The organism is Pseudomonas sp. ICMP 460, from assembly GCF_002723595.1.
Taxonomy (GTDB): domain Bacteria; phylum Pseudomonadota; class Gammaproteobacteria; order Pseudomonadales; family Pseudomonadaceae; genus Aquipseudomonas; species Aquipseudomonas kitaguniensis.
Window position 1 is genome coordinate 1 of the sequence record NZ_LKBR01000004.1, and the last position, 57,671, is coordinate 57,671.

Consider the following 57,671-nt stretch of genomic DNA (forward strand, 5'->3'; position numbering starts at 1 on the left):
CCAGATTGCGGTGTGTGAAGACGATAGAACCGAAAGTTCGATCTCGCAAAACACCGAAAGCTGTCACATACCCAATTTGCTGAAACGAGGCCATCAGGCCACGACTCAGTACCCGAATTTCTTGACGACCATAGAGCATTGGAACCACCTGATCCCATCCCGAACTCAGTAGTGAAACGATGCATCGCCGATGGTAGTGTGGGGTTTCCCCATGTGAGAGTAGGTCATCGTCAAGATTAAATTCCAGANCCCCTGTTTGCTAACGCAAACAGGGGTTTTGTTTTGGGCGGTCGGAAACCCTGGAAACCTTGCTTGCCCACGGCTGGGCCGAGATAAATTCGTACAGTTATTTATGAACCACACCACTAGAATAGGCGCCTAACCTTTTTTAGAGCTTGAGCCCTATTTATGCCCGATCCGGTTGATACCTTCGAGGTGTCGGACTTGCCGCTGGACGAACTGGTGGCATGCCACGAATGTGACTTGCTGATGCGCAAGCCAGCGCTTGTACGTGGTGAAAAGGCCCAATGCCCACGCTGTGGTTATGAGTTGTACGCTCACCGGCACAACGTCGTTGACCGAAGCTTGGCGCTGGTGCTTGCTGCACTGTTGCTGTACGTCCCCGCGAACTTTTTACCCATCATGCAGCTCAATCTACTCGGGCAGTCCTCGCAGGACACCGTATGGACCGGCGTTGTCGGCCTGTTCGACAGCGGCATGCAAGGCGTCGCGCTGGTGGTGTTCTTCTGCAGCATGGGCATTCCGCTGCTCAAGTTGCTGTGCCAACTGGCGGTGTTGCTCAGTATTCGTTGGAACATTGGCCGCAGCTACGGCCTGCTGTTTTATCGCATTTACCACCACCTCAAGGATTGGGGCATGCTCGAGGTCTACCTGATGGGCGTGCTGGTAGCGATTGTGAAGCTCGCCGATATGGCCACGATCAGCATAGGCCTGGGGCTGGGCTGCTTTATCAGCCTGTTAATGGTTCAAGTGCTGTTGGAGGTGGTGATGTCACCTCACCAAATATGGGAAGCGCTGGCAGAAGAGGATGCGTATGCGGGCGATTGATGCGGGCATTCTGATCTGTACCGAATGCCACGAGTTAAACCAGCAAGACCCGGACGCCGACGAGCAAACCTGCACCCGTTGCGGCGCGGTTGTGCATGCTCGCCGTCCGAACAGCTTGACGCGCACCTGGGCGCTGCTGATCACGGCGGCCATCTTGTACATCCCGGCCAACCTGCTGCCGATCATGACCGTCAGTTCCCTGGGCCAAGGTGATCCAAGCACGATCATGTCGGGTGTGATTCAGCTGGTGCAGCACGGCATGTTTCCAATCGCCGCAGTGGTGTTTATCGCCAGTATCCTGGTCCCCACCTTCAAGCTGGTGGGCATTGGCTTGTTGCTGTTCTCGGTGCAGCGTCACCAACCGCTGTCCGCGCAGCAGCGCATTATCATGTACCGCTTCATCGAATTCATTGGTCGCTGGTCGATGCTGGATATTTTCGTGATCGCCATCCTGGTGGCGGTTGTCAACTTTGGGCGACTTGCCAGTGTCGAGGCCAATCTCGGCGCTGCAGCGTTCGCCAGTGTGGTGATCTTGACGATGCTTGCCGCAGTAACTTTTGATCCCCGACTGATTTGGGACAACACGGAGTCGGACGACGACCATGAGTGATTTGCCAAAAGCTAAAACCCGCCCAGCGTCCAACTGGTCGGCCATCTGGGTGTTGCCGTTGGTTGCCCTGATCATCGGTGGTTGGTTGGGGTGGCGCGCCTATTCCCAGTTAGGCATTGAAGTGCAGGTTCGCTTTGAGAGCGGCGAAGGCATTCAGGTCAACAAAACCGAAGTGGTCTACAAAGGCATGCCCGTGGGCAAGGTCAAGGCGTTGGCCCTGGACGACGAGGGCAACAATCGCGGGGTCATCGCCACCATCGAGATGGGCAAGGATGTCGAGCAGTACCTTCGGACCAACACGCGTTTCTGGCTGGTCAAACCCAGCGTCAGCCTCGCCGGTATCACCGGCCTTGAAACCCTGGTCTCGGGTAACTACATCGCGGCCAGCCCTGGCGACGGCGAGCCCACGCGCAAATTCAAGGCGCTCTCTGAAGAGCCGCCTTTGTCGGATGCCAAGCCGGGCTTGCACCTGACCCTCAAGGCCGATCGTCTTGGTTCGCTGAACCGTGGCAGTCCGGTGTTCTACAAACAGATCCAGGTCGGTCAGGTCAAAAGTTACCTGCTGTCCGAGGACCAGAGCACCGTCGAGATCAAGGTCTACATTGAGCCGACTTACGCCAATCTGGTGCGCAAACACACGCGGTTCTGGAACGCCAGTGGCATCAGCATCGACGCCAACCTCTCCGGTGTGAAAGTGCGCAGCGAATCGCTGTCCAGTATCGTCGCCGGCGGCATCGCCTTCGCCACACCCGAGAATCGTCAAGACAGCCCGCCGACTGACCCGAGCCTGCCGTTTCGCTTGTATGAAGACTTCGATGCCGCTGCGGCAGGCCTCAAGGTCAAGGTCAAACTCACCGACTTCGAAGGCTTGCAGGCCGGGCGTACGCCGGTGATGTACAAAGGTATCCAGGTCGGCAGCCTGAAAACCTTGAAGATCGACCCGGATCTGACCAGCGCCAATGCCGAGCTGACCCTCGACCCGCTGGCCGAGGATTACCTGGTGCAGGACACTCAGTTCTGGGTGGTCAAACCGTCTATTTCCTTGGCGGGTATCACCGGGCTTGAGGCGTTGGTCAAAGGTAATTACATCGCCATTCGCCCCGGTGACAAAGGCACCGCGCCGCAACGCGAGTATGTCGCTCGCGCCAAGGCGCCGCCGCTGGACCTGCGGTCTCCCGGCCTGCACATGGTGCTTTTGACCGATAGCCTGGGCTCATTGGACGTTGGCAGCCCGATCCTCTACAAACAGGTCAAGGTTGGCTCGGTGCAGAGCTACCAGTTCTCGCGCAAGAACAAACAACTGGTGATCGGCGTACACATCGAGAAGGAATACGAAAACCTGGTGAATGGCTCGACGCGCTTCTGGAATGCCAGCGGTGTCACGCTCACCGGTGGCCTCACCGGCGGCGTGCAAGTGAAAGCTGAATCGCTGGCGAGCCTGATGGCCGGCGGTATCGCTTTCGAGACCCCGCAGCCGAACGTACCTCTGAAAAAGCGTATCCCGCGGTTCCGCCTGTTTGCTGACCGCGACGCCGCCAATCAGCACGGCACGCTGGTGACAATCAAAGTTGATCGCGCTGATGGCCTGAGCGTTGGCTCGCCGATACGCTTTAAGGGTCTGGACGTGGGCAAGATCGAAAGTGTCGACCTGAGCGCCGATATGCAATCGGTGCTGCTCAGCGCGCGCATCACTCAAGTGGCGGACCGTGTTGCTCGCGCCGGCACGCAGTTTTGGGTGGTCAAGCCCGAACTGGGCCTGATGAAGACCGCTAACTTGCAAACGCTGGTCACCGGCCAGTACCTCGAAGTGCTGCCCGCGGCAAAAAATGCCGGCCCGCAGAAGAGTTTTGTGGCCTTGAATCAGCCGCCTGAAGCAGTGCACCAAGAGGCTGGCCTGCGCCTGGTGCTAAGCGCCGCCCGCCGTGGTTCGTTGAAGGAAGGCGTTCCGGTGACTTACCGCGAAGTCACCGTCGGCAAAGTCACGGGTTATGAGCTGGGCCAGACCGCTGACCGGGTGCTGGTTCACATTCTGATCGAGCCCAAGTACGCGCCGCTGGTGCGCAGTGGCAGCCGCTTCTGGAACACCAGCGGTTTCGGTCTCGACTTTGGGCTGTTCAAAGGCGCGACGGTACGCACCGAGTCGCTGGAAACCCTGGTGGCAGGCGGTATCGCCTTCGCCACGCCAGACGGTGAGCGCATGGGTAATCCGGCACGCCCTCAACAAACCTTTGCGCTGTTCGACAAGTTTGAAGATGAGTGGCTGACGTGGGCGCCGAAGATTCCACTCGGTAAATAGAGCGAGGTGCGGCCATCGGGAGCAAGCCCCCTCCCACACTTTAAAGGTGCTCACACATCAGAATGTGGGAGGGAGCAAGCCCCCTCCCACACTTTAAAGGTGCTCCCACATCAGAGTGTGGGAGGGAGCAAGCCCCTTCCCACACTTTAAAGGTGCTCACACATCAGGATGTGGGAGGGGGCTTGCTCCCGATGAGGCCCTCAAACCAAAGCCCAAACAAAAGGCCGCGATCCCTATGATCGCGGCCTTTTGCGTATCAGCGAATAAACTCAGACTTCATCCAGCTCCGGTTCGTCCGCCTGCACATTCACCGTCGCCTTCACGGCATCATGACGACGGATGTACTTCCAGTCCGCCTCATCGATATAAATGCCATTCGGCCCGCTGCCGCCTTCCAGGTCGATTGCCACCTGGGCCGACACCTGCGGTTTCACACTGGCCAGAATCGGCACAAAGCCCAACTGCAAACTGGTCTCCAGCAGCGCCGCCTGGTTTTTCTCGTCGATGTCCGCCGCCTCATCCAGGTAGTACGGCAAGCGCACGCGCCCGGCCTGGTCGCGGTCCATCAAGTGCAGCAACAAGTACATGTTGGTCAGCGCCTTGATGGTCATGGTGGTGCCGTTGGACGCGGCGCCATCAATGTCGGTGTGAATCACTGGCTGGCCGTGCACCTTGGTGATTTCGAAGGCCAGTTCAAACAAATCCTTGAGGCCCAGCTGGTTGTGGTTGGCGGCCACCAGGCGCGCCAGGTATTCCTTGGCCTCTTCGTTCTTGTTGTCTTGCTCGGCGCTCTGGCTCAGGTCGAACACCGACAGCGTTTCGCCTTCTTCATATTGACCGGCACTGTGGATGATCTGGTCGATATGCTTGAGGGCTTCCTTGTTCGGCGCGAGCACGATGCGAAAGCTCTGCAGGTTGGACACCTGGCGCTTGTTGATCTCGCGGTTGAACAGGGCCAGTTGGTGTTCCAGGCTGTCATAGTCGCTGCGGATATTGCGCAGGGTCCGCGCGATGTCGGTGACGGCCGCACGGCGCGCCTTGCCGAGGGTCAGCGCTTCATCGGTGCGGTGTGCATAGGCGTTGATCAACAGGTGCAGGCGGCGCTCAACGTCATCCTCGCTGTCGAACTTGGCCACGCCCTTGAGGCGCACCTGCGCATACAGCGCTTCAATTTGCCCATCGGCGCGCAGCAAACCTTGCCAACTGTCCTGATAGTCATTGAGCAGTGGCAGCAGGTTGTCCATCGAGTCATCGACCGGGTCCATGAACGGCGTGCCGAACGGCAAGTCTGCCGGCAACAACTGGCGACGGCGCAGCGCGTCGTCCAGGGTTCGCTGCTTGGCTTCCATATCGGCGATCTGGCGGCCGACCAGTTGCAGCTTGGCCGACAGTTGTTGGACGCGCTCGGTAAAGGCATCGCTGGAACGCTTCAACTCGTCCTGAGCCGCTTCCATCTGCGCCAGGTGTTCGAGCTTCTCGCCTTCTTCGGCACTCAACGTTTGCGCGCGACGGAAGTCTTCCAGGGCCTTTTGCGCGTCCAGCACTTGCTGGTACAGCGCTTCGGTTTGGGTTTTGCTCGCCGCGCGGTCGGAGGCCACGGCTTGCTGGGTTTTCAGTTGCTTGAGTTCTTTTTCCAGGCGTTCTTTCTGGTCGCGCAACGCCGCGCGGTCGGCCAAGGCTTGCAAGGCCGGCGGCTCGATGTGGGAGAGGTCGATAGACAACCCTGGCACTTCAAAACGCTCGCCCTTGAAGCTATCAAGAATCTGCTCCAGGGATTTAACCCACTGGCCGTCTTCATCCAGCGTGATGCCATGCTCGCCCAAGGGCAGGCTGAACAACGAACTGTTGAACAACCGCATCAGGCGCTCGACATCCGGCTGCGAAAATTCTTCGCGCAGTTTGGCGTAGCTGTTGTTGTCGGCGTGATCGAGCTGTTGCTTGACCGACTTGAAGCGTTTTTCCAGGTCGCGCAAACGCTCGTCCAAGTCCTCGGCGCTGAACTGCCGGGACTGCGCCAGCGCACCGGCCAATTCGTCGTGGGCATCCTTGGCCGCCAGCAGTTGCTGCTCCAGCACCTTGACGTTATCGACCAGCGCAAAACGATGCTTGAGCACCGAGAGTTCACCGAGCCAGCGCTGGATGCCGCTGATTTCGCGCTCCAGGCGCATCAGCTCTTGGGTGCCACCGCGTTGATTGTTTTGCAGCGCGTCCTGCTCGTTGCGGTAATGCTCGGCCTGAATGGTCAGCTCTTCCTTGCGCGCGCCGGCGTAGTCCGACCACGTGCCCAGCAACGAATCCAAAAGTGGCGACAGGCGATGCAACTTGCCGCGTAACACGTCGCGCTGGCGAACGCCATTCGCCAGTGCCTCGACCAGCGGCCCGGCGGCTACCAGAGCGTTGTAATCCTGCTCCATGCGTCGCACATCGCGGAAGGCTTCTTCGCACGCCGCGATGTAATCAACACTGCCGGAACGCAGGCTGTGTTCGAAGGCATCGAGGAACAATTGCTTGAGCTTGGCCGCGGTGATTTCGCGCATGTGCAGTAGGTTGATAAACAGCGCGCGGAAGGTCTTCAGGCTCTGTTCGCTGGTGGAGCGCAGCGGAATCAACGTCAGGTCGAGCGGGATCGACGTGTGCCCGCCCACCAGCAAACGACGCAGCTCATCCGGCTTCAGTTCGTAGGCTTTCAGGCCTTCGCGCTCAAGGTTGGTGAACAGCTCTTTCTGGCGCAGGCAGGTGTCGTTTTTCTGGTAGTGGGCCAGGTCCAGCTTGCCGGCGTAGGCAAAAAACTGGTGACCGAAACCACCGCCCGGGCCACGGCCGACCACGCCGATGACGTGCGGGCCGTGGGGCAGCGAGACTTCCACGAGGATGTAGCTGGTGTCGGTGGCAAAGTAGAAGCGCCGTGATTGCTCCAGCGTGTACTTGCCGAAACTCATGTCCGACATGCGCGCCAGAATCGGGAACTGCAAGGCGTTGATCGACGCGGATTTACCCAGGTTGTTCGCGCCGTACACCGACAGCGGCTCTTCCAGCGGGAATAAACCCAAGCTGTAACCGGCGGTGTTCAATAGGGCGAAGCGGCGGATGCCGTAGCGTTCCTTGCTCATGCGTCGGTCTCCTGTTCTTCGGCGATGGCGCGGGCCATGGCGTCTTCTTCGCTCTCAAATTCAGTCAGGTCGAGCGGATCATCGGTCTTCAGCAGCTTTTCATCGCTGTCTTCGTCGATGATCACCGGCGCCGGCAATGGCAACACGCTGTGCACGCTGGCCGCGAGGTCGCGGTCTTGCTGCACCGACAAGCACACGTCGAGGAAGCGGTGCATCGGCGGCAGGAAGCGGTACACGCCGTTGTCTTCGCTGGCAAAACCCAGTTGGGTCATGCGGCGCATGATTTTTTCTTCGAGTTCTTCCTGGGTTTGCACTTCGGCCTGGATAAACAGGTCGCGGTACTTCTCCAGCAGCGACGGCAATTCATCGCGGCCCAGGCTGCCACCGTCGAGCACGGCAATCGGGTCGCGGCCCTGGTCGGCCAGGTGCTCGACGATGATGAAGGTGAACAGCGCCAGGCGCTGCGCGGTCTTGTTGACCTGCGCGCTGGCGATGGCCGAGTCCGGCACGAAGTAGTAGAAACCGCGCGTATCGCAGACCAGCTCAAAGCCCAGGGCCTTGAACAGTGTGCGGTACTGGTCCTGGAAGTTTGACAGTTGTGCGTACAGCTCCGGGTCGCGGCGGCTGACGTGGTAACCCTTGAACAGCTCGCGAAAGATCGGCGCCAGCTGGGACAGTTCGGATAGATCAAGTTGCATTGGGTGTACTCGCGGAATTCTCGGCCGCATCAGCGTTGGCCGGGAGCAGGGCGAATGAGCGCAGGCTGACCTGGTGCTCGTGTGTGTGGTAATCGCGGCGTTCCAGGCGTTCGCGCTTGAAGCGTTTTTCACGCGAGAGTCGCGAGAACCAGTACAGCAATTCGTCGGTGGCGCCGTCGGGTTCCTGCGCAAGCAGCCAGGTCATCAGGTCTGGCATCGGCAGCGCGTCTTCGCAGCGCTCGAGCATTTCCTTGACCGTGCGCGGTGCGCGTTGAGCTTCGCCCTTGTGGGATTTGTGCGCCTTGGGGAAACGCGCCGGTTTGGGCTCAAAATTGGCCAGCGCATACACATACGCCTCTACCTGGCTGGCACTGCCGAGGAAGGTGCTTTGCGGCCGGCTGAACATCGGCATCGCCGCTTGCGGCACCGCGTCCAGACCTTTACGGCGGATGGCCGACAATGCCAGCGCAGCGCCGCGCGTCACGGCGTTATGCCTGCGCGCTTCTTCACGCAGCGGCAGCAGCAGCTCGCGCGCGTGACGCAAGGTCAACTGGGCGCTGGTTTGCATTTCGAGGATGCGCGCGTGGGTGCGCAGCAGCATGTCGTCGTCCACCAGGTGGCCGAGGCGCTGTTGCTCGGTGAGCATGCGCAGCAACACGTTCTCAACCTTGCGCACGCCTTGTTCAAAGGCGCCGTCGGCGTTCACCAGTTGGATCATCGGTTCAACGTATTCGTCCCACGTCGCCAATACTTCGGCGTAACGCTGGCGCAACGGGATCTGCCGGTCGCTGGTCTTGGCGCGGTCGGCCACGGCGGCGAGGGCTTGTTCGTCGTTGGCGAGTTTTTTCAGCACATCGCGCACGCGCATATCCAGCAGGCGCAGTTGCCGGGCCAGGTCGTGGCCATCACGGATGTCGAAGGCGTCCTGAATGTAGCCGGCCAAACGCTCGAGGTGGCGCAGGTAGGCTTCGATTTCCAGGCACAGGCCGAGGCGGTGCTCTTTGCGCAGGTAGGCGAGGAAGTCGTGGATCTGCGCGTTCAGCTCGAAGCGGTTCGGGCTTTTGGCGACAGGCACCAGAATATCCAGGCGAATCCACACGTCCAGCAAGCCGGTGATGTCTTGGGGCGTGCTGTCCAGTTGTTGGGCGGCCAGTTGCGCGCGCAGTTCGCTCAGGCTCAAGGTGCCTTGGTCGAAATGTTCGCACAGTGGCTCAAGTAAGGCCCAGTGTTCGGCGAGGGCGCGCAGGACGCGCTTGGGTTCGATCATGGGAATGGCCGGCTGGTTGGCGATTAAAAGTCGCGATTGTACTGCATCAGGCGCGGGATTTATCCACAGCCGGTCAGTGCACAGTGGGCGATTGTTACCGAACAGCGGTAGAATCCCCGCTCTTTACTTATCCACAAGTGGCCGAGCTGTGCTTATCGAGTCCCGACGTCGCGCTTACTTGACCGCCATGCAGGTGGTCAACTGGCTGCCCCGCACCGAACTGCCGTTCGCCGCCCCGTCGCGGCCGCAGTTGCTGGACGCGCCCGAGCCTTTTGAGGCACTTGAGGTGTCGGGTGAGGAGGCCGCAGCGCCCGTGGCGGTGGTCAAGCCCGAGCCGCAGGCGCGGCCTGTTGTAGAGCGCGCGAAGGTCGAAGTACCGCGCCCATCTCCCGTCGCAAAACCTGCCGTCGCCGAAAAAGCGCCCCCGGTGGCTAAAGCCGCTGTGGTGCCGCCGCCACGCTTTGCCCTGCAATTGCTGCGGGCCGGACGTTGCCTGCTGCTGGTGGAACTGCCCACCGGCGAACGCTTCCAAACCCGCGACCCGGCCTACATGCTGCTTAAAGACATGCTGCGCGCCGCCGGCCTGCCCGACAGCCCGCAAATCATCGGCGACCCGGTGCGTTGGCCATTGTTGGTGCGCGGCACCATGGATCAAGGCCCGGAAGCTGCGCGTGATTTTGTGCAAGGTTTTGTCTCGGCGCGCTTGGAGGACGAACCCTGCGTGTGCCTTTGGCTGATCGGTTTGCCCGCCGTGCGCTTTGCCGGCGAGGCGAATGCCGAAGCCTGGTATCGCGAACTGCAGGTCGACGGCCTGGGGTCTGTATGGGCCTTGCCGGGCCTGGAATTATTAATGGAAGAGCCACAGCGTAAGGCTGATGTATGGCAAGCCATGCGCCAGCTGATGGCGCGCTGGAAAAGTACCGATGAGTGACGCTTTATCCTTCCGCCCGATGACCGAGGCGGACCTCGACGCCGTACTCAAGATCGAATACGCGGCGTTCAGCCATCCCTGGACGCGCGGAATTTTTCTCGATGGGCTGGGCAAGTACCAGATCTGGCTGATGTTTGAAGGCGAACAGCAGGTAGGCCACGGCGTGGTGCAAATCATCCTGGATGAAGCGCATTTGCTGAACATCACCGTCAAGCCGGAAAGCCAGGGCCGAGGCCTGGGTTTGAGCTTGCTGGAGCACCTGATGTCCCGAGCCTATGAGGCCAAGGCCCGCGAGTGCTTCCTGGAAGTGCGCGACAGCAATACCGGGGCGTTCCGCCTGTATGAGCGCTACGGGTTCAACGAGATCGGGCGCCGACGCGATTACTACCCCGCCGTCGGTGGGCGCGAAGATGCCGTCGTGATGGCCTGCACGCTGGTCGACTGATCACAAAAACCACTGCGGGAGGAAGCAATGTCTCTCCCACAGTTGGCCCTGTGGTATCTCAGCGGTTGCCGTCTACCGGGTCCAGGTCGGCCAGGTCGGCCAGTTCGGCCTCGTCCAGCCCATTGCCGCCGCCTATCTCGTCTTCATTGACGATGCTCAAATCGTAATCCGCCGGCTGATCTTCGCCTGCCTCGCGGGCATCGCGCGCGCCGTCTTCATGGATCAGCGTTTCGGGGCTCATGTCATCATCGGTGGGCTCATGATCGTCCGTCGAAGCACCGGTCATACCGGCCTCGCGCACCCGCTCGTCGGGCATCAACTGCTCGCGCTCACCCGGCGGAATTTCATCGCCGATTTCTGCCGTCGGTGCCTGCTCGTCAAAGTCCAGCTCACGCATTGAGCCCATGCGATCTTCGTTGTCATCAATCGGTTCGGGCTGCGTAGCGCCGTAGGGACGTCGTGATTCAGTCATGGCTTATCCTCATACTGTGGGGCTTATAGTGTGTGGACAGGCATGGCCGCCTAAAGATTCAAGCTAATTTAGCCTGGCTATTCTCGCGCCGCGCGTGACCCGCACCAGCGGTGGTGTGTCAAAGCTGGGCATCATTCCTGAGGCTTTCCCTGATGAACGAACTACAAGACTTGCTTGATAACAACGAACGCTGGGCGGATGCGATCAAACAGGAAGATCCCGAATTCTTCGCCAAGCTCGCCCGCCAGCAAACCCCGGAATACCTGTGGATCGGCTGCTCCGACGCGCGGGTGCCGGCGAACGAGATCGTCGGCATGCTGCCAGGCGATCTGTTTGTGCACCGTAACGTGGCCAATGTGGTGCTGCATACCGACCTTAATTGCCTGTCGGTGATCCAGTACGCAGTCGATGTGCTTAAGGTCAAACATATCCTCGTCACCGGCCACTATGGCTGTGGCGGTGTGCGTGCCTCGATGCAGGACCGCCAGTTTGGCTTGATCGATGGCTGGCTGCGCACGATTCGCGACCTCTACTATGAAAACCGCGAGTTGCTCGCCCAACTGCCGACGGAAGAAGAGCAAGTTGACCGCCTCTGCGAGCTGAACGTGATTCAGCAGGTGGCCAACGTCGGCCACACCAGCATTGTGCAGAACGCCTGGCACCGTGGGCAAAACCTGTCGATTCATGGCTGCATCTACGGCATCAAGGATGGCCGCTGGAAGAGCTTGAACACCACCATCAGTGGCTTCGAGCAATTGCCGCCGCAATATCGCCTGCGCCCGTTGGGTGACGCTTAAACAGGTTTGTGACGGTCGCGCTGCTCCAGGAACAACTGGCCTTCTGCGCTGAGTTGTTCCTGCGCGCCTTTGATCCAGCCCCGGCAGTTGGGCCCGGCGCATTCGCAGGCAAACTGGCGGTGCAAGACGTCGCCGGCGTTGGCGAAATCAATGGTCAGCCAGGTGTTGGCGGCGATCGGCAACACTGACCAAAGCTCCAGGTAGGCCGTGTCGAAATACACATTCGGGTCGCAGGCGTGACGCAGTTGGCCGCAGACCCAAGGGTCATACAGCTGGATACGTGCCGAGATCTGGAAGGAATGCTGGCGCCGTTCACTCAAGGCATAGCCGAATACCCTGGCGATGAGCGTGCGGTTGTCGAACGCTACGCGCGATTTGATCCCGGCGGCATCGCCGTTTGGGGCGCGCACGATCTCAAACTGGCGGGTGGTCGGATAGCCGTCCTCCGCTGATGTTGTCGCAAACGGGTACAGACCCTCATTGTCAGCGTCACTAGCCTTATCCATGGCTGGGGTTTTCATGGCTCTCCTGAAGTGGGCTGCATCGACCTGCCAATGGTGTCGAGTGCCAGTCTTGCAGCGAATGGGTCCGGCTTAAGACTCGCTGAACAGGCTGCCGATGACTACTGTCAATGTTGACAGTAGGCATCGGTTTTTTTTTGTGCGGCCTAAAGCACTGGCGCGGTGATGGCCGTGGGCGGAGTGGCATTCTTCAGTTGTTTCAACTGAGCCTTGATGACCGGAGTGGCGCACTTGGCGTTGGCTTGCTGCGGGGTGAGCTTGCGCACCGAGGTGTAGAACAGCTCACACGTCTGCTCTTTGCGGGTGACCTGCCAAGTGTTCATGCAGGCCTTGAGCAGCACATTGGCATCGCTGGCGGGTTTCTGGCCCATCCCGGCTTGCCAGCACGCCGCGCTCAAATCTTGCCCCATCACTTTCAAACCGGCGTCGTCGGCCTTATGTTCATCCCCGGCATAGGTTGCAGGGTCTGCCGCATACCAGATGTAACTCGGGTGGTTGGCGCCGAGTACCGCCACGCTTTTGCCGGCTTGCGGGCTGATCTGCGCCAAGCCCAGCACGCCTACGGTCTGGCCGTATTGTTGCTTGACCCAACTGCGCACCGGCGCGCCGAACGCGACCATCGGCAGTGAAACGTCGCCGTGCTGGCTCAGCTCCTTGACCATGCGCGTCTGATAGTCGGTGAAATAGCCGTAGACGTTTTCCAGGTCCTTGCCCGCGTTCGAGGGCGCGGCGATGGGCGCAATATCAATGATGGTCTGATAAGCCGGCGTTTCGGTGGCCGCGATGCCATTGTCGGTGAGCAAGGTAGCCCAGCGGTCGGTGGTGGCCGATTCCAGGTAGTCCTGGGCCTGGGTCAGCGAGTAATCCGGCGGGAAGTGCAGCAATTCGATGCTTTTGCGGTTTTCCAGGGCCATGCCCAGCGGCAGAAACAAGTACCAGTTATAGGCCCACTTGCCGTCGCTGTTGAGTTTGCTCGCGCCTTGATACGCCAGGTCGGCGGTATCAAGCAGCGTCTTCAGCGGCTGGCCGTACTGGTCGGGCACGCCGCTGAAGGTTGCCGTTACCTCGCCGTCATGGGTTTTTACGCTGACCTTGGCGCGGCTGTAGCCGTCACGCTGCAGGCTCTGGTTCAAGTAATGCTCGGCAGTCTGCTCCAGCGTCCAGGGCCGAAAGCAGATCACATTGCAGTTATTCGGGAAGGCGAACAGTTGCGTGACACGTTGCGTGCTGCCCAGTGGCACGTCGATGTCGGCCTGTACGGCCGCACTGGCCAGCAGTGCGGCCAGGGTAAAGGACAGCCTGGTCGGTTTGAACATAGTTGGTTCCTTGTCAGCGAAAGCCCGTCTGCGCGGGGTGAAAGCCCACCCACACACAGTAGCGGTTGCTCAGGAAAACCGCGTGTTAAATCGCCAGGCGTGTCGTTATTGGATAAGCCAACTCACACGTTGAACTGCAAGGCATTGCTCAAGTCACCCATGGGTTTCTGGCCGCGGGCGGTCATCGCGTCATCACGCTGCTTGAGGCCCTCCAATGCCTCCAGCTGGAACACCCGAGTAATCAAACGCAGGATCGACGCCGTGTCGTAAACCGTATGGTCCACCGTGCCTTTGCGCGCGAACGGCGACACCACCAGGGCCGGAATTCGCGTGCCTGGGCCCCAGCGGTCGCCTTTGGGCGGTGCGACGTGGTCCCACCAGCCACCGTTTTCATCGACCGTCACCACCACCACCATGTTTTTCCACTGCGGGCTTTCTTGCAGCACCTTCAACGCGCGGGCGATATGCCGGTCGCCCGAGGCCACGTCGGCGTAACCTGCGTGCATGTTCAGGTTGCCTTGCGGTTTGTAGAAACTCACGGCGGGCAGCTTGCCGGCCTGGGCATCGGCGAAGAACTTATTGGTGCTTGATTCATCACCCAAACCGCCATCGCGCAGGCGTTTGTCACGTTCGGCGCGGTTCTCGGGGCCTTGTTGCTTGAAGTAGTTGAATGGCTGGTGGTGGTACTGGAAGTTCGGAATCTTGGGGATGCCGCCTGAATCCTTGAACTGGTCCAGGGTGGCTTGCCACGCCCCGGCGTACCAGGCCCAGTCGACGTTCTTCTTCGACAGCTTGTCGCCGATGTGTTCGTGGGTTTGTGGCACGAGTACGTTGGGCAGGTCCGGTTTGGCGTAATCCGGGTTCTGCGGGTCGCGAATCCAGGTCGGCCAGTAGGGCGGGGCCAGCGTGTTCACGCCGTAACCGTCCGGCGTCAGGGCGCTGGGGCCGAACTGCGGTGGGCCAGTCATGGCGCTGGCCGGGGACGTGCCCAACGGCTTGAGGCGTGGGTCGGTGGGGTCATCGCTTTGCAGCGTGGCGATTTGTGCCTTGGCCACGGACTGCGCGGCATTCGGATAAAACGGCGCAGTGGCGCTGATCAGGTACTGGTGGTTAAGGAACGAGCCACCGAAGGCGCCCTGAAAAAAGTTATCGCAGAGCACAAACTCCTTGGCCACGTCCCACAGGCGCAGGGAATAACGGCTCTGGGCGTAATGGCCCATGACCAAACCACCCGAATCCGCCCAGGCGACAAAGTTGTCGTTCTTGCCACCGTTGATTTGCATCTGGTTCTGGTAGAACACGTGCCACAAATCGCGGGTGACCAGGCTCAAGGGCAAGTCCTCAGCGTTCGGGCCTTTGAGGGCGAATGGCGCGTTGGGCAGGTTTTCCTGGAATTGCACTTCACTGGGGTAGGTCACGCCGTCCACGCTTTGCGGGCCGACTTGCAACACACCGCCCCACGCGGGCGGCAAAGTGGCCAACAGGCTACCGTCGCGGTCGCGTTGCTGGAACTCGGCAGCCGTCAGCGCCGCGAGTGGCTTCTCAACGCCCGGGAAATCGGCGAACAGGTTGTTGAAGCTGCGGTTCTCGGCATAAATCACCACCACGGTTTTCACCTGATCGTGCAAGACCTTGTCCAGTTCTTGCGGGGTCAGTGGCCGAGGCGCCGGTTTGCCGGGTGCCTCACTGGCATTGCCACAGGCAGCCAACGTCGCACCGACCCCCAGCACCGCCGCGCCTCCCAAGAAGCGCCGCCGGCTGGTGTCCAGCGGCGTTTGAGCTACGGAATCGGGAGCGGGGCGGTCGTTGTGCTCGTCACTCATTGCGGGAAGTCCCTGATGCGTGGTTGTTTCAAGATATTTCGCAGGACGGTAGCAACGCAATGTGACGGAACGAAGACAGCCTGGCTAACGCCGCCAATCGACCTGTGGCGAGCGGGCTTGCTCGCGTTGGGCTGCGTAGCAACCCTGGAAATGAGGAATGCGATGTGTCAGGCATTACCAGCGTCTGGTTTTGGGGCCGCTTCGCGGCCCAACGCGAGCAAGCCCGCTCGCCACAATCTTGGCAAGCCCGTCTCCCACGCTGAGCGTATCAATCAGGACTAAGGCATCACCGGCGGTAAATACTTCAGCGTCGTCCCCAACGCCCACAGCAAGAACAACACCAGCGGCGTGTGCACCAGCAACTGCACAAAAGAAAACCCGATCAAATCCCGCGCCTTCAACCCTAATACCCCGAGCAGCGGCAACATATAGAACGGGTTGATCAGGTTTGGCAGTGCCTCGGCGGCGTTATAAATCTGCACCGCCCAGCCGAGGTGGTATTGCAGGTCATTGGCGACTTGCATCACGTAAGGCGCTTCGATAATCCACTTGCCGCCCCCCGACGGAATAAAGAAGCCCAGCACCGCCGAATAAACGCCCATCAGCAGCGCGTAGGTGTCGTGCGAGGCAATGGAGGTGAAGAAGGTCGAGATATGGTGCGCCAGGGTCTGGCCGTCGCCGCCTTTTACCACGGTCATCAGCGCAGCAATCGAGCCATACAGCGGGAACTGGATCAGCACGCCGGTGGTGGTCGGCACGGCGCGGGCCACGGCATCAAGGAAGCTGCGCGGGCGCCAGTGCAGCAGCGCGCCGAGCATGATGAACAGGAAGTTATAAGTGTTCAGCCCCGAGATCGCGCTTATAGCAGGCTTGGTCGAAAACTCATGGAGCAGCCAACCGGCCGCCAACAATGCCAGCAAAATAGTCAGCAATGGGCTGTGTTCCAGCCATTCGCCAGGGCGGGTGGGCGGTTGGATTTTTGGCAGGTTGAACGCCGGGTCGACGCCGCAGGCCTTGGCATCACGGGCACTGTTCGGGCCAGGCGCGGTGGCGTAGGCAATGATCAGCGAGACCACGATCAGCGCCAGCAACAACACACCGGATTGCCACAGGAAGATCGTGTCGGTAAACGGGATCACCCCGGTGATCGACAGAATCGACGGCGGCAAGCTGGCCGGATTGGCCTGCAACTGCGCAGCCGACGACGACAGGCCCAGTGCCCATACCGCGCCTAGGCCCAAGTAGGCCGCAGCACCGGCAGCGCGGTAGTCCATGCGCAAATCCGTACGCCGCGCGAGTGCGCGCACCAGCAAACCGCCGAACACCAGGGACAACCCCCAGTTCAGCAGCGAGGCAACCATGGAAATCAGCGCCACCCACGCCACCGCCGAGCGGCCGTTCTTGGGGATGCGCGCCAAGCGGTCAATCAGCTTCACCGCAGGCGGCGAACTGGCCACCACATAACCGCCGATCACCACAAAGGCCATCTGCATGGTGAACGGGATCAGGCTCCAGAACCCATCACCAAAGGCCTTGGCGGCCTCTGTTGGCGCCGCGCCCATGCCCAAGGTCGCCACGGCAACGATGATCACGGCGAGGGCGGCAAATACCCACGAGTCTGGAAACCAGCGTTCGGCGAAGTTGGAACAGCGCAGGGCAAATCGGGCATAGCGGCTTTCTTCGATAGCATCGGCCACGAGTCTTTCCTCTTTTAATTATTATGGTGTTGGCAGTTTTACGGCATGTTCCGCTACGGCCATTGATATGGGAATGCAGTTATCTTCATCGATCCATGAGTAAAACAAATATATCTGTCGTGATTGCCATGATTGGGTTCAGCTCATAACCTGCACGCCATTTTGTTTGTCTGCCGAGCCTTCACATGACTGCCACCTTTTCTCCACAGGCGCAGCGCTTTTCCCGCTCCGACTACAAAACCCTGGGCCTGGCCGCCCTCGGCGGTGCCTTGGAGATCTACGACTTCATCATCTTCGTGTTCTTTGCGCTGACCCTCAGCCAACTGTTCTTCCCGCCCGAAATGCCCGAATGGCTGCGCCTGCTGCAGAGCTTCGGCATTTTTGTTACCGGCTACCTGGCGCGCCCGCTGGGCGGCATCCTGATGGCGCACTTCGCCGATCACTTGGGGCGCAAACGCGTGTTCAGCCTCAGCATTCTGATGATGGCCTTGCCCTGCCTGCTGATCGGGATCATGCCGACCTACGCGCAAATCGGCTATTTCGCGCCGCTGATCCTGTTGGTGCTGCGTGTGCTGCAAGGCGCTGCGGTGGGCGGCGAAGTCCCGAGTGCCTGGACCTTCGTCGCCGAGCACGCGCCGCCCGGTCACCGTGGCTACGCCTTGGGCTTCCTGCAAGCCGGCCTGACCTTCGGCTACCTGCTCGGCGCACTCACCGCCACGCTGCTGGCGCAGGTGTTCACGCCTGCCGAAATTCTCGACTATGCCTGGCGCTTTCCCTTCCTGTTGGGCGGCGTATTCGGCGTGATCGGCGTGTGGCTGCGCCGCTGGCTCAGCGAAACCCCGGTGTTCCTGGAAATACAGGCGCGCCGCCAAGCCGCCGCTGAAATGCCACTGCGCACCGTCCTGCGTGACCATCGCGCGGTGCTGCTGCCAGCGATGATCCTCACTTGCGTACTCACCTCGGCCGTGGTGGTGCTGGTGGTCATCACCCCGACCCTGATGCAAAAAACCTTCGGCATGAGCCCCAGCCATACATTCGCGTTGAGCGCGTTGGGTATCGTCTTCCTGAATATCGGCTGTGTACTCGCAGGCCTGCTGGTCGACCGCATCGGCGCCTGGCGTGCGGTGCTGGTCTACAGCCTGTTGCTGCCCGTCGGCATTGCGATTCTGTACGCCAGCCTGATCAACGGCGGCCTCTGGCTGGGCGCGGCGTATGCCGTGGCGGGCTTGAGTTGCGGAGTCGTCGGCGCGGTGCCGTCGGTGATGGTCGGCCTGTTTCCGGCGCCGGTGCGGGTGTCGGGAATTTCCTTCACCTACAACATTGCCTACGCGCTGTGGGCGAGCACCACGCCACTGCTATTGATAGCGCTGATGCCGACCCGCCCGTGGATTTGCGTGGGCTATTGCGTGGTGATGGGCGCGGTTGGGGTGGCGAGCGTGGCGCTGTTCAGCAAACGCCACGTGGTAGACGCTGTTACAAAAGGGCTCTGAGGCCATCAATTGACGCGTAGGGTCGTCACTTCTATAGTCACGGCCACTTCTGATTAATACCTGTAAACCATGACTCAGACCGCCTTTATCAATCCCGCAATCCTGTCCTGGTCTCGCCAGCGGGCGGGGCTGTCTGAGCAACAGATTGCCAAAAGCCTTACGGTCAAAATGGAAAGGGTAAAGGAGTGGGAGGATGGTAAGAGCCTTCCTACCTTTAATCAGGCGCAAAAGTGGGCAGTTAGTGCGCACGTCCCTTTTGGCTTTCTATTTCTCAAGGCTCCTCCACAGGAACATCTTCCGCTTCCAGACTTGCGTACCGTGGGCGGGGCGTTCCCCGACAAGCCCAGCCTGAACTTGATGGATACCGTAAGAGACGTGCTCCGCAAGCAAGACTGGTACTTGGAATACCTGCAGGATCACGAGCGCCCCCCGCTGGCCTTTGTTGGAAGTTTTAACAGCTATTCGCCAATCAAAGATGTTGTCGCAGATATTCGTCGCGTTCTCGGCGTTACGAGTGACTTTGTCCGCATGGGTTATGAAGAGTATGTGAGGGCATTGGTGAGTGGTGCGGAGGACGCCGGTATTCTTGTGATGCGCAGTGGAGTTGCCTTGGGTAATACCCACAGGAAGCTTGATGTCAGCGAGTTTCGAGGCTTTGCAATCAGTCATGCGATGGCCCCCGTCGTATTTATCAACAGCGCGGATGCGCCCACTGCGCGGCTTTTTACGCTTATGCATGAGCTTGCGCATATCTGGATCGGCAGCACTGGTGTGTCTGACGGCGGCGCTCAAAGTGCTCGCAAGGAAGAGGCTTTTTGCAATGCGGTGGCGGGGGAGTTCCTCGCTCCAGAGCTTGTCTTTCGAGCGCATTGGGACCCTGATGTCTACTGGGAAGATAACGTTATGCCATTGGCCGGACGCTTTCGTGTCAGTGCATTGGTCATTGCGCGCCGCGCCCGTGATCTTGGTTTCATCACGAGTGATCAATACGGTGCTTACTACCATAGGGTTTTACAGGAATATCGCGACAAGGAAGGCAACGGAGGCGATTACTACCGCACAGCTGCTATCAGAAACAGTGCTCGGTTGAGCAGGGCTGTTCTGGCAGAAGCGCAGAGTGGTCGTATCCTGCTACGCGACGCAGGGAAGTTGTTGGGCGTACAACCTGCGAAGCTGAAGGCTTATGCGATGAAATTATCCGCATGAAGCATTTATTGGATTCGAACACATTGATCGAAGCCAAAAATCGTTATTACGCGATGACGATTTGCCCAGGTTATTGGGCGTGGATACTTCAGCAGCATCAGGCTCTGGAAATTGCCAGTATCTTTCCTGTCCGTGACGAACTGGCGAAGGGTAACGACGAGTTGACGCAGTGGGTAAAGAGCAATGCTCAGCTGTTTGAAGACTCAAGTGATCAGCAGACTCAAGCGGCCTTTGGGGATATTGTTTCAAGAATCGCGGAGCAGGTGCCGGTAATGAAGGCAGGTGCATTGGAAGAGTTTCTTGAAGGAGCAGACGCTTGGCTAATAGCCAAAGCGATGACGACAGGGGCTGTGGTTGTGACACATGAGGCCTATAACCCTGACATCAAGCGTAAATACACCATTCCCAATGTGTGCTCTCTGTTTGGTGTTCCCTACATGAACACGTTCGAGTTGCTCGGCAAACTCGACGCGCGCTTCGTTTTGCATCACTGACCTATCGAGGAGAGCAGCGCTTCCCCTCAATGCGTGATCTTCAGGTCAAAAAGTACCAAAGCAACAGCGTGCCCACCAGGCCGACCACCGAGACAATGGTTTGCAACACCGACCACACCCAGATCGTCTGCTTCAGTTGCAAGCCAAAGTACTCACGCACCATCCAGAACCCGGCGTCGTTGACGTGGCAAAAGAACACTGAGCCTGCGCCAATCGCCAGCGCCACCAATGAACTCTGCGTAGCCGCCAGCCCGGCCATCATCGGCGCGAGGATGCCCGCGGTTGTGGTGGTGGCAACTGTTGCCGAACCGGTGGCCTGGCGCAGGGCCACGGCGATCAACCATGCGAGTAATAAGTACGGCATGTGCGCGCCTTCGGCGACTTTGCTGATGGTTTGGCTGACACCTGCGTCCAGCAAGGTTTGCTTGAGGCCACCGCCAGCGCCGATGGTCAGCAGCAACACTGCAATCGGCGCCAGGGCTTTGCGCAGGGTGTTGCCGACTTCTGCACGTGGCATGCCGGCGGCCCAGCCCAGGCAGACCACCGCAGCGATCACCGCCAGGCCGAGGGCGATCAGCGGTTCACCGAGGAATTTCAAGGTCAGGGCCACCGGGCTTTCCGGTGCCATGGCGACCTTGGCCAAGGTGCTGCCGAGCATCAGGATGACCGGTAGCAAGATGATCAGCAGCGACACCCCAAAGCTTGGCTGGCGCGGTGCCTTGGGCGGCGCGCTGAACAGCGCACCGATCTCGGCCGGTGCTTCCACGTGCATGCGTTTGGACAGCCAATTGCCGTAGAGCGGCCCGGCGAGGATCACCGCAGGCACCGCCAGGCAAAAGCCCAGCAACATGGTCAGGCCCAAGTCGGCGTGCAGCGCGCCCACTGCAATCAGCGGGCCCGGATGCGGCGGCATCAGGGCGTGCAGGGTGGTCATGCCGGCAAGCGCAGGGATGGCGATTTTCAGCAGCGGCTGGTTCGAACGCTTGGCCATTACAAAGATGATTGGCACCATCATCACCAGGCCCACTTCGAAGAACAGCGGCAAGCCAATCACCATGGCCACCAGCGCCATTACCCACGGCAGTGATTTGCCCTTGCCCAGCCCGAGCAGCGTGGTGGCGATGCGGTCGGCCGCGCCGGATTCCGCCATCAACGCGCCGAGCATTGAGCCCAGCGCGATGATGATCCCGGCTTCACCGAGAATCGCCCCCGCGCCTTTGCTGAACGCCTTGGCGACGTCTTCGGGCGGCAAGCCGGCGCCAACACCGGCGATAAAGGTGCCGATCAAAATCGACAGGAACGGTGGCAGTTTGGTCGCGCTGATCAACACAATGATGCTGGCAATGGCCAGTAGCACGCAGAACATCAGGCGGGTGTCGTGAACCATCCACGCAGCAGTCGATAACGCCAAAACGGAGCTCCTTAGCGAACAGGTCGGGAAATATGTTTCTTTTTGTTTCCTGCTCGAAAAGCATACCTGATACCACGATGGCCAAGTGCGGTTGTGCTGTTTTGGTGCGATCAGTGGTGGCGGGCCAAAAAGGCCGCAGCAGAGCCGTTACTGTCGGATTTGTAATCTTTCCTCCACCGGCCTGATAAGTCCCGAAAGCTACATTGCCCCCGCTGGGAAACCTCAGCGACTTTATCGGCGTGGAACTCTCGATATGGCAATTTCGGTAAACATACGGGTGGCGGCGATGGCGTTGTGGGTGGCCGCCAGTGCCGCTCATGCGCAAACCCTCACCCTTGATGCAGCCCTGCAAACCGCCTTCGCCAACAACCCCGACCTGGCCGCCGCGCAATGGGAAATCGACATCGCCCAAGGCGCTCGCCAGCAGGCGGGCTTGATCCCCAACCCGGTGGCCTCGTGGGATGCCGAAGACACTCGGCGCAGCACGCGCACCACCACCGTCAAACTCAGCCAAACCCTGGAGCTGGGCGGCAAACGCGGTGCGCGTATTGACGTGGCGACAGGCGCCCAGGACGCCGCTGCGCTGACGTTGCAGCAGCGTCGCAACGGCCTGCGCGCCGAGGTGATCGACAGCTACTACGGCGCCTTGCGTGCCCAAGAGCGCCTCGACCTGGCGCAACGCTCGATGGCCGTTGCCGAGCGTGGCCTGTTGGTCGCCAAGGGGCGCGTGACTGCCGGCAAATCATCGCCGGTGGAAGCCACCCGCGCGCAGGTGCAGCTGTCGCAAATTCGCCTGGAGCTGAATCGCGCGCAGATCGGCCTAAGCGATGCCTACCGCCGCCTCGCCGCCAGCACCGGCAGCGCCGCGCCTGAGTTTCAGGCCGTGGCTACACAACGCCAGTCTGCGCCGCCGTTGCCGGCCTCCGCAGCATTGCTCGCGCGACTTGAGCAAACCACAGAGGTGCGCTTGGCCGAGCTGCATATCCGCCAGAGCGAGGCCAGCGTCGGCCTGGAAAAAGCCCAGCGTATTCCCGACCTCGACGTTTCCATCGGCAGCCAATATGACGCCAGCGTGCGTGAGCGGGTGAACCTGGTGGGCGTGTCGATGCCAATCCCGTTGTTCAACCGCAACCAGGGCAACGTGCTGGCCGCCAGCCGCCGCGCCGATCAGGCCCGCGACCAGCGTAACGCCGTCGAACTGCGCCTGCGCACCGAAACGCGCCAGGCCCTGGACCTGTGGAAAACCGCAGAGACCGAAGTGCGCACCTTCAACGAACAGATCCTGCCCGCCGCACAACACGCGCTGGACAGTGCCACGCGCGGTTTCGAAATGGGCAAATTCAACTTTATCGACGTGCTCGACGCCCAGCGCACCTTGATCGCTGCACGCACCGAATACCTCACGGCGACCGCTCAGGCCACCGAAGCGTGGGTGCGCATAGAACGGATTTACGGCGACCTTGCCCGGTTTTGATTTTTTCTGGAGCCACTTATGAATACAAAGTACGCCACGGCGCTGGCCGTGGCCCTGGGCCTGATGCTGTGCGGTTTTGCCAGCGCCGACGAAGAAGAAGGCGAGCTCGAACTCACCGAACAGCAGATCCAGGCTGCAGGTATTCAACTCGCCGAGGCCCAGCCCCGCGCGCTCAGTACGCTGCTGACGCTGCCGGGGGAAGTGCGCTTTGATGAAGACCGCACCTCGCACATCGTGCCACGTGCGGCCGGCGTGGTGGAGTCGGTGCAGGTCAACCTCGGGCAGTCGGTGAAAAAAGGTCAGTTATTGGCCGTGATCGCCAGCCAGCAGGTGTCCGACCAGCGCAGCGAACTGGCCGCCAGCGCGCGTCGGGTTGAACTGGCGCGCACCACCTTTCAGCGCGAGCGCCAACTGTGGAAGGACGAAATCTCTGCCGAGCAGGATTACCTGCTGGCGCGCCAGACCTTGCAGGAAGCCGAGATAGCCCTGAACAACGCCCGCCAAAAGATGACCGCCCTCAGTGGCAGCGCAGTGTTGGTGGGCGGCAATCGCTATGAACTGCGTGCGCCGTTCGCCGGCGTGGTGGTCGAAAAACACTTGGGCGTGGGCGAGGTCGTCAGTGAAACCAGCAACGCCTTCATCCTCTCGGACCTGTCTCAGGTGTGGGTCACCTTCGGTGTGTTCCCCAAGGACCTGAACAAGGTGCGCGTGGGCAAATCGGTGAACGTCAGCTCTACCGAAATGGGCACCGAGGTGCGCGGCACCGTGGCGTACGTTGGCAATTTGCTGGGTGAGCAAACGCGTACGGCTACCGTGCGCGTGGCGGTGCCCAACCCCGACGACACGTGGCGCCCGGGGCTGTTTGTGACCGTGCAAGTGGCCACCGACACCTACCAGGCGAAAGTCACCGTCCCGCAAAGCGCGATCCAGACCGTTGAGGACAAACCCTCGGTGTTCGAACGCACGGAGCACGGTTTTATTACCCGTCACCTTGAGCTGGGCGTGAGTGAAAACGGCTACGTCGAAGTACGCAAAGGCCTGGATGCCGGCGCGCAGGTGGCCAGCGTTGGCAGCTTCGTTCTCAAGTCCGAACTGGGCAAAGGCTCGGCCGAGCACGCCCATTGATCCTGCGAGTGATTCCCCATGTTTGAGCGCCTTATTCAATTTGCCATCGAGCAGCGCATCATCGTGCTGTTGGCGGTGCTGTTAATGGCCGGTGTCGGTATCGCCAGCTATCAGAAGTTGCCCATCGACGCGGTGCCCGACATCACCAATGTGCAGGTGCAGATCAACTCGGCAGCGGCCGGGTTTTCGCCGCTGGAAACCGAACAGCGCATTACCTTTCCAATCGAAACCGCGATGGCCGGGTTACCTGGGTTGCAGCAGACACGCTCGTTGTCGCGCTCCGGTCTGTCGCAGGTGACGGTGATTTTCAAAGACGGCACCGACCTGTTTTTCGCCCGCCAGTTGGTCAACGAGCGCCTGCAAGTTGCTCGCGAACAATTACCCACCGGCATCGAAACGGCGATGGGGCCTATTTCCACCGGGCTCGGGGAGATTTTCCTGTGGACGGTTGAGGCCGAAGACGGCGCGCGCAAAGAGGACGGCACGCCGTACACGCCGACCGACCTGCGGGTGATTCAGGACTGGATCATCAAGCCGCAACTGCGCAACGTGCCGGGTGTGGCCGAGATCAACACCATCGGCGGCTTCGCCAAGGAATACCAGATCGCCCCGGACCCCAAGCGTCTGGCGGCGTACAACCTGACGCTGGGCGATTTGGTCACGGCGCTTGAGCGCAACAACGCGAATGTCGGCGCCGGTTACATCGAGCGCAGCGGCGAACAGTTGTTGATCCGCGCACCGGGGCAGGTGGCGTCGATTGATGACATCGCCAACATCGTCATCACCACCTCGGGCGGCACGCCGATTCGCGTGCGTAATGTGGCTGAAGTTGAAATCGGCCGCGAGCTGCGCACCGGCGCCGCCACCGAAAATGGCCGCGAAGTGGTGCTGGGCACGGTGTTCATGTTGATCGGCGAGAACAGCCGCACCGTGTCCCTGGCGGTGGCGAAAAAGCTCGAAGAAATCAACCGTTCGCTGCCTGAAGGCGTGGTGGCGGTTACCGTCTACGACCGCACCAATCTGGTCGAAAAAGCCATTGCCACGGTGAAGAAAAACCTCTTCGAAGGTGCACTCTTGGTCGTCGCCGTACTGTTCCTGTTTTTGGGCAATATCCGCGCGGCGCTGATTACCGCGATGGTGATTCCGCTGGCAATGTTGTTCACCTTTACCGGGATGTTCACCCACAAAGTCAGCGCCAACCTGATGAGCCTCGGCGCGTTGGACTTCGGCATTATCGTCGACGGCGCGGTGGTAATTGTCGAGAACGCCATCCGCCGCCTGGCCCACGCGCAGCAGCGCCACGGGCGGTTGTTGACGCGCAGCGAGCGCCTGCACGAAGTGTTCGCGGCGGCCAAAGAGGCGCGACGCGCGTTGATCTTCGGGCAACTGATTATCATGGTGGTGTACCTGCCGATCTTTGCCCTCACCGGCGTGGCCGGGAAGATGTTCCACCCTATGGCCTTCACCGTGGTGATCGCGCTGTTGGGCGCGATGATTTTGTCGGTGACCTTTGTGCCGGCGGCGATTGCGTTGTTCGTCACCGGCAAGGTCAAGGAACAAGAAAACCTGGTGATGCGCACGGCACGCCGGGCCTACGCGCCGGTGCTGGATTGGGTGATGACGCGCCGCCCGCTGGTGTTCGGCATGGCGGTGCTGACCATCGTGGTCTCGGGCGCAGTGGCCAGCCGCATGGGCAGCGAATTTATCCCCAGCCTCAGTGAGGGCGACTTCGCCCAGCAGGCGCTGCGCGTGCCGGGCACCAGCCTGACGCAATCGGTGCAGATGCAGCAGCAACTGGAAAAAACCTTGATGGCGCAAGTGCCGGAAATCGAGCGCGTGTTCGCGCGTACCGGCACCGCAGAAATCGCCTCCGACCCGATGCCGCCGAATATTTCCGACAGCTACCTGATGCTTAAACCCAAGGAGCAATGGCCTGACCCGAACAAGTCTCGCGAGGTGCTGATCGCTGACATTCAGCGCGCGAGCGCGATAGTGCCGGGCAGCGCGTATGAACTGTCGCAACCGATCCAACTCAGGTTTAACGAGTTGATTTCCGGGGTGCGCAGTGACGTCGCGGTCAAGGTGTTTGGTGACGACATGGCGGTGCTGAACAAGACCGCCGCGGAAATCGCCGAGACCTTGCAAAAGCTTGAGGGCGCCTCGGAAGTAAAAGTGGAACAAACCTCCGGCCTGCCGGTGCTGACCATCAATATCGACCGCGACAAGGCCGCGCGTTTTGGCCTGAACGTCGGCGATGTGCAGGACACCATTGCCGTCGCGGTGGGTGGGCGCCAGGCCGGTACGTTGTATGAAGGTGACCGGCGTTTCGACATGGTCGTGCGGTTGTCCGACGCGCTGCGCACCGACATCGAAGGGCTCTCGCGGTTGTTGATCCCGGTGCCGGCGTTGGTCAGCAATGCGTCAGGCCAATTGGGCTTTATCGCCTTGTCGCAAGTCGCCAGCCTGGACCTGGTACTCGGCCCCAACCAGATCAGCCGCGAGAACGGCAAGCGTCTGGTGATTGTCAGCGCCAACGTGCGCGGGCGCGACATCGGCTCGTTTGTCGAAGAGGCCGAGTCCGCCATCAGCCGCGAGGTAAAAGTGCCCGCAGGTTACTGGACCACGTGGGGCGGCCAGTTCGAACAGTTGAAGGAAGCGTCCGAGCGCTTGCGCGTGGTGGTGCCGGTAGCATTGCTGCTGGTGTTCGGGTTGCTGTTCATGATGTTTAACAGCCTCAAGGACGGCTTGCTGGTGTTTACCGGCATTCCTTTCGCGTTGACCGGCGGCATCATGGCGTTGTGGTTGCGCGATATTCCGCTGTCGATTTCGGCAGGGGTCGGGTTTATCGCGCTGTCGGGCGTCGCCGTGCTTAACGGTTTGGTGATGATCGCGTTCATCCGCAACCTGCGCGAGGAAGGGCGTTCGTTATCCGTGGCGATCAACGAAGGCGCGCTGACCCGCTTGCGCCCGGTGTTGATGACCGCGCTGGTGGCGTCCCTCGGGTTTATCCCGATGGCGTTGGCCACCGGCACCGGCGCTGAAGTGCAGCGGCCATTGGCGACGGTGGTAATCGGCGGGATTATTTCTTCTACGTTGCTGACCCTGCTGGTGCTGCCGGCGCTGTACCAGTGGGCGCATCGCAAGGAAGAGGAAACACCAGGCGAAACTGCGTAACACCACCGGGCGGGCTGCGTACCTCAGCCTGCCCCTGGTGCAAGGTCATGATCGACCGCACGATGGCCAGGCCCAGGCCGGTGCCGCCCTCGGTGCGTGCGCGGCTGCTGTCGACGCGGTAGAAACGTTCGAACAGGAGTGGCAAGTGTTGCGCCTTGATCCCGGGGCCAGGGTTACTCACCGACACAGACACCTCGTTCGCATAGGTCTCCACCCACAGCGAAATATGCGCGCCCGCCGGGCTGTGGCGGATCGCATTCGACAGCAGGTTCGAGAGCGCACGTTGAATCATCAAGCGGTCGCCCTGCACTTGGGCATCGCCGCTGAGTGTGACGGTGAGTTGTTTATCTTCGGCGCTCAGGGCGAACAAATCCATCACCCTATTCGCCTCAACCGCCAGCGACACGGCGGTGAATGAAGCCCGCGCCGCCGGGTGGCTGACCTGCGCCAAAAACAGCATATCGGAGACAATGCGCGCCAGGCGCTCCAACTCCTCGCTGTTGGATTCCAGCACTGCTTTGTACTCGTCCGGCGGGCGCTGGCGCGAGAGTGTCACCTGCACCTTGCCCATCAGGTTGGTCAGCGGCGCGCGTAATTCGTGGGCGAGGTCATCAGAGAATTGCGACAGTTGCTGCACGCCCGCGTCCAGTCGGTTGAGCATCACGTTAAAGCCTTGCGCCAATTCGCCCAGCTCATGCGGCAGGTTGTCGACGGCCAAGCGATGGGTCAGGTTTTGCGTGGTGACTTTGGCCGCCACATGGCTGAACTGTTTCAACGGCGCGAGCCCGCGTTGCACCAGCCACCAGGCACCCATGCCGATCAGCAGCAGCAGCAGCGGCAGCGCGATTACCGTGGCGCGCAGGTAAGCACTGAGCAGCGCCTGGTCGTCCATGCGGTCCAGCGACAACAGCACGCGCACGCGCTCGCCGCTGGCCAGGCGCATCAGGCTGGAGGCCGTCAGCACTTGGTTGTCATTGTTGTCGGCCCAATTGCGGTAGCCGAGGGTTTCGCGCGGCGAGAAGTCTGTCAGCAACGGCTCTTGAGGCTTGGCGCCGATGCTCAGCAGCACGCTTTCGTCGGGTGCGGTGCCGACGATGGTCAGGTAGAAATTGTCATGCCCGATGACCAGGTCCAGCAGTGAATGCGGGCGGGCGCGGATGGCGCGCGCATCCATGCCTTGGGACAGGCTGTGCTGGATCTGTTCCATCTTGCTTTCGAGGCCCTTGCGCGCGAGTTTTTCCAGCTCGTGTGTCAGGGCCAGGTACGCCAGGGTCGCGAGCAACAGCACCAGGCCTGCGCCCATCAAGCTGACCGTCAACCCGAGGCGCATCGACAAACTGCCGGGTTTCATGCGCGCACCTCCAGCACATAACCCACGCCGCGAATGGTGTGTATCAGCTTGACCTCGCTCTGGTCATCGACCTTGCCGCGCAGGCGGCTGATGGAGACTTCCACCACGTTGGTGTCGCAGTCGAAATTCATGTCCCACACCAGCGAAATAATCTGTGTGCGGGTCAGCACTTCGCCGGTCTGGCGCATCAACACCTGCAGCAGGGCGAATTCCTTGGTGGTCAGGTCGATACGCCGGGTGCCGCGGTACGCGCGATGGCGGCGGGGGTCGAGTTCCAGGTCTGCGACACGGAACACTTCCGGCTGCGGAATATGCTCGCTACGCCGCAACAGCGTGCGTACCCGCGCGAGCAATTCGGGAAACTCGAAGGGTTTTACCAGGTAATCATCGGCGCCCATGTCCAGGCCCTTGATCTTGTCGGCCAACCGGCCACGGGCGGTCAGCATCATCACGCGTTGGCTGCCAGTGCGGCGCAATTGCTCGAGCACTTCCCAGCCATCCTTGCCCGGCAGGTTAACGTCAAGAATCACCAGCTCGTAGGCGTGTTGCCCGGCGAGGTGCAGGCCGTCGATGCCATTGGCCGCGCAGTCGACCACATAGCCACTTTCATTCAAGCCTTGTTGCAGGTAGTCGGCGGTTTTTTGCTCGTCCTCAACCACAAGGATACGCATGGGGGAATTACCTTTTTCTGATGAGATGAGAGCGCCATTTCCCTATGGAGTCAGGTGTCTTTGGAGTAGGAGAATTCTGAATCGTGAAGTAGCTTCAGGGTCAACTGCGACCATTGGTCGCGACCCTTGCCGCAACGTGAAAAAAAAACGCCCCAGCGGGGCGTTAAAATTCATCTCTTTCCAAAGGAGCTACACAACCGCTTCAGAGATGAATGTGCTCGGTTAAAACAAAGTGTGTACGAGTATATAAAGTTCAACTTAACGGCAAGCTGGGGCGAATATTACAGTTTTGATAGTTAGCAGTTTGTGAACAGATGTTAGTTAATCGCGAACGACTGTAAGCGCTCACCGTTAGGCTTGCTCAAAGTGCCAGCAATGGGTACTCGGCGATCAATCGGATCTCTTCCAGGTCCGACTCGAAAGCACTTGAGCGCACGGTGGCCTGACGCAACCGCAGCGACAAATCCTTCAGGTTGCCGCTTTGCACCACGTACTTGGCCTCGACGTCGCGTTCCCAACGGCGTTGATCGGTCAGCGGGTTGCCCGCTGCATCACGGCGCATGTACACCGAGTTGGCATTGCTGTAATCGGCGCCGGTGCCTTTTGCGTAGCGGGTCATGAACGACAGGCCGGGAATGCCGAAGGTGTGCATGTCCAGGTCGTAGCGCAGCATCCACGAGCGCTCCTTGGGCGAGTTGAAGTCGCTGTACTGGATCGAGTTATTAAGAAAGATGGAGTCTGACTGGCGCAGGTAATCGAAGTCGTCGTCGCCGTTATTGCGCTGATGCGACAGCGCCACGCTGTGCGCGCCAGCCTTTACCCCGAGCCTGGCGCTCCAGATGGTGTTGTCGAATTTACCCAGCCGCTGTTTACCTTCGTCCACCGCCTTGTAGTAATTGACGTCGCCGAACAACGACACATCGTCGGTCAGCGGGTAACTGGCGGTGGTGCCGAAGTAATACTGATCCCACGCATCCTTCAAACGGCTGCTGTACAGGCTCACGCCGAGGTGTTTGTTGAGCTGGTAATCGCCGCCGAAATAGCCGACCCAAGGCGAGTCGACCTTGCCCGCATAGAACGTCGCAAAGCCATTGTTCATGCCGCTTTCGCTGGGTTGGCTCATGCCGCTCAGGTGTCCGCCTTGCAGGCTCAGCCGTTCAAGGCTGGTGTTCTGAACGGTGATGCCGCGAAAGCTTTGCGGCAATAAGCGCGAGTCGCCAGCAGCCACCACCGGAGTGGCGGGGAATACATCGCCGGCTTTGATAACGGTGTCGAGTACGCGAAATTTCGCTGCGCCACCGACTTTGCCGTAGCTGCTCTCCGGGTGATTGTTGCTGTCTACCGGTAGCACGCCGAACGAGCCCTTGCCGCCGCTGCGGCCGGTGCCGGCGTCGAGTTTGAGGCCGTACATCAAAAATGCATCCAGGCCAAAACCCACGGTGCCCTGGGTAAAGCCGGATTCGAATTTTCCGATCAAGCCTTGCGCCCACGCCTCGGAATAACCATTGCCGGTGGGGCTGGACTGGCCCTTGCGGTCATCGCGGTTGAAGTAAAAATTGCGTGCCAGCACGTTGGTGCTGCTGCCTTCGATGAAACCTTCGGGCTTGTCTTCCACCGCTGCGGCTGCCAGGGGCAGTACGGCTAACAGTGAAAGGGGAAGTGTGTAGGAAATAATGCGCATGTTTCGCTCCTGGGTATTGGCAGTTATCGGCTTCTTATTTGAGTGGGCGTTCTTATTGATTTGGCCCGGGCTGATAGTTGCAAACAGCGCATAACGGTTTGGTTGCGCGAACATTACAATTCTGGAAGCTCGCGGCCTCATAACAAATACGTAATGTTCTGGTGAACTTGGCGACAGGGTGGGTTGATTAATCTCGTTACTTAACTTTTCAGTCGAGGAACCTGTCATGAATGTTTATAAAGTTGGCCTGGGTGTATTAGCAGCAGTCTTGTCCTTTGGTGCAGTGGCCGAAGGTGGCGGCGACCGTACCTTTGCCCTGATGATGGAGCGCAACCAAGCGGCCATGGCGGCTTACGCCGAGAGAAAGGGCAAGCCCGCACCTGAGGTGCAGGCGTATCGCTACGGCATGACGCTGGACATTGCCAAGGTGGTCAACGTCACGCCGCCGATCCGTTCGTGTGATCCGGTGCCGTCGCGCATGACCTATGAAGACTCCAGCGGCAAGCTCAATACGCTTGAATATCAAGTGATGGGTGTGTGCCGAAACAACGGCAGTTAATGGATCCAAAAAAACAATGCGGCTTGGCGTGAATGAGTTCTTCAGAAAACCCCGGCAGCGCCGATGCAGGTCAGGTCTCTCTCCCAATACGGCCATCGGTGCACCATGTTCAACACCCGTTTGAAACAGGAGCTGTCGGCTCTTCGTGAAGAGTTGTCCAGCTTGCATCAGGTTAAGGAGAGCCTGGAAAATGAAATGTTGTGCCTGACGCTGGACGCGGAAGGCCGGGTGGAGTGGGCGAATGCCAACTTCCTGCAAGAACTGGCCTATCAGGCGACGAACATCGTGGGGCGCCGCATTGATGACTTGGTGCCGCCACACGTGCGTCAAGACCCCTTTCAACTGCGCTTCACGAATGCCTTGCTACGCGGTGAACATTTCGCCGGCACCGTGCGCTTGCTGCGGGGTAACGGCAAGGAGGCGTGGTTGCGCTCTATCGTGCAACCGCTGCGTGGCTCGGACGGGCGCGTCAAACGCTTTTCGATTTACTCAAGCGACCTCACCCGCACCATTGAAGCGTCGCGCGATCATCAAAACCTGATTACCGCGCTGGTGCGTTCCACGGCGGTCATCGAGTTCGACCTCGGCGGCCATGTGCTCACTGCCAACGACCGGTTTCTCGGGGGCATGGGCTACAGCCTGGCGCAAATCGTCGGCAAACATCACCGTCTGTTCTGCGAGCCTGCGGAATACAACAGCGCTGAATACCAGCATTTCTGGAGCCGCTTGAATGCGGGTGAGTTTGTTGCCGCGCGCTTCAAACGCCTCGACAGCCGTGGTCGCGTGGTGTGGCTGGAGGCAACCTACAACCCGGTGCTGGACGCGAATGACCGGCTGTATAAAGTGGTCAAGTTCGCCACGGTAATCACCGACCAGGTCAACCAGGAACAGGCCGTGGCCGAGGCTGCCAATATGGCCTACAGCACCTCGCGGCAGACTGACAGCAGTGCCCAGCGCGGCACCAGCGTGGTGACGCAGGCGGTGGACGTGATGCGTGATTTGGCCCGGCACATGCAGCAGGCCAGTGATGGTATCGAGGCGCTGAACGCCCAGTCGCAAGTGATCGGCACCATTGTCAAGACCATCAGCGGCATCGCTGAACAGACCAACTTGCTCGCGCTCAATGCGGCCATCGAAGCGGCGCGTGCCGGTGAGCAGGGCCGCGGTTTTGCGGTGGTGGCCGATGAGGTGCGTCAATTGGCCTCGCGTACCAGCAAGGCCACCGAGGAAATCGTCGGGGTGGTGCGTCAAAACCAGGACATGGTTCGCGATGCGGTGAGCTTGATGACCGAAGGCCGCCTGCAAGCCGAGCACGGCCTGGCGCTGGCGACCGAGGCTGGCACGGTGATCGTCGAAATCCAGGACGGTGCGCAAAAAGTGGTCAGCGCGGTCGAGCAGTTTGCCAATCAGCTGTCGAGCTGACCCGCAGGCTCATGCTTGAGGTATCGTAGGGGTTTTCTTGCTTAGAGAGCCTGCCCTCCATGAGCCCTACTCACCGTCGCCCCGTTCCGCTGTCCAAGGCCTACCGCTTGCTCAACCACGGGCCGACCGTGTTGGTGAGCGCGGCCCATGATGGCCGACGCAATATCATGGCCGCGGCCTGGGCCATGCCAGTGGATTTCGAACCGCCCAAAGTTGCCGTGGTGCTCGACAAGGCCACCTGGACCCGCCACCTTCTGGAAGGCGCAGGCACCTTCGTGCTTCAGGTGCCCTGCGTGGCCCAGGCTGACCTTGTGCAGACGGTCGGTAACATCAGCGGCCGCGACACCGACAAATTCGCCACCTACGACCTGCACACGTTCAGCGGCGAACACACCGCAGCGCCGCTGCTGGAAGGGTGCGTGGCGTGGCTGGAGTGTCGCGTGCTGCCCGAGCCGCACAACCAGCAAACCTACGATTTGTTCCTCGGTGAAGTGCTCGCAGCCTATGCCGATGTGCGGGTGTTCAGCGAAGGGCATTGGCACTTCGACGGCCATGATGAGTTGCGCACCTTGCACCATGTGGCGGGCGGGAATTTCATGTCAATCGGCGAGCCGGTGATCGGGCGCCAGTTGTAAGCCTTGCCTGCGCGCGGTTTAGCGCCCGAGCATCTTCACCCAACGCGACGGCGGCATGCCGTAGGTGCTGCGAAATTGCCGGGTCATATGGCTCTGGTCGGTAAAACCTGCAGTCATCGCCGCGTCCACCAACGGTTGGCCTTGCGCCAGCAGGCTGCGCACCAGGTCCAACCGCCGCATGGTCAAGTAGCGGTAGGGGCTGGTGCCGAATAACAAACGAAAGTCGCGCGATAACGCCCAGCGATCACGGCCGCAATGGTCGGCCATTTGATCCAGGCTGATGCTGCGGCCTAACGCGCTGTGGATAAATTCCCTGGCGCGTTCGGCGGCCACGTAATCGAAGGATTTGCGGCTGATGATCGCGCCCGCAGATGCGCTCAGCGCCTGGGCCAGGTCGTACAGCGCGTCTTGCTCCTGCAGCGGGTCAATCGGGCAGTCCAGGCTTTGCAGTAACACGTCGCTGGCGCGAAACAACCTCGGGTCCGTCGACAAGCCGTTGTGGATAAACGGTAACGGCCTGCCGCCGAGGATCTGCTGGATCAGCGCCGGTTCCACATAAATCATGCGGTACTTGAAGCCTTCCACGCTGCTGGCGCGGCCGTCGTGGGTTTCGTCGGGGTGAATCACCATGGTCGTACCGGGCAAGCTGTGGGTCATGCAGCCGCGGTAATGAAAACTCTGCACGCCGAACAGCGTACGCCCGATGGCGTAGGTGTCATGGCGATGCGGGTCGAACGCGAACCCGGCAAAGTACGCCTCGATACGGTCTACGCCACTGGCGTGCGGAGCGCGGTGCAGCCAGTCCAGCGTGGAGTTCGGTTTGCCCATAATGGCTTGTCACACATAAATAGCGGTTAAAACACGTTAACCCAGTCTGCGCGGGTTGTGTGGCGAGGTCTTGAACGATTGTGCAGGTTGCCGGCAGTCGGGTTGGGCAGCATTTCGAGTGAGCGCATGGGCAGCCTTTACAGCCGTTCACGCCAGTGGCTCGACCGGTTTGCCGGTGGTTGTTACCTGTTGTTCGGCGCGCACCTGGTAGCGAATCGTTGAGCGCTTGTATGTCCAGGGTGCACTGCGCCGTAACGTCCAGCTTTCACGTCCGGTTTGTGCGAGCAATCCACGAGTAGATCAACGTCTTCGGCTCTTCCGGGTTATGCGTCCTTCTGCGGTAACTGGCAAACGCCGGGGATGTGCAATACGTACACACCGCACTGACATCGATCTGCTCGCGCTGAACCCCCGCCGCCTGCAACAGCATCAGCGCGTATGCGCTCAGGTCAAACCAGGCGCTGCCTGTTTGCCTGGCATGCGGTGGCGTAATCTGCGGTGGCAGTAACGGTGTCGGCTGCTCGAAATACCACGGCGCGAGTGTGCCTTGCCACACATGGCCCTGGTCTGCCTGAAACTGCGCGATAAAGCCTTCACTCACCTCATAACAGCACGGTTTGATCGAAGGGCCGATAGCCACCTGCAATTGGTCTGCAGTGAAGCCCTCGGCGGCGAAGCGCTGTATGGCCGTGGCGATGATGCCGCCTTGTAAACCCTTCCAGCCGCCATGCACCGCAGCGACTTGCTCGGCGTTTTTTGATGCAACAAGAATCGGCAGGCAATCGGCGGTAATCACCGCGATCGGTTGCTGCGTGCGGGTAAACACGCCGTCCGCTTCAAGCGTGTTAGTCGCCTGATCCGGCTGCCATTCAATCACCGACGCGCTGTGCACCTGCTTGCAGATGAACACCGCAGCCGGGCGCAGCGGATCATTGATCGAACAAAAACCGTGATCGATGCCGGGAAGGGCGCCGAGATTATTGGCGTGCTGCACGAGGACTTTCTCCGTTGATTAACTGGCTCAATCGCCGAGCGCCTCGCCTTCACGCCGAGGGTCGGCGCCGCCGCTCAGCGACACCTTGCCTTGGGCATCCCGCGTGCGCACGATGGCTTGAATGCCGCTGGTCATGTCGATTTCGCTCAACGCGTGGCCTCGGGCCCTGAGTGCTTGCTTTAACGCCGGGCTGAACAAACCGGCTTCGAGTTCGGTCGCGCCGTTGCGGCTGCCAAAGTTCGGCAGGCTGATGGCGGCTTGCGGATCGAGGTTCCAGTCGAGCATCGCGACCAGCGATTTGCTCACGTATTCGATGATCTGCGAGCCACCCGGTGAACCCACTGTGGCCAGCAACTCACCGCTCTTGCGGTCAAACACCAGGGTTGGCGCCATGGCTGAGCGCGGGCGTTTGCCGGGCTCGACGCGGTTGGCCACGGGCTGGCCGTTTTCTACGGGGATGAACGAGAAGTCGGTCATCTGGTTGTTCAGCAAAAAGCCCTGCACCATCACGTGGGAGCCGAACGCGGCTTCCACCGTGGTGGTCATCGACACCGCGCCGCCCTGATCATCGACGGCCACCACTTGCGAGGTGGAAATGCGCAGCGGCGAGCGGTCCGGCGCGTACGCCACCTGGATGCCGGCAGGCGTGCCCGGCGTGGCGGTGCCCATGCTGCGCTCGCCGATCAGCGCGGCGCGTTTGGCCAGGTAATCCGGCGCGACGAGGCCCGCGGTCGGCACCGGCACAAAGTCGGCATCGGCGACGTATAAACCACGGTCAGCGAAGGCCAGCCGGCCCGCCTCGGCAAGCAGGTGCACGGCCTCGGGTGTCGGTTCAAGGCCCGCGGGCGATGTGCTTTTCAGCGGTTTCATCGGTGCGATGGCCAGGCGCGGGTCGCGCGCCTCAACGGCCTGCAAGGTGCCGAGGATCTGCGCAACCGCAATCCCGCCCGACGACGGCGGTGGCATGCCGCACACTTGATACTGCTTGTAGTTGGTGCACAGCGGCGTGCGCTCTTTGGCGGTATAGGCCGTAAGGTCGGCCTGCGACAGGCTGCCCGCATTGCGGTTGCCCTGGACTTTGCGCGCGATTTCATCGGCAATCGGCCCACGGTACAGCGCGTCCGGGCCTTCCTTGGCGATACGCTTGAACACGGCCGCCAGCGCCGGGTTTTTCAGCAGTGTGCCGGTGGCTTTAGGCGTGCCGTCGGCGTTCAGGAAGTAGGCCGCCATCTCCGGTGACTGCGCGATGTAACGGTCGGCGGCGATCAGCGCGTGCAGGCGCGGGGAAATCGCAAAGCCTTGCTCCGACAAACGAATCGCCGGTTCAAACAGCGTGGCCCATGGCAAGTGCCCGGTCTGCTTGTGCGCCATCTCCAGGGCGCGTAAAACTCCCGGCGTGCCGACCGAACGGCCACCTATTTGCGCTTCGGTAAACGCCATCGGCGTGCCGTCGGCGTTCAGAAACAACCGCTCAGTGGCACCGGCCGGCGCCGTTTCGCGGCCATCATACGCGTGCACTTTTTTGCCGTCCCACAGCATGATGAACGCGCCGCCGCCGATGCCGGAAGACTGCGGCTCCACCAGGGTCAACACCGCCTGCATCGCAATCGCTGCATCAATGGCCGAGCCGCCCTGGCGCAACATCTCGCGCCCAGCCTCGGCCGCCAGCGGGTTGGCGGCGGCGGCCATATGGCGCTCGGCGTGGCGGGTGCTGAGGTCGGTGCGATAACCCGAACCCACCTCCGGTGCCGGCGGTTGTTCATTGGCCGGGGTGTGACAGCCGGCCAGGGCGAGGGCGGCGGCAATCATCGACAGTTGACGGCGGGAAATCGAAAACACGCGTTGAACTCCGTTCATTGTGAGAATGATCTGTTGTTCCTGGGGCCGTACTTTTTACACGTAAATGCAGCCTTGCAGGTAAAGCACCGCTGCGCCTGAAATAATCACGCGGTCGCCTTTAAGCTCGCAACGCAACTGCCCACGGCGTGTGCCGCCCTGTTCAGCGGTCAGCAACGACTTGCCCAGGCGCTCGGCCCAGAACGGTGCCAGCGAGGTGTGCGCGGAGCCGGTAACGGGGTCTTCATTGACGCCGACGTTGGGGCCAAACCAACGGGAAATAAAATCAAACCGCGTGCTTTTGGCCGTTACCGCGATCCCGCGTTTGGGCAAGCCTTTGAGGCGCGCGAAGTCCGGTGTCAGGGCTGCAACCTGTGCCTCATCGTCGACCAGAACGATGTAGTCATCGGCGGCAAATACTTGCGCGTGCTCAAGCCCCAACGCGCTCAACAGGCCGCTGGGAGGCTCGCACTGCTGAGGTTGCCTGGCCGGAAAATCCATCGCCAGTTCGTCGCCATTGCGCGTTACACGTAGCTCGCCGCTGCGGGTGGCAAAACGCAGCACCTCAGGCGCATTCGGCAACTGATGAATCAACACCCACGCCGCTGCCAGCGTGGCATGGCCGCACAGGTCGACTTCAACCTGAGGGGTGAACCAGCGCAATTCATAGCCTTCGCCCTGTGGCACGAAGAACGCGGTCTCCGACAGATTGTTTTCCTCCGCAATGTGCTGCAATAGCGCGTCAGGCAGCCATTCGGTCAGCGGGCAAACGGCCGCCGGGTTGCCGCCAAAAGGCTGTTGGCTGAAAGCATCGACTTGGTAGATGTCCAATTTCATCGGGGGCGCTCCTTGTAGGGGAGGCTGGACACTAACAGTGGGCCCGGAGGGCGTCAAAATACAGATACGCAGTTTTTTCGAGCGCATTAGCTGCGTTCAGCCCAGGCGCAACAGCATCGCCCCCGCTGCAATGACGCACGCTGCAACAATGCGCCCTCGCGTGAGATGTTCTTTCAGCACCCACGCCGAGATCACCACGCCAAACAGAATCGACGTTTCGCGCAGCGCCGAAACGCTGGCGATGGGGGCCATGGTCATCGCCCACAGGGCCAAACCGTATGACGCCAGCGTGCCAACCCCGCCGACCACGCCGAGCCGCCAGTGGCGAGTGGCGTAGTCGCAGAACACAGCACGCCGTGTGGCCAGCGCCCAAGCCGCCAGCGGGATGCCGGTCAGCAAAAAAATCCACAGTGTGTAGGCCGCAGGCGCGCCAGATTTACGCACGCCCACGCCGTCGATAAGTGTGTAGCCCGCGATCACACCCGCGTTGATCAGGGCCAGCACCACGCCTTTTCGTTGCTCGGCAGATGGCGCAGCGGCCATGCTCAAAATGCCGAGGGAGATCACCGCAATACCCAGCCAAGCGAACGTCGACAAGGCTTCGGACAACACACACACGCTCACCGTGGCCACCAGCAGCGGCGCGGTGCCGCGCATGATCGGGTAGGTTTGGCTCATGTCGGCAATGCGGTAAGTCGAGGCAACCAGCACAAAATACAGCACCTGAAAAATCACCGATGCGCCGATAAATGGCCAGCTCTGTTTGGCCGGCAATTCAACAAACGGAATAACCGCGAAGGCAATCAGGGACGCGATGGAGGTGATCATGCACGTGGTCAGCAACTTGTCGCCGCCACCTTTGACCACTGCATTCCAGGTGGCATGCAGCGCGGCGCCGAGCAGGATGATGGCAAATACATGGAGGCTCATACGGGGTGATTGGCGCGGTTGATCAGCGACGTCAACACGTGGTCGGCCCATGCGCCATTGATCTTGAGGCACGCCCGTTGTGTGCTGATGCCGTGGGTGGGGAATTGACGGTTCACGTTGCGCCTCCGTGGTTGAGGGCGAGTATGCCTCAGGGCTTTTCCCGAGGCATAAAAATCCGCTTGCCGTGGGGTTGCGCCCAGTTCCAGGCGTCCCGGTCTTGCAAAGGTGCATATGTCAAATGTGCAGGTCTTTGCAATTTTTTATTCTTTCCGTATCTACGTGCCCTTCATGCAGAGTCCGACCTTTAGCGATGAATTTTCATCGTTCCTTAACGGCAAGGCTCAATAGCCGTTTTCCGCACGGAGCACGCAATGAGTGTGAATCAGAACCTGCACTTCGGTCTGATTGGGCAGATGTTCAAGAGCGATTACAGCTGGTTATGCGCGCGCGTCAGCCGCGCAATGGACTGCCCGCACGGTGCGCAGGACATTGCGTCGGAAACGTTTTTGCGCGTATTGGCGTTGCCGGACCCGTCGGCCATTCGTGAGCCGCGGGCGTTATTGACAACTATTGCACGGCGGCTGATGTATGAGGGCTGGCGTCGACAAGACTTGGAAAGGGCGTATCTGGAGACACTGGCCCAGGCGCCGCAACTGGCGCATCCGTCGCCGGAGGAGCGCTTGTTGTTGATCGAGACGCTGCTGGAGGTTGATCGCTTGCTCAATGGTTTGTCGGCCAACGCCCGCGCGGCGTTTTTGTATCACCAGTTGGACGGGTTGACCTACGCGCAAATCGGCGAGCGCTTGCAGGTGTCGGTGAGCCGGGTGCAGCAGTACATGGCGGATGCATTCAAGCGCTGTTACTTGGCGATGGAGCACGCGTGAGCGGCGCGGCGCCGGATGAGGCGATGATCGATGAGGCGGCGCAGTGGATGGCGCTGTTGCAGTCGGGGCATGCCAGTGCGCAGGAGCAATTGGCGTTCAGCCGCTGGCGCGAGTCGGACCCACGGCGCGAGGAAGTGTTGAGTCGCATGGGGGCGGGCATGGCGGTGCTGGGCAATGAGGACCTGCGGCGCATGCCCAGGGACAGCTTGTTGCACACCTTGAGTGCGCCCTCGGGGCGGCGGCAGTTTTTGCGCAATACCCTGGCGCTGGCGGGCTTTGTATCGTTGGCCGGGTTGGTCACGCGGTTGTCGGACCGTTGGACGCCGGCGGGTACCTTGAGCACCGCCACCGGCGAGCGCTTGAACGTGACGCTGGGTGACGGCAGTGCGTTGTCGCTGGCGGCGCGCAGCCGGGTGGTGGCGTTATTTGATCCTCAGCAGCGGCTGTTGAAATTGCTCGAAGGGCAGTTGCTGGTGGATGTGGCCAGGGACAGCGCGCGGCCGTTTGTGGTTGAAACCGCTGACGGGCGCATGCGCGCATTGGGCACGCGTTTTCTGGTGCAACAGCAACCGAACCAGACGCAAATCACCTTGCTGCATTCCCAAGTGGAAATCACCACCCGCGACGGCGCCAGGCAAATCATCCAGGCTGGCCAGCAGGCAACGTTCAATGCCCAAGGCATTCTGTCGCTGCACGCTGCGACGGGTGATGAAGCAGCCTGGACGCAAGGGCTGCTGGAAGTGCGCAACCGCACGCTGGGTGAGGTCGTGGAGGCGCTGCGCGACTATCGGCGCGGCATTATTCGGGTCAGCCCGCAGGCAGCGCGCTTGCGGTTGAGCGGTATTTTCCCGCTGGACGACACCGGCAGCGCTCTGCAATTACTGGCCAGCTCCTTGCCGGTGCAGGTCGACTATCACAGCGCGTATTGGGTCAGCATCGACCTGCGCTGAAAAAATAAATGCGCGGCCCTCTATAAAAACGCCGTGGTTGTTGCACAACCCTGCAGCAGTCACGGGTTTGCCCACTCACTGCCGTCGGCACGCAGCGTTATAAACTCATGCTTAAACGGCCTATCGCGGGCCTATAAAAACGCCCACTTGGTTGTTCAACCCATCAACTGAACAACAATGATGGGAGCCCCAACTATGTACACCCACTACCGTTTTCGCCGGTTGCTGGCGGCACTGTCCCTGGCCATTGGCGCGATGCTGTGCGCGCAGGGCACGGCGGCTGCGACGCCAGCGCCAGCGCCCGCCAGCCACATCCAAACCTTTGACTTTGACCTCGCCGCCGCGCCGCTGGACCGCACGCTGCTGAGTATTTCCCGGCAGAGCGGCTTGAGTATTTCGTTCCAGCAAGACCTTGTGCAGGGGCTCAACAGCGCAGCGGTGCGCGGGCGCTTGTCCACCGAGCAAGCCTTGCAGCAGGCGCTGCACGGCTCTGGCCTGGAAGCGCTGCCGAGCGAAGGCGGCTGGGTGGTGCGGCGCGCCACGGTGGTGCCGGTAAAACCGCTGTCGGCAGCCAAGGTGCCGGGCGACGTAGCGTTGCAGAAGGTCGTGGTCACGGGCTCGCGCATCGCCCGTGCGCAGGTTGAGGGGCCGTCGCCGGTCACGGTGATCAGCGCAGAGGAGATCGCTAACCGTGGCTACAAAAACGTGTACGACGCGGTCGCCTCGCAAACCCAAAACACCGGCATGACGCAGGGCGAAGACTACGGCAACACCTTCCAGCCCGCCGCCAGCGCCCTCAACCTGCGCGGCCTGGGGCCGAATCACACGCTGGTGTTGATCAACGGCCGGCGCGTCGCCGATTACCCCACGGCTTACGATGGCAGCGTGAACTTCACCAACCTTGCGAATATCCCGTCGGTGATGATCGAACGCATCGAGATCCTCAGCAGCGGCGCGTCGGCGGTGTATGGCTCGGATGCGATTGCCGGGGTGGTGAACATTATTCTCAAAGACAAAATCAGCGGCGTCGACGTCAACCTGCGCGGCGGTGGCACCGAGCGCGGTGGCGGTGACAACCAGCGTTTGCAGATCAGCGGCGGCGAAAGCTGGGGCGACTTCGACGGCGTGTTCGGCCTGGAGCTGACCAACCGCCAGCCGATCTGGGCCGACCAGCGCGGCTTTATGAACGACGGCCCGGCCAAGGACGTCGGCTACCGGCGCAACTCGACAGCGGCGAATACCTCGGCCCCGGCTGCGCTGCTTATGGCGGTATCTACAACGGCACGCTCGGTGGCAGTGGCCGCCGTTGCACCACTAACCAGTACTACAACGATTACTGGACCGTGCAGGCGCAAAAAGAAAACTACGACGGCTACACCCGTGGCACCTGGCACTTCAGCGATACCGGCAACGTGTTTGCCGACCTGATGTTCGGCTTCGATCACACCCAGAACAACACGCGCGGCCCCAGCTTTACCTCGCCGGACTTCATCAACCAGAGCACCGGCAACCTGGAGCGCTGGTCGCGCAATTTCGCCAGCGAAGAAATTGGCGGCAAGACCAGCAACAACAGCAAATGGCGTGAAATCTCCTGGACCGGCAGCCTGGGCCTGGAAGACAAGATTGGCGACAGCGGCTGGGGTTATCAGTTGGCGGCCAATCGCTCGGAATACACCAGCACCCGGAACACCCGCTACACCCCGCTCAGCGGTATTCGCGATTACTTCCTCGGCCCGCAACTGGGCACCCAGGACGGGCACCCGGTGTACGCGCCGGACCCTTCGCGGCTGGACCGGCCGCTGACCGAGGACGAGTGGCGGGCGTTCCGCGGCAACCTGGTGCAAAAGAGCAAGTCGGTGTCGCAAACCTTCAGCGCGAATATCAACGGTGACCTGTTCGAGCTGCCGGCGGGGCCGGTGTCATTTGCCGGGGTGACCGAAGTGGGGCGCCAGTCCTACAGCGTTGACGTCGATGACCAGCTCAATGACGGCACCTTCTACAACACCACGCCGGCGTCCAACTCCGGCGGTTCGCGCGACCGTTATGCGGCGGGCGGCGAGTTCAGCATTCCGCTGACCGACACACTGCTCGCATCTGCCGCCGGGCGCTGGGACCAATATAAATTCAGCGGCCGCACCGAGCAGCAGAAAACCTACAACCTGGCCCTGGAATGGCGCCCGGTCAGCAGCTTGTTGCTGCGCGGCAGTTACGGCACCAGCTTCCGTGCGCCGGACCTGAATTACCTCTACCAGGCGAATACCAACGGCTACACGCCTGACCAGATCGACTATTACGGTTGCAGCAAAGGCGTGGCAGGCGCCTGTGATCGGGGGCGGGTCGATTACACCCAAAGCGGCAATGCTGACCTTGCGTCCGAGCGCGGCAAATCCTGGACCTATGGGTTTGTCTGGTCGCCTTCGCGTCAGTTTGATTTCTCTGCGGACTTCTGGCGTGTCGAGATCAAGGACCTGCTCACCACTGTCGATATTAACCGCCTGCTGCAACAGGAAAACCAATGCCGCAACGGCCAACTCGACGCGGCGACCTGCGACGACGTGCTGGCGCGCATCCAGCGTAACGCGAGCAATGCGGCGGTCGACCCGAACGTGCTGCAACGTGTGCAAATCAATGCGATCAACGCCGCCAGCGAACGGGTCAGCGGCCTCGACTTGAAGAGCAATATCCGCTGGGGCGCCGGCCCATACGGCGCCTTTAGTTCGGCCCTCGGCTACAGCCTGGTGCTGTCGCATTACCTCAAGGAGTCGGACGACGCGCAAACCCAGGACCTGCGCACCAGCACCAACAATCACGACTGGCGCAGCAAGGTCAACGCCAGCCTGACGTGGGATTACCAGCGCCTCACCACCACCCTCACCGGCATTCGCTACGGCAGCGTCACCAATGGCGCCGGCGACGGGCGCCTGTCGCCCTGGACCACCTTCAATGCCAGCGCGCGCTACCGTGTGAATGAGCAAGCCAGCGTCGGCCTGACCGTCAACAACCTGCTCAACCAGGTCAAGCACGACGACTCCGCCGGCTGGCCTTACTACCCCACCGGCAACTATGACCCGTATGGCCGCCAGGTCTGGCTGGACGTGAGTTACCACTTCGGCAAGTGATTGTTAAACAACGCATAAGGACATGCGTTATCGGTCTAACTGCCGCCCTATAAAAAATCCGCTATCGGCGCACAACCCTGCATACCCAGACAAAAGGACAGGGAGCCCTCGACGCCATGATGAATGCCAGACCCACCCGATTTTTACTCACGCTTGCCGCGACGGTTGCCACCGGTTCGGTTGCGGCCAGCCCGCTGGATATTCCCGCCGGCGCCCTCGACCAAACGCTACTGAGCATTTCGCAGCAAAGCGGCAAGCGCATTTCGTTTGACCAGTCATTAGTCGACGGTTTGAATGCCCCCGCTATCAAGGGCGAATTAAGCGCCGGTGAGGCGTTGCAGATCGCCTTGCAGGGCACCGACCTGCGCGACAACGAAGGCGCCAGCGGCATCGTGGTGAGCGCCGCGCCGCGCCAACCCAGCGCTCAATCAAGCACTCAGGCCGGTGTCGAAACGCCCTCGGTGATCCCGCAACTGCAACGTATCGAAGTCACCGGCAGCGCGATCCGCCGGGTGGATGCCGAGACGGCGGTGCCGGTGACCATCCTGCGCACCGAAGAGCTGAAAAAACAGGGCGTGACCAGCACCGAACAATTGATCAACCGCATCTCCGCCAACCAGTCCTCGGTAGGCTCCGGCCGTTCGGTCGGCTCCAGCAGTGGCGGCGCGTCGTTTGCGGATTTGCGCGGTATCGGCCCGAATAAAACCCTAGTGCTGCTCAATGGCCGGCGCTTGAGCAACAACGCGACCACCGCCATCAACGGCTCGGGCGTCGACCTCAATACCATCCCGTTTGCCGCCATTGACCGCGTTGAAGTGCTGCGCGATGGCGCGTCGGCGCTGTACGGCACAGACGCCATCGGCGGCGTGATCAACTTCATCACCAAAAAAAGCGTGACCGAGGGCCAACTCACGGCGGGTGGCAGTTCACCGACGGCTGCTGGCGGCGGCGACACCAGCAACTTCAGCGGCAGTTGGGGCTTTGGTGATCTGGAGGCAGACCGCTTTAACGTGTTCGGCGTGGTCAGCCACGACAAGCAGCAAAGCCTCAAGGCGCGTGACCGCGACTACACCTACAACTACCAACCGGGCCGCGGCCTGGATTATTCCTCGGGCATCGCCTCACCGGCCAACTACAGCCAGGGCTCGAACGCCAGCAACCCATTGGCGGCGAGCGGTTGCAACGCGCCTGGCCTGATTTCGCGCAGTGGCATCTGCAGGCAATCGCTGTGGAGTTACCTGGACTTGGTGCCGGAAACCGAGAAGACCTCGTTTTTCGGCAAGGCCACCGGCAAATTGGCCGATGAGCATTCGGTGAGCCTTGAATATTTCTGGGCGCGTAACCAGAACCGCACCCAGATTGGCCCTGGTTTGCTGCAAGGCCTGCAAGTACAACCCGGCACGCCGTTCTACCCCGGCAACGGCATCACCCCAGGCCCGACCACCTTTGCGCTGGACCCGACCCAGCCGGTGGACGCCAACTGGCGCGAAAGCGAAGTAGGCCCGCGTCGCCACGAAGACGATAACGTCGGCCAGCGCCTGCTGTTGACCTTCGAAGGCACGCTGGCCGGCTGGGATTACAACGTTGGCGCCGCGTACAACCAGAACAAGGTCACCAACGCGATCCAGAGCGGCTACGTGGATGACCGTGCGGTGACCAGCGGCATCAACAGCGGCGTGATCAACCCGTTCGGCGCGCAGGCCCCCGCCGGCGCCGCGTTGCTGGCGGCGAATGCGGTGGACGGCGATTACGCCACCGGCGTCGGCCGCGTCAAAAGCCTTGATGGGCGCGTCAGCCGCGACATTGGCGACTGGTTCGGCGCAGGCCCGTCGGCTTTGGCACTCGGCGGCGAGTACCGCAAGGAAGACTTCCACCAGGACTTCGAAGACTTCGCCACCAACGTGCAAAGCCTCGGCATCGACCCGGCCGCCAGCGTGGCCGGCGACCGTTCGGTGTCGGCGCAATACGCCGAAGTCAACGTGCCGGTGCTTGAGAGCCTGGAGCTGTCGGCGGCGGTGCGGCACGACAAGTACAGCGATTTTGGCAGCACCACCAACCCGAAATATTCGTTCCGCTTTCAGCCTTTCCGCGAGCTGGTGGTGCGCGGCGCCTACAGCGAAGGCTTCCGTGCGCCGTCCCTGTACGAGCTGTACAACCCCACCGCGACCACCTTCACCGTGGCCAACTACAACGACCCGCGCCTGTGCGCCGGTGGCTCGCCGAGCAATGGCGGCCTGGCCAACCGCGATTGCGCGCAACAGTTTTTCAGCCGTAATGGCGGTAACCCGGACCTCAACCCCGAGACCGCGCGCAACGTGACGTTGGGGTTTGTTTACCAGCCGATCACCAACTTGTCGCTGGGCCTGGATTTCTGGTGGATCAAGATCGCCAACCAGATCGCTGAATTCCCCGAGTCGGCGGTGTTTGAACAGCCCGACCTGTACCCCGAGCGCATCGTGCGCAAGGCCGATGGCTCGATCGACCACATCGTTACCGGGCTCGCCAACCTCGGCAAGGTCCGCACCAATGGCGTAGATGTGAGCTTCGACTACCGCTTCCCGGAATCCAGATTGGGCCAGTTCGGCACCAACCTGCAGGGCACCTACGTCGACCGCTACGAGTACCAGCAGCAGCTCAAAGGCGCTTACATCGACAAAGCCGGCGATTATCGTGGCGGCGACTTCGCCTCGGCCGGCGCCGTGGCCCGCTGGCGTCATAGCTGGAACGGCACCTGGAACCAAGGCCCGCTCGGCGCCACGCTGACCAACCGTTACACCAGCGGCTACAACGACTACAACCGCGCGTACCACGACAAGGTCGGCGCCTGGAGTGTGTGGGACCTGGCCGGTACCTACACGTGGCGCGACACTGCGCAGGTCACGGTGGGCGTACAAAACCTGTTCGACAAGGAACCGCCGTTCAGCAACCAGACCTCGACGTTCCAGAGCGGTTACGACCCGCGTTACTCCGACCCCTTCGGCCGCACCCTGTACAGCCGGGTTTCCTACAATTTTTGACCAGGCCATGGCCGGCGCCCGCACCGGTGTCGGCCAGGCGTGCGAGGAGCTGCGTTTGTGATTCTGTTTCGTCCAACGGTATGCGCGCTGTTACTGAGCCTGTGGGCTCCGTCGCTGTTGGCCCAGCCGGTTCATGCACTTACGGTGTACGGCGAAGCGCCCAAGTACCCCGCGAGTTTCAAACACCTGAATTACGTCAACCCGCAGGCGCCCAAGGGCGGCAGTTTTCGGCGCGCGTCGATGGAGGACGGGGCGTTCGACCACCTGATTCCGTATGTCGACAAAGGCACCGGCGTCACCCAGATTCAGGGCTGGCTTTACAGCCCGTTGGCCTATCGCTCACAGGATGAGCCTTACACTGTCTACGGGCTGGTCGCGCAAAGCATGGAGCTGGCGGATGACCATTCGTGGCTGCGTTTTTACCTCAACCCCAAGGCGCGCTTCGCCGACGGCACACAGATCACCGCGCAAGACGTGGCCTACACCTTCAACCTGCTGCGCAGCCAAGGCAGCCTGGTGTATCGGCAGCGCTTTGCCGATGTCGATCAAGTGCTGATCGAGTCGCCAAGCCAAGTGCGCTTTACCTTCAAAAGCACTGCAGACCGCACCTTGCCGCTGGACCTCGCGTCACTGCCGGTGCTGCCGCAGCATTGGTGGCAAACGCGCAAATTCGCCAACGGTGGTGGCTTTGAAGCGCCGCTGGGCAGCGGCCCGTATCGCATCAGTGCGCTGGACAACGGCCGCAGCGTGACCTTTGAGCGGGTCAAGGACTGGTGGGGCAACGGTTTGCCGATCAATCAAGGCTTGTACAACTTCGACAGCGTGCGCCTGGAGTTTTTTGGCGACACCGACGTGGCCCGCCAGATTTTGCGGGCTCAGGGTTATGACTTTAATCGCGAGTTTTCGGCCACCAGTTACACCGTCGGCTACGACGGCGACGCCTTGCGCGATGGTCGCCTGCAACGCGAACACCTGGCGCCCAACGCGGTGCAGGGTACTCAGGGCTTTGTGTTCAACCTGCAAAAACCGCAGTTTCAGGATCGCCGTGTGCGTGAGGCACTGAGCCTGCTGTGGGATTTCGACTGGAGCAATCGGCAGATGATGCATGGCCTGTACATCCGCCAGCGCAGCTTCTTTTCGCGCAGCGAACTGGCGGCCAGCCAACTGCCGGATGCCGAGGAACTGAAGCTCCTCGAACCCTGGCGCGGGCAAATCCCCGATGAAGTGTTCGAACGTGTTTACCAGCCGCCGCACACCGACGGCAGCGGGCGCATCCGCCCACATCAGGCGCAGGCCTTGAAGCTGCTGGAGGCGGCTGGTTGGACGCCTAAAGGCGACCAGTTGGTGAACGCCCAAGGCGTGCCGTTGCAGTTCACTTTCCTGAGTAATCAAAAAGGCTTCGAGCGCTTGCTGTTGCCCTTCAAGCGCAACCTGGCGCAGATCGGCATCGGCTTTCATATCCGCATGATCGATTCGGCGCAGTACGCCAACCGCGTGCGTGCGCGCGATTACGACATGATCGTCAACGGCTATCCGGTCAGCCCTTCGCCGGGGCGTGAGCTGAGCAACTATTTCGGCTCGCAAAGTGCTGATGATCCGGGCTCCAACAACTACATGGTGTTGCGCAACCCGGCGGTCGATGCGTTGATTGATGGCCTGGTGCGCGCCAACGACCGGCCGAGCATGCTGCGTTACGCGCATGCCTTGGACCGTGTGCTGCAATGGGGCTTTTACTGGATTCCCAACTACTACCCGCCGGGCTCTTCATCGGTGTGGTGGAACCGCTTCGGCCGCCCGCACACCGCGCCGTTGAACGACGTGGGTATTGATACCTGGTGGGAAGTCAGCCCGACCGCGCTGACCGCCGCGCAGATGCGCCAACACAACGAGGAGCGCCAACATGCTGGCCTATAGCGCGCGCCGTTTGCTGCTGATCGTGCCGACCTTGCTGTGCATCTTGTTGGTGAATTTTTTTATCGTGCAGGCCGCGCCCGGCGGGCCGGTGGAGCAAGCCATCGCGCGCTTGCAAGGCATTGGCGGCCAGGCGTCGGCAGCGGGTGGCAGTGTGGAAAACGTCGGCAATCAACCGCGCACGATGCGCGGTCTGGACCCGGCGCTGGTGGCTGATATCGAGCGCCAGTATGGCTTTGACAAACCATTGGGCGCACGCCTGTGGCTGATGCTCAGCAGTTACGCGCGGCTGGATTTCGGCGACAGTTTTTTTCGCGGCGCCAAGGTCACCGACCTGATCCTGGAGAAGCTGCCGGTCACCTTGTCTTTGGGTTTTTGGGCCACATTGTTGAGTTACCTGGTGTCGATTCCGCTGGGCATTCGCAAGGCGGTGCGCCACGGCAGCCGCTTTGATGTGTGGAGCAGTGCGGCGATCATCATCGGGCATGCGATGCCGGCATTTTTATTCGCGTTGCTGCTGATCGTGGTGTTTGGCGGCGGCAGCCTGCTCAACTGGTTTCCGGTGCGCGGGCTGGTCTCGGAAAACTTCGCCGCGCTGTCGTGGGCGGGCAAGGTGGTGGATTACTTCTGGCACTTGGTGCTACCGGTGCTGGCGCTGGTGATCGGCGGGTTTGCCACGTTGACCATCCTCACCAAAAACAGCTTTCTCGACGAGATGAGCCGCCAGTACGTGGTCACCGCGCGAGCCAAGGGCTTCAGTGAAAAGCAGGTGCTGTACAAGCATGTGTTACGCAATGCAATGCTGTTGATTGTGGTCGGCTTGCCGCAAGCCCTGATCACAATGTTGTTCGGTGGCTCGCTGCTGATCGAGGTGATTTTTTCCCTCGATGGGTTGGGGCGATTGAGTTACGAGGCGGCGGTGGCGCGCGACTACCCGGTGGTGTTCGGCACGCTGTTTATCTTCACGGTGGTCGGGCTGGTGATCAAGCTGCTGGGCGACCTTTGCTACCGGCTGCTCGACCCGCGCCTGGACTTTGCCGGGAGGTCGCATTGATGCAGGTTTTTTCTCCCCTCACTCGGCGGCGTTGGCTGCACTTCAAGCGTAACCGTCGCGGCTGGTGGTCGCTGTGGATATTTGTCGTGCTGTTTGCGCTGTGCCTTGGCGGTGAACTGGTGGCCAACGACAAACCGCTGCTGGTGTCTTATCAGCACGCGCTGTATTTGCCGGCCTTCGAGCGCTACACCGAGCAAGACTTTGGCGGCACGCTGCCGTTTCAGCCGGATTACCGCGACCCTTACGTGCGTGAACTGATCGAAGGGCAGGGCGGCTGGCTGCTGTTCGCGCCGATTCCATTCAGTTATGACACAGTCAATTACGACCTCGCAACGCCGTCGCCTTCGCCGCCCTCCGCGCAGGACTGGCTGGGCACCGATGACCAGGCTCGGGACGTGTTGGCGCGGGTTATTTATGGCACTCGGGTGTCGTTGTTGTTCGCCTTGGCGTTGACCGTGGTGAGCACGCTGATCGGCATCGCTGCCGGTGCCTTGCAAGGTTATTACGCCGGCTGGATCGACCTGCTGGGGCAACGCTTGATCGAGATTTGGTCGGGGCTGCCGGTGTTGTATCTGTTGATCATCCTCTCCGGTTTTGTCGAGCCGAGTTTCTGGTGGCTGTTGGGGATCATGGCGCTGTTTTCCTGGCTGACTCTGGTGGATGTGGTGCGCGCCGAGTTCTTGCGCGGGCGCAACCTGGAGTATGTGAAAGCCGCGCGCGCACTGGGCGTGGGCGACTTCCAGGTGATGCTGCGCCACATCCTGCCGAATGCGCTCACGTCCACCTTGACCTACCTGCCGTTCATCCTGACCGGGGCAATATCGACCCTCACGGCGTTGGACTTTCTCGGCTTTGGCATGCCCACCGGTACTGCATCGCTGGGCGAGTTGATCGGCCAGGGCAAAAACAATCTGCAAGCCCCATGGCTGGCGTTGACGGCGTTTTTTACCTTGGCGCTGATCCTGTCCCTGCTGGTGTTTATCGGCGAAGCCTGCCGCGACGCCTTCGACCCTCGATCCTGATAAGCGAGCCTGTGTGTGAGCGATGCACTGATTCAAATCCGTAACTTGCAAGTGGCCTTCGAAGGGCATAAAGCCGTGCGCGGCATTGACCTGGATATTCAGGCGGGTGAGTGCCTGGCGCTGGTCGGGGAGTCGGGCTCGGGTAAATCGGTGACGGCCCATTCGATCCTGCAACTGTTGCCGGCGCATATCACCCAGACGCGTGGCAGCATTCGCTATCAGGGTGAAGAACTGCTCGGCGCCCGACCGGAACGTCTGCGCCAGATTCGCGGCGACCGTATCGCAATGATCTTCCAGGAGCCGATGACCTCGCTCAACCCGCTGTACACCGTGGAGCGCCAATTGGGCGAAACCCTGCTATTGCACAAAGGCCTCGGCGGCGCGGCGGCGCGTGAGCGGGTGCTGGAACTGCTCGAACTGGTGGGTATTCAACAGCCGCGCCAGCGCCTGAATGCTTACCCGCATCAGCTCTCCGGTGGGCAGCGCCAGCGCGTGATGATCGCCATGGCGCTGGCCTGCGAACCATTGCTGCTGATCGCCGATGAGCCGACCACCGCGCTCGACGTGACCGTGCAGCGGCGCATCCTCACGCTGCTCAAAGACGTGCAACAACGGCTGGGCATGGCGCTGCTGCTGATCAGCCACGACCTCAACGTGGTGCGCAGCATCGCCCAGCGTGTGGCGGTGATGCACGCCGGTAAAATCGTCGAGCAGGCCAGTTGCGATGCACTGTTCGCCGCGCCGCAGCACGCCTACAGCCAGCAACTGCTGCACGCCGAGCCCGAGGGCCACGCGGTCAGCCGTGCCCCAACCGCCAACCTGCTGGAAGTCGATGACCTGCGGGTGTGGTTCGCCCAAGGCAATTTGCTGCGCCGCCAGCCGCCGATTAAAGCCGTAGACGGTATCGACCTGCGCCTGCAACGTGGCAAAACCCTGGGGATTGTCGGCGAGTCCGGTTCGGGCAAATCGACCCTGGGCCAGGCGATCCTGCGCTTGATCGATGCTCAAGGCAGCATCCGCTTCAAGGGGCACGCCCTCGACGAACTCAAGGGCAAGGCACTGCGCCCGTGGCGCCGGCAACTGCAAGTGGTGTTTCAGGATCCCTTTGGCAGCCTCAGCCCGCGCATGAGCGTGCAACACATCATTGAGGAAGGCTTGCGCGTGCACACCGACCTCGACGCGGCGCAGCGCGAAGCTGAAGTGATTGCCGTGTTGCAGGATGTCGGCCTCGACCCCAAGACCCGACACCGCTTCCCCCACGAGTTTTCCGGTGGCCAGCGCCAACGCATCGCCATCGCCCGCGCGTTGGTGATCAAACCCGAACTGATCCTGCTCGACGAACCCACCTCAGCCCTCGACCGCACCGTGCAAAAACAAGTGGTAGCACTGCTGCGCCGCTTGCAGGAAGAACACGGCCTGACCTATCTGTTCATCAGCCACGACCTCGCCGTGGTACGCGCCCTTGCCCATGATTTGATCGTGATCAAGGACGGCGTGGTAGTGGAAGCGGGGAGTACCGAGCAGTTGTTCGACGCGCCGCAGCATCCGTATACGCGGGATTTATTGGTGGCGTCTTCGTTGAAGTGGGGGTGAGATTCGATACGTATGGGCGGTCATATCAACCCAAGCGCGGCGAAGCCGGCCCGCTTTCCAGTCTTGCAAAATCATCCAGTACACACGAAAATGAGATTGATTATCATATAAACCTCTTCAGGTTTGAGCCATGTCCTCCGTCGACCGCCCGTACCAACAGGCCGTACACACCCTTTACGCCGATCATCATCGCTGGCTGTGTGGCTGGCTGCGAAAACGCCTGGGCTGTGTCGATTACGCTGCGGACATGGCTCAAGATACCTTCATGCGGGTACTGACCCAACGCAAGGCGCCTGAACTGCGTGAGCCGCGTGCGTATTTGAGCACCATCGCGCGCAGCCTGATGATCGATATGCTGCGGCGCCGGACGGTGGAACAGGCGTATTTGGAAACCCTGGCATCCCGACCCGAAGCGCTGGATATCTCGCCGGAAGCACGCTTTCTGATCATTGAAACCTTGCTGGAGATCGACCGGATCTTGAATGGCCTGGGGGCTCGCACCCGGCAGATTTTCCTGATGGCCCAGCTGGATGGCTTGAGCTATGTGGAGATCGGCCGACAGCTGCACGTATCGGTTAACACCGTCAAGAAACACGCGGTGCGCGCGTTGATGCACTGCCTGCTGGCCACTGAGGAGTAAGGCGTGGCACTGGATCATGCGACCCTTGAAGCCGCCGCTCGCTGGTACGTCGACTTGCGATGTGATGACGCCGATGAAGCCACGCAGGAGGCGCATCGGCGCTGGCTTGAGGGTGCGCCTGGGCATCGTCAGGCCTGGGAACGGCTGATCCAACTGCAGGAACGCTTTGATCGGGTCGGCCCCGGCATCGCTCGGCCAACGCTCAACAGCGCACGGGTCAAGCGGCGTGAAGTGCTCAAGGTACTGTCGCTATTGCTTGCGGCCGGTGGTGCCGGCACGTTGGCCTGGCGCAACACTGCACTGCCGTCACTGGTGGCAGACCAGCGCACCGTCACAGGTGAAAGCAAAAGCCTGAGACTTGAAGATGGCAGCCAGGTGCGCCTCAATACCGCCACCGCGATGAATATTCACTTCAGCCCAAGCCTTCGCGAGCTGCAATTGCTTAGCGGGGAAATCCTTGTAGAAACCGCGCGTGATACCCAGGCTCGGCCCTTTGTGGTGCACACTCGCGAAGGCAGTATCCGCGCGCTGGGTACACGCTTTATCGTGCGTTGCGAAGACGTTCAAACCCGGGTCTGTGTGCTTGAACATGCCGTCGAAGTGCGCAGCGCAACCCACACGCCGTCAGTGCGGGTGGAGGCGGGCCAGCAGGTGTGGTTCAGCCAGGGCCAAGTGGGTAATGTGCAGCCTGCGAGCCCCGACGCCGATGCCTGGACTCACGGCATGTTGGTGGTCAACAACTGGCGCCTGGAGGATTTGATCCTTGAACTCCAACGCTACCGTCCCGGGCACCTGGGCTGCCAGGCGCAGGTCGCGGCGCTGCGTATCTCGGGGGCGTTTCATTTGAACAATATCGATATGATCCTGGAAAACCTGTCCTTTACCCTGCCTGTGCGCATCCGCCAATTCAGTCGCTATTGGACGCGTGTGGAGTCGGTCTGAACAAGCGCCAGAAAATAAATGCCCGCCAGGGGTTGTTGATTCAAGTTCTCATTCGACTTGGTAGATAGAGGCGCATCAGACGCCGCTCTCACTCTACTGCCACTGGGCGAAAGGAAACGGTATGTCCGTACGCAAGCCAACCACTCAACGACCGCCTTCACTGGCTCGCATCGTGCGCTGCACGCTGCTCGGCATGGCCCTGGGGGCCCCGCTGACCTCAATCATGGTTGCCGCGCCCGCCTGGGCGCAGACGGCCGCGACCCGCCAGTTCGATATCCCTTCCGGCTCGGTCAACACTGCACTGGCGCAGTTTGCAGCCACGGCGGGGGTCAATATTTCGTTCGACCCTGCCCAGGCGCAAGGGCAACGCTCGCCTGGTCTGCACGGTGCCTACACGGTGGACTCAGGCTTGCGCCAGTTGCTGGCCGGCAGCAAATTGCAGGGCGTGCTGCTGAGTAACGGTAGCTACTCGCTGATCCCTGTCGTCGACGCAACGTTGCAATTAGACCCCACAAGCATCACCGGCAAATCGGTTGAGCCCGCCGCCGGCCCAGTGGAGGGTTACGTGGCCACCCGCAGCAGCGCAGGTACCAAGACCGATACACCGATCATCGAAATCCCACAATCGATCTCGGTGATAACCCGCCAGCAAATGCAGGCCCAGGGCGCGCAGACTGTCACCGACGCTTTGCGCTACGTCCCCGGTGTCAAGGTGGAAGCCTTCGGCCTGGACCCCAAGGGTTTTGACTGGTTGTACATTCGCGGCTTCAACGGCCAGGCCAGCAGTGACTACCTCAATGGGCTGCGCCAGCAAAACAACAGCTACGCATTTTTCCGCAGCGAACCCTACTCACTGGACCGCATAGACGTCGTACGAGGCCCGGCCTCCAGCCTGTTCGGCCAAGGGGATGCGGGCGGCATCGTCAACCGGGTCAGCAAGAAACCCGAGGCCAATCACGTCAACGAAGTGCAGTTGACCGGCGGCAATCATGACCGCCTGCAAGGCCAGTTTGATATCGGCGGTGTGCTGAGTGACGATCAACACCTGCTCTACCGGGTGGTCGGCCTGGCCCGAGACGCCGATACTCAGGTGGATTATGCGGACGGCCACGCGCTGAAAGACGACCGCTTGTACATCGCGCCGTCCCTCACTTGGGCGCCGGATGAAGACACCAGCCTGACCCTGCTCAGTGACTTCATGCGCGATTCGAACGGCGGTTCGCTGTTCGCATACAGCACGCCGAACGGCCACACCACCAACACGCTGATGGGCGATCACAGCTTCAACCATTTGGACCAGGAACAATTCAGCCTGGGCTATGAGTTCCGCCATCGGCTGGACGACACCTGGGAGTTCCGCCAGAACGCCCGTTACGGGCAGGTCGACCTGATCTTCCAGAATCTGCTGCCTACCGCCGTCGACACCAACACCGGCAACGTGACGCGAATCGCCGACCGCTTCGACCAGCACATGGACACGTTCAACCTGGACAACCAATTGCAGGCCGACTTCACCACCGGCCCGCTCAGCCACACCCTGTTGATGGGCGTCGACTACACTTGGCAAGACGCCAGTATCTCGCGCTGGCGCACCCAAGCGCCGGGCCTGAACCTTAACGCGCCACAGTATGGCCTGGCGATCGCTCGTCCCAACGTCGCAAACAGCCTGAGCTCGATTGATTACGATCAGACCATCGAACAGGTTGGCGGTTATATTCAAGACCAGATCAAGTTCGACGACCACTGGATAGTCACGGCCGGCGGGCGCTATGACTATGTTCGCAACGCCTTGGACAACCATGTCGGCGCCTCCTCCAATCAGAAAGACAATGCCTTCACCGGCCGCCTGGGCCTGACCTATCTCACCGAGTTCGGCCTGGCCCCCTACGTCAGCTACGCCGAGTCGTTCACCCCCAACACCGGCACGGACCGCAACGGCAGTGCGTTCGACCCAAGCATGGCGCATCAATGGGAAGTGGGTGTGAAGTACCAGCCCACCGACGCCATCCTGATGACGCTGGCCGCTTACGACCTGACCAAGACTAACGTGCTGACGACGGAAATCGTCGGCGGCGTGAATACCGGCTTCACCGTTGCGTCGGGCGAACAACAATCGCGCGGCATCGAAGCCGAGATCAAGGCACGGCTGGATCAGCACTGGGATCTGATCGCGTCCTACACCTACACCCACGCCGAAATCACTAAGAGCAATCGCGGCGACGAAGGCAAACGCCCGGCCAACGTGCCCAGGCACATGGCGTCCACCTGGTTGAACTACACCTTCAGCGACAGCACTCTCAAAGGCCTGAGCCTGGGCGGCGGTGCCCGCTACACCGGCGTGCTGTATGGCGACAACGACAATACTTACCACATCGACAACTACACGCTGTTCGATGCGGGCGCCAGCTACCCGATCAACAAACACGTGACCGTCTCGGTCAATGCACAAAACCTGCTAGACACCGAGTATGTGGCCACCTGTGACGATTCTTATGAGTGCTACCCAGGGATGCGGCGTACGCTGCTAACCAGCGTTAAATACGCCTGGTGACCAGATGCACACCCTTGACTAAAAAGCGGCTTACCGAGAGGTAAGCCGCTTTTTTATGTACGCCAGGCAGGGCGCGTTGAAGCGCAGCTGGTTCCGTAGAGTCTCGACGGCCGCATCTGGCCGATTGCTGCCCTCCAATCGGTTGCGTTGGACGGCAAATGTAGCAATTAGCTACCATCGCCGAGCATCCATTGAGCGCCTGCACTTCCCCCAATACCCACGCAACAGGAGCACTTCTATACGTGGGCGTACACGGTGGGGAAGGATAGGGGTAGACAGAGGTGAACAGCCAGAAACAAGAAAGCCCGCACGAGGCGGGCTTCTTGTGATTCATAGAATGCTGTAGACATCTATGGATCGGTACTTGGTGGCTACACAGTCATTTGAACCAAAACCGTGACTTAATGTATTTAATATATTTTTTAGTTTTTAAATCGATTAGGCATACACATAGGCATACATACTGCCGGGGCATAAACGAATGCTCCCCTCATACCTGAGCTTGGCATGATGCCGTCCGTCTCCACAAACCGACGTTTCACACCCCAGACGGTGCCACCAAAAAACATGCCATCCATTGCATCTTACTGACATTACTAGCCCGATATACTGGAAAATCTGGTTTGCTGTTGGTGTTGGATTGGTTCCCTATTTCCCACGACGCACGACGCACGACGCATAAATGCGTGAAATCCGTCTCCGTGAGTTAAACCGGAAAACCGACATCGGTTTGGTAATAAAAAATAGCTCTAGCGAGCTTGGAATACATTTGGATATCAAACGAACGGCAGTCAATACTCCTTTGCTGAAACCAATTGT

43 protein-coding genes, 1 rRNA gene and 2 pseudogenes (1 of these 46 running past the window's edge) are annotated in these 57,671 nt (G+C 60.7%); 29 read left to right on the forward strand and 17 right to left on the reverse strand.

The annotated features are described in order from the left end of the window. Nucleotides 1-120: 120 nt before the first annotated feature. The 4 genes from rrf (at nucleotide 121) to AO240_RS04415 (ending at nucleotide 3,974) form a co-directional block, all read left to right on the forward strand. Nucleotides 121-236: ribosomal RNA gene (rrf, locus tag AO240_RS04400) — 5S ribosomal RNA — on the forward strand. Between the two features lie 172 nt (nucleotides 237-408). Further along, nucleotides 409-1,068: a paraquat-inducible protein A gene (locus AO240_RS04405; protein WP_099235317.1), complete on the forward strand. Its 660-nt coding sequence runs from the start codon at nucleotides 409-411 to the stop codon at nucleotides 1,066-1,068. After that, entirely contained in the window at nucleotides 1,055-1,678 is a 624-nt protein-coding gene (locus AO240_RS04410; protein ID WP_099235318.1) for a paraquat-inducible protein A, read from the forward strand. The genes AO240_RS04405 and AO240_RS04410 overlap by 14 nt, the downstream gene beginning before the upstream one ends. Further along, nucleotides 1,671-3,974, forward strand: a complete 2,304-nt coding sequence (locus tag AO240_RS04415) for a PqiB family protein (RefSeq protein ID WP_099235319.1) — start codon at nucleotides 1,671-1,673, stop codon at nucleotides 3,972-3,974. The genes AO240_RS04410 and AO240_RS04415 overlap by 8 nt, the downstream gene beginning before the upstream one ends. Nucleotides 3,975-4,243: 269 nt before the next feature. On the opposite strand, the gene mksF is transcribed toward AO240_RS04415, so the two are convergent. The 3 genes from mksF to mksB are packed head-to-tail and all read right to left on the reverse strand — an operon-like array spanning nucleotide 4,244 to nucleotide 9,049. Beyond that, the gene (gene mksF / locus AO240_RS04420) at nucleotides 4,244-7,084 is read right to left on the reverse strand and encodes an Mks condensin complex protein MksF (RefSeq protein WP_099235320.1); all 2,841 of its coding nucleotides are present in this window, start codon (nucleotides 7,082-7,084) and stop codon (nucleotides 4,244-4,246) included. Continuing rightward, complete coding sequence (gene mksE, locus AO240_RS04425; RefSeq protein WP_099235321.1) at nucleotides 7,081-7,782, reverse strand: Mks condensin complex protein MksE; 702 nt, start codon at nucleotides 7,780-7,782, stop codon at nucleotides 7,081-7,083. The genes mksF and mksE overlap by 4 nt, the downstream gene beginning before the upstream one ends. Then, nucleotides 7,772-9,049 carry an Mks condensin complex protein MksB gene (mksB, locus tag AO240_RS04430; RefSeq protein WP_099235322.1) on the reverse strand — a complete coding sequence of 426 codons (1,278 nt, stop codon included), beginning with the start codon at nucleotides 9,047-9,049 and terminating at the stop codon, nucleotides 7,772-7,774. The genes mksE and mksB overlap by 11 nt, the downstream gene beginning before the upstream one ends. 187 nt (nucleotides 9,050-9,236) lie before the next feature. Between mksB and AO240_RS04435 the strand changes: the two genes are divergently transcribed. Next, a complete protein-coding gene (locus AO240_RS04435) occupies nucleotides 9,237-9,980 on the forward strand; it encodes an energy transducer TonB (protein ID WP_099235323.1) in 744 nt (247 codons plus the stop codon). After that, nucleotides 9,973-10,425 carry a ribosomal protein S18-alanine N-acetyltransferase gene (gene rimI, locus AO240_RS04440; RefSeq protein WP_058411509.1) on the forward strand — a complete coding sequence of 151 codons (453 nt, stop codon included), beginning with the start codon at nucleotides 9,973-9,975 and terminating at the stop codon, nucleotides 10,423-10,425. Before AO240_RS04435 ends, rimI begins: the two co-directional genes overlap by 8 nt. Nucleotides 10,426-10,483: 58 nt before the next feature. Here rimI and AO240_RS04445 read toward each other — a convergent pair whose 3' ends face one another. Further along, the gene (locus tag AO240_RS04445) at nucleotides 10,484-10,897 is read right to left on the reverse strand and encodes a serine kinase/phosphatase (protein ID WP_099235324.1); all 414 of its coding nucleotides are present in this window, start codon (nucleotides 10,895-10,897) and stop codon (nucleotides 10,484-10,486) included. Between the two features lie 152 nt (nucleotides 10,898-11,049). Between AO240_RS04445 and can the strand changes: the two genes are divergently transcribed. After that, nucleotides 11,050-11,694: a carbonate dehydratase gene (can, locus tag AO240_RS04450; protein ID WP_058411507.1), complete on the forward strand. Its 645-nt coding sequence runs from the start codon at nucleotides 11,050-11,052 to the stop codon at nucleotides 11,692-11,694. On the opposite strand, the gene AO240_RS04455 is transcribed toward can, so the two are convergent. The 4 genes from AO240_RS04455 to AO240_RS04470 form a co-directional block, all read right to left on the reverse strand. Next, nucleotides 11,691-12,215: an SET domain-containing protein-lysine N-methyltransferase gene (locus AO240_RS04455; protein WP_099235325.1), complete on the reverse strand. Its 525-nt coding sequence runs from the start codon at nucleotides 12,213-12,215 to the stop codon at nucleotides 11,691-11,693. The genes can and AO240_RS04455 overlap by 4 nt on opposite strands. Before the next feature lie 146 nt (nucleotides 12,216-12,361). Beyond that, entirely contained in the window at nucleotides 12,362-13,531 is a 1,170-nt protein-coding gene (locus AO240_RS04460) for a hypothetical protein (RefSeq protein WP_099235326.1), read from the reverse strand. 122 nt (nucleotides 13,532-13,653) lie between these two features. Next, a complete protein-coding gene (acpA, locus tag AO240_RS04465; RefSeq protein WP_099235327.1) occupies nucleotides 13,654-15,354 on the reverse strand; it encodes an acid phosphatase in 1,701 nt (566 codons plus the stop codon). Nucleotides 15,355-15,632: 278 nt separating this feature from the next. Then, nucleotides 15,633-17,051: a short-chain fatty acid transporter gene (locus AO240_RS04470; RefSeq protein WP_099235328.1), complete on the reverse strand. Its 1,419-nt coding sequence runs from the start codon at nucleotides 17,049-17,051 to the stop codon at nucleotides 15,633-15,635. Between the two features lie 185 nt (nucleotides 17,052-17,236). Between AO240_RS04470 and AO240_RS04475 the strand changes: the two genes are divergently transcribed. The 3 genes from AO240_RS04475 to AO240_RS04485 all read left to right on the forward strand — a co-directional run bounded on the left by AO240_RS04475 (nucleotide 17,237) and on the right by AO240_RS04485 (nucleotide 20,241). Then, a complete protein-coding gene (locus AO240_RS04475) occupies nucleotides 17,237-18,541 on the forward strand; it encodes an MFS transporter (RefSeq protein ID WP_099235329.1) in 1,305 nt (434 codons plus the stop codon). A 69-nt stretch (nucleotides 18,542-18,610) separates the two neighbouring features. Then, nucleotides 18,611-19,747, forward strand: a complete 1,137-nt coding sequence (locus AO240_RS04480) for an ImmA/IrrE family metallo-endopeptidase (RefSeq protein WP_099235330.1) — start codon at nucleotides 18,611-18,613, stop codon at nucleotides 19,745-19,747. Further along, on the forward strand, nucleotides 19,744-20,241 hold the full coding sequence (locus AO240_RS04485) for a DUF4411 family protein (RefSeq protein WP_099235331.1): 498 nt from the start codon (nucleotides 19,744-19,746) through the stop codon (nucleotides 20,239-20,241). Before AO240_RS04480 ends, AO240_RS04485 begins: the two co-directional genes overlap by 4 nt. A gap of 40 nt (nucleotides 20,242-20,281) precedes the next feature. Here AO240_RS04485 and AO240_RS04490 read toward each other — a convergent pair whose 3' ends face one another. Next, nucleotides 20,282-21,652 (reverse strand): gluconate:H+ symporter, encoded by a 1,371-nt coding sequence (locus tag AO240_RS04490; protein WP_099235332.1) that lies wholly within the window; start codon nucleotides 21,650-21,652, stop codon nucleotides 20,282-20,284. Nucleotides 21,653-21,938: 286 nt separating this feature from the next. Here AO240_RS04490 and AO240_RS04495 point away from each other — a divergent pair, with 286 nt between their 5' ends. The 3 genes from AO240_RS04495 to AO240_RS04505 are packed head-to-tail and all read left to right on the forward strand — an operon-like array spanning nucleotide 21,939 to nucleotide 27,425. Then, nucleotides 21,939-23,126, forward strand: coding sequence for a TolC family protein (locus AO240_RS04495; RefSeq protein ID WP_099235446.1), 1,188 nt, complete (start codon nucleotides 21,939-21,941; stop codon nucleotides 23,124-23,126). A gap of 18 nt (nucleotides 23,127-23,144) precedes the next feature. Next, nucleotides 23,145-24,251, forward strand: a complete 1,107-nt coding sequence (locus AO240_RS04500) for an efflux RND transporter periplasmic adaptor subunit (protein ID WP_099235333.1) — start codon at nucleotides 23,145-23,147, stop codon at nucleotides 24,249-24,251. An 18-nt stretch (nucleotides 24,252-24,269) separates the two neighbouring features. Then, nucleotides 24,270-27,425: a CusA/CzcA family heavy metal efflux RND transporter gene (locus tag AO240_RS04505; RefSeq protein ID WP_099235334.1), complete on the forward strand. Its 3,156-nt coding sequence runs from the start codon at nucleotides 24,270-24,272 to the stop codon at nucleotides 27,423-27,425. On the opposite strand, the gene AO240_RS04510 is transcribed toward AO240_RS04505, so the two are convergent. The 3 genes from AO240_RS04510 to AO240_RS04520 all read right to left on the reverse strand — a co-directional run bounded on the left by AO240_RS04510 (nucleotide 27,340) and on the right by AO240_RS04520 (nucleotide 31,128). Next, nucleotides 27,340-28,776 carry a heavy metal sensor histidine kinase gene (locus AO240_RS04510; RefSeq protein ID WP_099235335.1) on the reverse strand — a complete coding sequence of 479 codons (1,437 nt, stop codon included), beginning with the start codon at nucleotides 28,774-28,776 and terminating at the stop codon, nucleotides 27,340-27,342. The two genes, AO240_RS04505 and AO240_RS04510, sit on opposite strands and share 86 nt — an antisense overlap. Further along, nucleotides 28,773-29,447: a heavy metal response regulator transcription factor gene (locus AO240_RS04515; RefSeq protein ID WP_099235336.1), complete on the reverse strand. Its 675-nt coding sequence runs from the start codon at nucleotides 29,445-29,447 to the stop codon at nucleotides 28,773-28,775. The genes AO240_RS04510 and AO240_RS04515 overlap by 4 nt, the downstream gene beginning before the upstream one ends. A gap of 361 nt (nucleotides 29,448-29,808) precedes the next feature. After that, nucleotides 29,809-31,128, reverse strand: coding sequence for an OprD family porin (locus tag AO240_RS04520; protein WP_099235447.1), 1,320 nt, complete (start codon nucleotides 31,126-31,128; stop codon nucleotides 29,809-29,811). A gap of 226 nt (nucleotides 31,129-31,354) precedes the next feature. Between AO240_RS04520 and AO240_RS04525 the strand changes: the two genes are divergently transcribed. The 3 genes from AO240_RS04525 to AO240_RS04535 all read left to right on the forward strand — a co-directional run bounded on the left by AO240_RS04525 (nucleotide 31,355) and on the right by AO240_RS04535 (nucleotide 33,744). Then, nucleotides 31,355-31,687, forward strand: a complete 333-nt coding sequence (locus tag AO240_RS04525; protein ID WP_099235337.1) for a DUF2790 domain-containing protein — start codon at nucleotides 31,355-31,357, stop codon at nucleotides 31,685-31,687. A gap of 105 nt (nucleotides 31,688-31,792) precedes the next feature. After that, nucleotides 31,793-33,109, forward strand: coding sequence for a PAS domain-containing methyl-accepting chemotaxis protein (locus AO240_RS04530; protein ID WP_099235338.1), 1,317 nt, complete (start codon nucleotides 31,793-31,795; stop codon nucleotides 33,107-33,109). Nucleotides 33,110-33,168: 59 nt separating this feature from the next. Next, nucleotides 33,169-33,744: a flavin reductase family protein gene (locus AO240_RS04535; RefSeq protein WP_099235339.1), complete on the forward strand. Its 576-nt coding sequence runs from the start codon at nucleotides 33,169-33,171 to the stop codon at nucleotides 33,742-33,744. Between the two features lie 18 nt (nucleotides 33,745-33,762). Here the strand turns inward: AO240_RS04535 and AO240_RS04540 are convergent, their stop codons facing one another. Then, nucleotides 33,763-34,572 (reverse strand): AraC family transcriptional regulator, encoded by an 810-nt coding sequence (locus AO240_RS04540; RefSeq protein ID WP_099235340.1) that lies wholly within the window; start codon nucleotides 34,570-34,572, stop codon nucleotides 33,763-33,765. 114 nt (nucleotides 34,573-34,686) lie between these two features. Here AO240_RS04540 and AO240_RS04545 point away from each other — a divergent pair. Next, nucleotides 34,687-34,794: pseudogene (locus AO240_RS04545) on the forward strand (lysine transporter LysE); the annotation flags it as partial. Nucleotides 34,795-34,837: 43 nt separating this feature from the next. On the opposite strand, the gene pgeF reads toward AO240_RS04545, so the two are convergent. From pgeF to AO240_RS04565, 4 genes are all read right to left on the reverse strand, one after another. After that, a complete protein-coding gene (gene pgeF / locus AO240_RS04550; RefSeq protein ID WP_099235341.1) occupies nucleotides 34,838-35,566 on the reverse strand; it encodes a peptidoglycan editing factor PgeF in 729 nt (242 codons plus the stop codon). 27 nt (nucleotides 35,567-35,593) lie between these two features. Further along, entirely contained in the window at nucleotides 35,594-37,423 is a 1,830-nt protein-coding gene (gene ggt / locus AO240_RS04555; RefSeq protein WP_099235342.1) for a gamma-glutamyltransferase, read from the reverse strand. A gap of 36 nt (nucleotides 37,424-37,459) precedes the next feature. After that, the gene (locus AO240_RS04560) at nucleotides 37,460-38,239 is read right to left on the reverse strand and encodes a PhzF family phenazine biosynthesis protein (protein WP_099235343.1); all 780 of its coding nucleotides are present in this window, start codon (nucleotides 38,237-38,239) and stop codon (nucleotides 37,460-37,462) included. A gap of 96 nt (nucleotides 38,240-38,335) precedes the next feature. Then, the gene (locus AO240_RS04565) at nucleotides 38,336-39,169 is read right to left on the reverse strand and encodes an EamA family transporter (RefSeq protein WP_058411486.1); all 834 of its coding nucleotides are present in this window, start codon (nucleotides 39,167-39,169) and stop codon (nucleotides 38,336-38,338) included. A gap of 371 nt (nucleotides 39,170-39,540) precedes the next feature. On the opposite strand from AO240_RS04565, the gene AO240_RS04575 reads away from it, so the two are divergent. The 12 genes and pseudogenes from AO240_RS04575 to AO240_RS28270 form a co-directional block, all read left to right on the forward strand. After that, nucleotides 39,541-40,053, forward strand: a complete 513-nt coding sequence (locus AO240_RS04575) for a sigma-70 family RNA polymerase sigma factor (protein ID WP_058411485.1) — start codon at nucleotides 39,541-39,543, stop codon at nucleotides 40,051-40,053. Continuing rightward, nucleotides 40,050-41,003 carry a FecR domain-containing protein gene (locus tag AO240_RS04580; protein WP_082648972.1) on the forward strand — a complete coding sequence of 318 codons (954 nt, stop codon included), beginning with the start codon at nucleotides 40,050-40,052 and terminating at the stop codon, nucleotides 41,001-41,003. Before AO240_RS04575 ends, AO240_RS04580 begins: the two co-directional genes overlap by 4 nt. A 195-nt stretch (nucleotides 41,004-41,198) precedes the next feature. Beyond that, nucleotides 41,199-44,122, forward strand: a pseudogene (locus AO240_RS04585) (TonB-dependent receptor). Nucleotides 44,123-44,238: 116 nt separating this feature from the next. Then, complete coding sequence (locus tag AO240_RS04590) at nucleotides 44,239-47,139, forward strand: TonB-dependent receptor (protein WP_235592376.1); 2,901 nt, start codon at nucleotides 44,239-44,241, stop codon at nucleotides 47,137-47,139. Between the two features lie 63 nt (nucleotides 47,140-47,202). Next, complete coding sequence (locus AO240_RS04595; RefSeq protein WP_371918593.1) at nucleotides 47,203-49,053, forward strand: extracellular solute-binding protein; 1,851 nt, start codon at nucleotides 47,203-47,205, stop codon at nucleotides 49,051-49,053. Continuing rightward, a complete protein-coding gene (locus AO240_RS04600; protein WP_058411483.1) occupies nucleotides 49,040-50,104 on the forward strand; it encodes a microcin C ABC transporter permease YejB in 1,065 nt (354 codons plus the stop codon). Before AO240_RS04595 ends, AO240_RS04600 begins: the two co-directional genes overlap by 14 nt. Beyond that, nucleotides 50,104-51,126 carry an ABC transporter permease gene (locus tag AO240_RS04605; RefSeq protein ID WP_058411482.1) on the forward strand — a complete coding sequence of 341 codons (1,023 nt, stop codon included), beginning with the start codon at nucleotides 50,104-50,106 and terminating at the stop codon, nucleotides 51,124-51,126. Before AO240_RS04600 ends, AO240_RS04605 begins: the two co-directional genes overlap by 1 nt. A 15-nt stretch (nucleotides 51,127-51,141) precedes the next feature. Next, nucleotides 51,142-52,719: an ABC transporter ATP-binding protein gene (locus AO240_RS04610; RefSeq protein ID WP_058411481.1), complete on the forward strand. Its 1,578-nt coding sequence runs from the start codon at nucleotides 51,142-51,144 to the stop codon at nucleotides 52,717-52,719. A 130-nt stretch (nucleotides 52,720-52,849) separates the two neighbouring features. Then, entirely contained in the window at nucleotides 52,850-53,359 is a 510-nt protein-coding gene (locus tag AO240_RS04615) for a sigma-70 family RNA polymerase sigma factor (protein WP_099235347.1), read from the forward strand. Nucleotides 53,360-53,362: 3 nt separating this feature from the next. Further along, nucleotides 53,363-54,301 (forward strand): FecR domain-containing protein, encoded by a 939-nt coding sequence (locus tag AO240_RS04620; protein WP_058411479.1) that lies wholly within the window; start codon nucleotides 53,363-53,365, stop codon nucleotides 54,299-54,301. Nucleotides 54,302-54,422: 121 nt separating this feature from the next. Continuing rightward, a complete protein-coding gene (locus AO240_RS04625) occupies nucleotides 54,423-56,852 on the forward strand; it encodes a TonB-dependent siderophore receptor (protein ID WP_099235348.1) in 2,430 nt (809 codons plus the stop codon). A 682-nt stretch (nucleotides 56,853-57,534) separates the two neighbouring features. Next, nucleotides 57,535-57,671 carry the 5' portion of a hypothetical protein gene (locus AO240_RS28270; protein WP_143505309.1) on the forward strand. 109 nt of this gene lie beyond the right edge of the window, so only the first 137 of its 246 coding nucleotides appear in the window; it begins with the start codon at nucleotides 57,535-57,537; the stop codon falls past the right edge of the window.

What these genes read in the sequence shown, in the direction of transcription:
- AO240_RS04560 (WP_099235343.1), bottom strand. Translation starts at nt 38,239, where the DNA reads ATGAAATTGGACATCTACCAAGTCGATGCTTTCAGCCAACAGCCTTTT.
- rimI (WP_058411509.1), top strand. Translation starts at nt 9,973, where the DNA reads ATGAGTGACGCTTTATCCTTCCGCCCGATGACCGAGGCGGACCTCGAC.
- AO240_RS04505 (WP_099235334.1), top strand. Translation starts at nt 24,270, where the DNA reads ATGTTTGAGCGCCTTATTCAATTTGCCATCGAGCAGCGCATCATCGTG.
- AO240_RS04530 (WP_099235338.1), top strand. Translation starts at nt 31,793, where the DNA reads ATGTTCAACACCCGTTTGAAACAGGAGCTGTCGGCTCTTCGTGAAGAG.
- AO240_RS04615 (WP_099235347.1), top strand. Translation starts at nt 52,850, where the DNA reads ATGTCCTCCGTCGACCGCCCGTACCAACAGGCCGTACACACCCTTTAC.
- AO240_RS04475 (WP_099235329.1), top strand. Translation starts at nt 17,237, where the DNA reads ATGACTGCCACCTTTTCTCCACAGGCGCAGCGCTTTTCCCGCTCCGAC.
- AO240_RS04500 (WP_099235333.1), top strand. Translation starts at nt 23,145, where the DNA reads ATGAATACAAAGTACGCCACGGCGCTGGCCGTGGCCCTGGGCCTGATG.
- AO240_RS04575 (WP_058411485.1), top strand. Translation starts at nt 39,541, where the DNA reads ATGAGTGTGAATCAGAACCTGCACTTCGGTCTGATTGGGCAGATGTTC.
- AO240_RS04540 (WP_099235340.1), bottom strand. Translation starts at nt 34,572, where the DNA reads ATGGGCAAACCGAACTCCACGCTGGACTGGCTGCACCGCGCTCCGCAC.
- AO240_RS04535 (WP_099235339.1), top strand. Translation starts at nt 33,169, where the DNA reads ATGAGCCCTACTCACCGTCGCCCCGTTCCGCTGTCCAAGGCCTACCGC.
- AO240_RS04455 (WP_099235325.1), bottom strand. Translation starts at nt 12,215, where the DNA reads ATGAAAACCCCAGCCATGGATAAGGCTAGTGACGCTGACAATGAGGGT.
- AO240_RS04605 (WP_058411482.1), top strand. Translation starts at nt 50,104, where the DNA reads ATGCAGGTTTTTTCTCCCCTCACTCGGCGGCGTTGGCTGCACTTCAAG.
- AO240_RS04435 (WP_099235323.1), top strand. Translation starts at nt 9,237, where the DNA reads ATGCAGGTGGTCAACTGGCTGCCCCGCACCGAACTGCCGTTCGCCGCC.
- AO240_RS04495 (WP_099235446.1), top strand. Translation starts at nt 21,939, where the DNA reads ATGGCGTTGTGGGTGGCCGCCAGTGCCGCTCATGCGCAAACCCTCACC.
- AO240_RS04625 (WP_099235348.1), top strand. Translation starts at nt 54,423, where the DNA reads ATGTCCGTACGCAAGCCAACCACTCAACGACCGCCTTCACTGGCTCGC.
- AO240_RS04410 (WP_099235318.1), top strand. Translation starts at nt 1,055, where the DNA reads ATGCGGGCGATTGATGCGGGCATTCTGATCTGTACCGAATGCCACGAG.
- AO240_RS04445 (WP_099235324.1), bottom strand. Translation starts at nt 10,897, where the DNA reads ATGACTGAATCACGACGTCCCTACGGCGCTACGCAGCCCGAACCGATT.
- acpA (WP_099235327.1), bottom strand. Translation starts at nt 15,354, where the DNA reads ATGAGTGACGAGCACAACGACCGCCCCGCTCCCGATTCCGTAGCTCAA.
- AO240_RS04510 (WP_099235335.1), bottom strand. Translation starts at nt 28,776, where the DNA reads ATGAAACCCGGCAGTTTGTCGATGCGCCTCGGGTTGACGGTCAGCTTG.
- AO240_RS04520 (WP_099235447.1), bottom strand. Translation starts at nt 31,128, where the DNA reads ATGCGCATTATTTCCTACACACTTCCCCTTTCACTGTTAGCCGTACTG.
- can (WP_058411507.1), top strand. Translation starts at nt 11,050, where the DNA reads ATGAACGAACTACAAGACTTGCTTGATAACAACGAACGCTGGGCGGAT.
- AO240_RS04515 (WP_099235336.1), bottom strand. Translation starts at nt 29,447, where the DNA reads ATGCGTATCCTTGTGGTTGAGGACGAGCAAAAAACCGCCGACTACCTG.
- AO240_RS04485 (WP_099235331.1), top strand. Translation starts at nt 19,744, where the DNA reads ATGAAGCATTTATTGGATTCGAACACATTGATCGAAGCCAAAAATCGT.
- mksB (WP_099235322.1), bottom strand. Translation starts at nt 9,049, where the DNA reads ATGATCGAACCCAAGCGCGTCCTGCGCGCCCTCGCCGAACACTGGGCC.
- AO240_RS04600 (WP_058411483.1), top strand. Translation starts at nt 49,040, where the DNA reads ATGCTGGCCTATAGCGCGCGCCGTTTGCTGCTGATCGTGCCGACCTTG.
- AO240_RS04405 (WP_099235317.1), top strand. Translation starts at nt 409, where the DNA reads ATGCCCGATCCGGTTGATACCTTCGAGGTGTCGGACTTGCCGCTGGAC.
- AO240_RS04565 (WP_058411486.1), bottom strand. Translation starts at nt 39,169, where the DNA reads ATGAGCCTCCATGTATTTGCCATCATCCTGCTCGGCGCCGCGCTGCAT.
- mksF (WP_099235320.1), bottom strand. Translation starts at nt 7,084, where the DNA reads ATGAGCAAGGAACGCTACGGCATCCGCCGCTTCGCCCTATTGAACACC.
- mksE (WP_099235321.1), bottom strand. Translation starts at nt 7,782, where the DNA reads ATGCAACTTGATCTATCCGAACTGTCCCAGCTGGCGCCGATCTTTCGC.
- AO240_RS04460 (WP_099235326.1), bottom strand. Translation starts at nt 13,531, where the DNA reads ATGTTCAAACCGACCAGGCTGTCCTTTACCCTGGCCGCACTGCTGGCC.
- AO240_RS04480 (WP_099235330.1), top strand. Translation starts at nt 18,611, where the DNA reads ATGACTCAGACCGCCTTTATCAATCCCGCAATCCTGTCCTGGTCTCGC.
- AO240_RS04525 (WP_099235337.1), top strand. Translation starts at nt 31,355, where the DNA reads ATGAATGTTTATAAAGTTGGCCTGGGTGTATTAGCAGCAGTCTTGTCC.
- ggt (WP_099235342.1), bottom strand. Translation starts at nt 37,423, where the DNA reads ATGAACGGAGTTCAACGCGTGTTTTCGATTTCCCGCCGTCAACTGTCG.
- AO240_RS04415 (WP_099235319.1), top strand. Translation starts at nt 1,671, where the DNA reads ATGAGTGATTTGCCAAAAGCTAAAACCCGCCCAGCGTCCAACTGGTCG.
- AO240_RS04590 (WP_235592376.1), top strand. Translation starts at nt 44,239, where the DNA reads ATGATGAATGCCAGACCCACCCGATTTTTACTCACGCTTGCCGCGACG.